This is a genomic window from Chryseobacterium sp. WG23, from assembly GCF_024586575.1.
Taxonomy (GTDB): domain Bacteria; phylum Bacteroidota; class Bacteroidia; order Flavobacteriales; family Weeksellaceae; genus Chryseobacterium.
In genome coordinates, this window is record NZ_JALCZE010000002.1 from 403,701 (window position 1) to 461,371 (window position 57,671).

Consider the following 57,671-nt stretch of genomic DNA (forward strand, 5'->3'; position numbering starts at 1 on the left):
GCATAAGGTTAATGAGTTGCTTTATGACTGGATTGAAGATCTTGGAATAAAGGTCATTAAAGTAAGCGGAACTTCATCGAACCGAAAAGATCAGGTGCTGACCGGAATTTTATCCTAGGATCTGAGGGGAGTAACTTCTGTAAGGCTTAAAAAAGGTTACAGGTTTGAATCCTGTCGAGGTTAGTTTAAGAGACCATCATTGACAGCTGTCAACTCTTAAAAAATGAGAGCAGAAATAATCTACTCTGATTGAATACCTGTTGAAACATTTTTCAAAATGTGTGAAACGAGAAAAATTAGTTTATCTAATTTTTTTAAACTTATAAATGAATAATCCTGACGAGAGTTGGGATTTTTTGTGACGAAATTTAGGAATCTTTAAGAAGTTCCGTGAAAATACGGATTGAAAATTTTGAGATAGCTTATATTTTTGTTGTTTACGGAAAGTCGTAAGATATTATAAATTATCATTGATAAATTTGACTTAGTTAACAACAAAACATTAATATTATGGCACTTAAACCAGGACCTAAAAGAACAGCAATATCAACTGGCAAACCAGATCAACGCCAACGCGATAATAAGGAAACACCAGGAAATACGCCTTCTTTAAAACCACCTAAGAAACCGCAAGGTAAATAAACCATATCTTGTACCAAACCCCAGCTTTTGTTGGGATTTTTTATTATAAGAATTTATTCTTCCTTTTTTTAATAATATTCAGTAAAAATTTCCTCGGCTTCTGACACCTCTTGCTTTTATTTTTTTTAAAAACCTGAAATTAAGTCCTTTATATTTAAACTCATCTATTCTCTCAATTAAAGAGTCATAATTTTTAAGATATGATAAGACATATATTATTACGCAAAAAGAATGCGCAGGCTTTTATTTACTTTGCAATGTAAGTTAAAAAAACAAGCTACTTTCTATTTTTATACCTTAAACTTAAATATTAAAAAACCTAATCATGTCAAGAATTGAGTTTGAAAATCATATTAAAAGATTGGTATTCTTTATGGAGAACTTAGTTCAAAAACGCACATTGATTCTTCACAATTTCCAAATCATTTCTATGTAAATCTTAAAAATAAAGAAGACGCTGGGGTTATTCTTAGGTCTAGAGAAAAAACATTTTTAATATGTCATCGAGCTTTAATTATGCTTGATTTATATGCATGCGTTTTTGAACATATATTCTATAACGATATCGAAAATTTTTCATGTATAAAAAAGAACAAAACTCCTTTAAAAAAGAGAGAAACAAGAAATTACATCAATGTCTTTGGAAAGAATTACAGTAGACTTATGAAAAAAAAATCGCAAAAGACAACTAACTTTGAAGCAAGTTTAAAGGAAATGATCTTATTTACCAGCTCAATGCAGCAAAAATCAAAACAAAAAATCCCAGCTTTTTCGTTGGGATTTGTTTAAACAAACAACCTACAATTCTATCCTTGCAGGATTTACATTATTTTTTTACCAGCTCCACTCTACGGTTTTGCGCCTTCCCTTCTTCAGAACTATTATCTCCATTTAGCATTTGGATAAAATCATCTATACTTCTTTAGGCTTTCCTATTTAAATATTAAATTGCACCTACTTTAAAAACCCATGGACAAATACAGCTTTTTGGAAGTAGCAGCGCTTATAGGGATATTTTTGGTGCTGTTTCTTGCCTTATTTTTGTTTACTGTTAAAACAAAATATAAATTAAGAAATCGCCTTCTCGCTTTCTTTCTTTTTACAAATGCTGTAGATGCATTAAAATTTCTGATGCGTGATTTCCCGGTTAATTTCATCAATCTCGAGGCGTTTCGCTGGAGTATTAACTATTTGGTTCCGGCATCGTTTTATCTCTATGTATTGTCCGTTTGTTTTTCCAACTTTCGATTAAAACCGAAACATTTATGGCACACCATTCCATTTATTACTTTCAATTTGTATATGGCGTATGGGATTTATTTTGAAGGCAGAGCTTCGAAAGTGAGTTTCATCAATGCTTTGAGCGAATCACCTATCATGCAGTTTTTTCATATCCTTTTCGAAGTTCTATTTCAGGTTTATTTTATTGCTTCATTTTTGGTGATTAGAAAATCTAAAACTATCTATCTCGAGAATTATACAAATCCGGATATCTCTATCCTAAATGCACTTTATAAAATAACAATTCTATATTATGTTTTACATTTTATAGTCCTTATAAGATGGCTGGTTACTTTTATCTTTGGGATGGGCGATATCCGGGCCTGGATTGTAACCCTTGATGGGTTTGCGTTTTTATTCTGCACCTGCTGGTATCTATTTGTTGCGTTAAACAAACCTGAATTTTTCAGGGGAGTGAATTCCGACCTGAAACCTATTAAAGAAGTTATTCCGAAACAGAAAACCAACCCTTTAACAGTTGAGGAAAAAAATAAGGAAATCCAATTTTTAAAAGATTTTATGGTGGAAAAAGAACCTTACCTGGATTCGTCATTAACTATTCAGGACTTATCTGAGCAGGTAAAAATTCCCGTAAAAGATTTATCTACTCTGATTAACCTGTATATGGATAAACACTTTTTCGATTTCGTGAATGAATATAGAATTGAAAAAGCAATGCAGATCCTGAAAGATCCTTCTCAAAAAGAACTGACTGTTTTGGAAATTTTGTACCAGGTTGGCTTTAATTCCAAATCTTCGTTTAATACTTCTTTCAAAAAATATACGGGAAAAACGCCAACAGATTTTAGAAAACAAACTTTGTAAAATCCGATTTTTTCCGGAAAATGAGTTCGATTTTTTTTAATCGGTCGCGTATTAACGTGCTCTGGCGTATTTTTGCAGCAAAATAATTAAAAATAAAATGAATTACTATCAAAAAGTTTTCTGCAGCTTTGGTTCACCCATCAAGAAAATTGTTGTACTCAAGTTTATCAAAAGAATAGCATAAAATCAAATTCAAAAAATTACTAATGAAAAATATAATTGTAACCTTTCTTTTTCTTTTTTCAATACCTATATACTCTCAAAAAATTGAGAAAAACAGTCAAATCGTCAGGAATCAAATTGATTCTTTAATGACAAAATCCTATGAAAGAGGTTTATTTAATGGAAACGTCCTTATCGCTAAAAATAATAAAATCATCTATCAAAAATCATTTGGCTTTACCGATGAAACGAAACAATCCCTTTTAACTGATCAGTCAATATTTAACCCAGGCTCTATTGCAAAGGAATTTAATGCGGTCTCCATCATGATTCTAATGGAACGAGGTCTCCTTAATCTTGATGACCATATATCTAAATTTAATTTGGGACTGCCAAAATGGTCAGAAAAAGTTACCATAAGACACCTTATTAATTATGCCAGCGGTATTCCTAAAATCGAAAACAAACTCATAATTCCGAAAAATGATGAAGAGGCCTGGAAGATTCTGAGAAACAATGATACCTTGTTATTTGAACCCGGAACCAGTTACAGCTATGACAATAGCAATGTGTTTTTGCAAAGAAGAATCATTGAAAAGGTAACCGGAATGTCCTATCAGGAATTTGTCACTAAAAATATAATTAAACCGTTGAAAATGACCAATTCAGTATTCGATCCAGAATTGGGTTATAAAAACAGAACCTCTTGTTATGATATGGACAATGTCCGATGCCCGGAATTGGAATTTATAAGCGGCTGGCTTTGGGTAGACAGCAATGATCTGTACAAATGGCTTCATGCAATGAATTCTAATCGTTTAATATCCAAAAAATCCTTTCAGACTTTGTTGAATAATCCATACGCAAAAGACGAAGGCGGATCACTTGGCAGATACTTTGAAAAAGAAGACCTACAAAGACACAATGGTGTATCATATAAATTTGAATCCATTTTTTTAAACGATTTTAAAAATAACATTACGATCATTCTATTGTCCAATAACCTCAATAGAGTTTGGGATCTGGGGCATATTATTCACAACTTAATGCTGGGAAAAGAGTATGAAATTCCTAAAAAATCTATTTATCGAGCTATAAGAAAAGAATCTTTCATCGACATCAATAAAGCTATAGCAACTTACGATTTACTCAAAGAAAATTCTGAAAAAGAATATAGTTTTGAAAACCCAAGTGAACTGAATAAATTAGGATATGAACTGTTAAGAGGTGGAAATGTAGATTCAGCTATTAAAATTTTCAGTCTTAATGTTTCTGTGTTTCCTCAATCAGCCAATGTTTATGACAGCCGTGGGGAAGCTTATTTCAATAAAAAAGAATATCAATTATCAAAGGATGATTATCAGAAATCATTAGAGTTAGACCCAGCCAATAACAATGCAAAGGAAATGATTTTAAAAATCAATCAACTTTTGCCCACTAAAAAGTAAATCAACGACAAAAGTGTTTGTATAAACATGCGTTAAATCACTTAAGGAGACAACTATTTATGGGTTGTCTCTTTTTTATGCCCACTACAAGTTTATCTGTAGATCCACTGAAACTATTTTTAAAAGATCTATAAAAATTTCTAAAATAGATTACTTATACCCTATTTTTACAAAAAGATTACATGGACAAACTAAGTTTTCTGGAAGTTATTGCTGCGATCGCTGTTTTTGTATCGCTGCTGCTTTCCGTATTTTTGTTAACGGTAAAAACAGAAAGAAAACTGGAAAACAGATTATTTGCAGCGTTCCTTATCATTAATGCCATTGATATCAGCGGACTTTTCATGCACCTTTTTGTGGATAGTTATAATCTGAAAGCTTTCAAAATATCTGCTTACTTATTGGTAATGCCGCTTTTCTATCTGTATGTGAATGCCGTTTGTTATGCTGATTTCACCTTAAAAAGAAAGCATTTACTGCATCTTATTCCTTTTATTGTTGCCAATTTAATTTTAGTTCCAAGACTTTATCTGGCAGAAAGTGCTGCTAAAGAAGATTTCTTTAATGTGATGTGGCACTCCCCTGAAATGTTTGTGTATCAGCTCATCGGGGAACTGCAGTTTTTCTTTTATATCGTCGGTGTATTCCTTGTCCTTAAAAAATACAGGAAGATTTACCTCGAAAATTATACCAACCCCAACACTTTGTTATACCAATGGCTGTCTCAGCTTACCGTGATTTTCTTAGTTATCCATGTATGTATTATTTTAAAAAACATCGTAAGATATACACAACATAAAGATCTATTTATCTGGTTGAATATTGTTGCGGGAACCGTGTTTTTATTGACTGCCTGCTGGTTTATATTAAAGGCATTACATTATCCCGAGCTTTTTCGCAGAATTGATTCTACCTTACAGCCGGCAAAAGATTTTGCTGAAACGCTGGAAACTGAAAATAGAACCGACGAAACCAAAAGCTTTCAGATCGAACAGCTTAAAAAATTTATGGTTGAAAAAGAACCTTTCTTAGAGCCTTCATTAACGATTCAGGAACTGGCAGATCAGGTGAACATTCCGGTTCGTGAGTTGTCTGTATTAATTAACCATCACCTCAATCAGCATTTTTTTGATTTTGTGAATGAATACCGCGTCAAAAAAGCAATGATGCTTCTGAAAGATCCCGCGAAAAAAGAATATACGGTGCTGGAAATTTTATATGAAGTGGGTTTCAATTCAAAATCTTCTTTTCATACCTCTTTTAAAAAGTATACGAACCAAACGCCAACAGCATACAGAAACAATTGATAACTAATCGATTGTAAATACTCGAACTTTAAATTGCTGATAATCGGACTTATTTTATGGATTAAAATGAGTCCGACTTTTTTATACGGACTTTTTTCAAGATTCTCTACAGCATATTTGCATCAGATTATCAATATCAAATTAAAATTCTGACCATGAAATATGTAACCCTTATTTTATTTTTCGCCTTACTTGGGTGTAAAAGTGTTCAGCCAACCCATACACAAAATATTGAAAATGCAATTACCAAAAATGCACTTCAGTTATTAGAGGACAAAAGATTTCATTCTGTTTCCATTGCCGTGCTTAAAGATAGAAAATCCACCATAAAACATTTTGGAGAATTAACTATTGGAAAAGGAAACAAACCCAACGATTCTACCGTTTATGAATTAGCTTCTGTCACCAAAACTTTTACAGGTTATATTGCCGCTAAAGCCGTACTTGATCAGAAAATAAATTTAGATGATGATATCAGAATCTATCTTGACGAACCTTATCCCAATTTAGCATTTAAAGGCGAACCTATAAGAATCAAACACCTCATCACCCATACCAGTGGATTTCCTAATTTCCCGATAAAAAGCGAAAATAAAAAAGCCTTTTTTGAAGGATTAAAACTCATCAACATTGAAACGAAACCCGGAGATGTTTATTCCTATTCAAACACGGCTCCGGAGCTGACCGCCTATATCCTTGAAAAAGTGTATCAAAAATCGTTTGAGGACTTGGTAGTTGAATTTATTTTGAAACCCAATACAATGAACCAAACCAAGTTTACACTCAGTGAAAATGACAGAACAAGACTGGTAAAAGGCTATAACGATAAAAATGAGCTAATGCCTAACTTCAATAGAACTTTATGGGGCGGCATTTCAGGATTACACTCTACAACTACGGATTTGGTGAAATATATGAAATTGCAGCTTGACCCATCCAATCCTATTGTCAATGAATCTCATAAAAAATTATATAAAGAAGGTTCTGATTTTTGGGAGGGTTATCATTGGTACATTATAGAAAATGATCATGAATTAATGTACAGACATCACGGAGGGATCTACGGAATGCAGAATTGGTTTGTGATTTATCCTAAACAAAATATAGGAATATCCATATTGACCAACACCAGCTTTAATGAAACAGGAGAAATTTTAGAAAAAGTAGTAGATAACTTGTTTGATGACATCATAAAAACTAAGAAATAAACAGCATACAACAGTAGTTTAGCAATAAAAGACCACTGAAGCAAACTAAGATTCAACTACGTATACTTTTTTATTTTCAATCAGTTTAAACTTAAAATAAACTAAAGTGTTTATAGCTTTCACTCAGCTTTTGTTACTAAATTTTTAATTGATTTAAACAGGCTTGCTTTAAAATTTTCAAGATAATTATAAAATTATATTGTAAATGTACTTTTTTATCATTTACTTTGCAATTCAAAGTACTTTGAAAAACCAACAATTAAAATCAACATTTATGAAAAAAACACGCACATTCAGTATTATTTTATTTTCAATAGCTTTCATCTGTTTAGCTTTAAAAGCTATTACGGAATCATTTCCTGGTACAGCTTCCTATATAAATGCTGATGGTTTTTTAATCGAACCATTCTTCGGCCTGTTGCCATTAGCCGTTTTATTTATTACTATTGGCAGCCTATTAGTAATAGTCCAGATCATACATTTTTTAGTTAGAAGACAAAATAATTCAATAAATAAATAAATTATAAATTATAAAATTTCCAGCAACTTCCCTGTTTAGGCAACTTCAATTAACTCTTTGGGGCTAGGTTGTTGGAAATATTTTAAATAATTATCAATAATGACTCTGCACCATCAACTAATTGTTATGTAACTGTGTCTCCAACTACATCTTCCGGTGTGGTGACTGTAACTGCAGTATCCCACCCGCAATAGCTTAACTGACTATGGTAAATTATTTTCAGCTCTGAGTTGAATTTCTATATGAGATGCAAATATCGCTGAAAGCAACATCCTACATTTGTTAAATTGTTAATTCTTCCAACTCCTATATTTTTGCTTCTATTTGTACTCTACCTTTATATACAAAGATAAAGGCTGGAACGTTTTACCAGCCTTTATTCTGCCAACTTATATTTTAGCAAATATATAATACCGTATTTTCAGAACTGTTATCTAGTTATACTTAGCGCCCCTCCAGCAAGTGGAAATGAACCGACACCTTCCACAATATAAAAATGAGTACGATATTTTACAACCCAAACATCAAAGCCTTCTCTCTGAACAGATTGCCTTGGATCTAGATTATATGAAGGATTGGTAGGTGCAGTAGGATTTGTATCCGTATCATTAGCAATAGCAGTTGCCAATACAGCACCACTTTGACTTACAAGATTTGGCGCATATAAAAAAGGCTGCGCATTATCCAAATTCCATGCTCTGGGTTCCCATATTGCCCCCGACACTATATAATTATTATCTTTAAAAGGTATAGTAAAATCTATTCTAAATACGGAGGGATGTAATCTTTTAACTCTGGCAATATTTACAGCACCCGGTAATATTGTAGCCGCTCCTCCATTTGCCCCTACTCCAGTACCTGTTGTTGCATAATGTTCAAAATTAACTTGTGAATATCCGGTAAGGCTTCCACCACCGCCTACATGCGAGAACAGCCTCCATTCGGAACCGTTCCAAAAGTAATATCCAGCTGGCAAGCTTGCGCCATTATTATACACTAGAAGTCCAGCAGGCTGATTAGAAACATTATTGTCTCCATCAGCATTCAGATCAAAGGTAAGATTTTGCAGATTGACTCTTGGTACAAGGATACCTTTATCATTAGCGACTACATCCAATTTAGCATAAGTATCCGGATTTGTGGTCCCTATACCTATATTTCCATTAGAGGTGACAACAAAGTCATTGAGCTGCTGGGCACCTGAAGGAATACCCAATGCAGGATTATCTTTTGAACCATCTACATGAAAAGTTCCCAGAGGGTTTGATGTATTCACACCCACTTGCCCAAAAACTAAAGTACCGAGGAAAATCATAAATAAACTATTTTTTTTCATTTCAAATATATTAAATGATTAATATTTTTATTAAACTGTTGCCCATAAAAACTATTCTCCCGCTGGAGTAGCTGGGGAACTGCTTCCCCAGCATAACATTTATTATGAAGACATTTGTGTTATTTTATTCTTAGAAATTCGTCTTATACTGTCCAAATCTGCGAAGTTCAATTAAGGCTGCAATATTAAAAAACATGTCTTGAAGAATGGTAAAAATTCGCCTTTCACATCTACTTGTTGGGGTACTTATTCTTACTCACTCTTCGCTGTGGAGCCTAAATACTACAAAACTTAAAAAGCTAGAAAGAATTTATCATATATAAATTCAGGTCAGCTTCAGATGGTAAATTAAATTTTTTACGTATCCTGTATTTCTTATTTTCCACAGCTCTTATCGTTGAATTGGTTGCAATGGCTATTTCTTTGGTACTTAAGTTTAATTTTAACAGTGCACAAATCTCCAGCTCTGACGAAATAAGATTGGGACAAACCTCTAAAATTGTTTTAAAATAATCCGGAAATTCTGATTTAAAATAAGTTATAAAAAGAGAATTTTTAGTCATAGCTAGCTCATACAACTCGCCTGAGAAATTTATTCTATCAGTTTCTTTTATAAAATCATTCAACCTCTCTTTTTCGATATAATATTTTATAATCATTTTCTCTTTTCTGTGGATAAGATACATACCGACAAAAGTGCAAAAGGATATCTCCAATGCTTTATATACTCTTATGTACCATTGCTTAATTAGTGGTAAATTCTCATGAAGAGAGGAAAACAGAGAATAATCTGTAATAATATTAATCAGAAAGAATACAATATAGCTGCCGACAAGCAAAAAGATAATAAACTTATCTTTGTCATAATCAAAAAAAAATGCTATAGCTATTGTAAGCGAGATATATGACAAATAGTTCATAGAACCTTTTCCACTTACTATATCACAATAAAAAATTACGAATCCTAAAAAAAAGAACAGTAGCATGAGTAAATACCTGTTAAATCTTATTTTATCCGGCCACAATAATGTACTCAGCATACAAATGCCCATCACAAAGAATATAGCTGCATACAAAAGACTGTCAAGAAAAAATAAATTAAGTACAACATTACAGCCTAGGATGAATACAAGAACAATGGTATAAATGTCAAAATAAAGGCTTTTCTCATATTCTATCTCGTCCTTTGTTAGTTTCTTTTTCTCATTTATATAAAATGAAATAAATCTTAACATTAAATTATTTTGTAAAATTATAAAGTCTACTTACCCGGCATATGTACCACTCTTTATGGTTTTTCTAGATTGTAGCCCGTGGGTTAGTATTATATTGTGTTTCGAGCTCTATATAGTTTTTTTACTTCACACGGCTCACTACATTCATTAAATTGATATCACCTGTATAGTTGGCCAATTGTGTATTACTGTATTTATGATCCCTGAAAATTTAATATATACAAACTACAAAATACAATCACTAATCTTTATTTGTACCAAAATAGATTTCTATCTGCCATCACAATATTATATGTTTCATTTAAGATTATCAAAATAGGTATGAGATAATTTCGGAATGTATTACAATGTTCACCCATAACATTTGTATACTATATATTTCTATATCCTTTTTAGACCACCACATCTATTTAACTATATTTCAATCAATTAACAACATGATCAATGTAATTAATTCCGAAAAAACATCAATATTTTTATAGGATAATAATCGTAAAATAATGCTTGATTTGTAGCCTTCAAGAAAGAGCCTGTTTTTTGAATTTGAGAATAAGACCTGAAAAGATTGTAAGAGAGCATGCCATAAACAAATACATTGGAAAGTATCATTGATCTACTTGAATATTTGACTGTTGCCGTTAACAGTGAGAGGTTATCTAAAAATAGACAACCTCTTTTAAAAGCCGGCCTTTACAAGAGAAATTTACCTTTTCGGCAAGCATCTTTACTATTTCTGTTTGCAGAAACACTGATTTTACTTTTCAGTTAAACGATTGTCTGAATTTTAAAGGAGAAACGTTTGCCTTGGCCTTGAAAAATTTACTGAATGATTGTACATGTTCAAACCCCAATTCATAGGCTATCTCGCTCATGGAGAGGTCAGTGGTAGATATTCTTTCTTTGGCCCTTTCCATTAGCTTGTTGTGGATGTGTTGCTGTGTATTTTGTCCGGTAAGTGTTCTGAGTAAGCTGCCTAAATAACCTGGCGAAACGTTCAATTTTTCGGCAACGTATTGAACTGTCGGCAAACCTTCTGAAATCATATCCTCGTTCTTAAAGTAGCCTGTCAACAATTTTTCAAGACGTTCTAATAGCTGATGATTGGCCTTTTCTCTTGTAATGAACTGACGGTTGTAAAAACGTTCAGAATAATTGAGCAGTGCTTCAACGTGGGAAATGATAATCCGTTTGCTAAACTTGTCAATATTGGCACCGTACTCTTGCCTGATATTTTCTATGATCCCATTGAGTGTTATTTCTTCCTTCTCTGATAACAGCAACGCTTCGTTTACTGAATAATCAAAAAAATCATACTGTTTTATGCTCTTTGCAAGTGGCGTATTCCAAATAAAATCAGGATGAATGAGCAAAATCCAGCCTGAAGATTCTGGACCATCTTCTTTCTCACTGATTTCAATATTGAGAATCTGATCCGGTGACATGAAGAACAATACACCGTCGTCTTCAAAATCGTAATGCAGCTGCCCATATCTATACTTTACACCGGCCATCCTTTTCAACGCAATAAAATAAAAATCAAACACAGCATTCATAGTGCTTTGACCGGGTAATCCGATAAAATCATCTTTTGTTACTATACTGATCAGCGGATGTTCAGGTTTGGATAAACCCCGTAACCGATGAAATTCGCTGATTGATTTTATTCTGACTGGTTTTGTATCTTCCATATACAAAGGTAGTTATTGTTCATTGTATGCTTTTGCAAATTCCTCAGCAAAAGCTTTCAATTTCGTTTTTCCCAGTTCGGGTCTGTTTTTTAAATAATTCTCAAATGTTTTTCCGCTGTGTGTCTCGGCCTGCATTCTTACGAAATCATGGGCAAGCTGTTGTGGAAATCCAGATTGAATTAAGCCGTTTAACAGCTGCTCTTCCGGTAGTGCTATCCATTTCAGATCAGGTTTGCCAATAGCTTCGCCTAAAATTTTTGCGGCTTCATCACAGCTCAACTCTTCGCTCGCCACATAACGGACTTTTTTTCCCTGAAAAGGTGCAGTCAGTTCTTCAAAAGCCACCCCGGCAATATCATTGGGTGAAACAAATGCAATTTTATCATCTCCACCATAGCCGGACATCAGCGCACCATGTTCTTTTATGGTTTGGATATCATTGTAAAAATTGGTGTAAAAAAAGCCGGGACGTAGCTCGGTGACCGTTCTGTCTGATAGCTGATTAAGCAGCAGAGAATCACTCGTATCAGCCGCCCAACCGGTTAGAAATACAACTTTTTCAATTCCATTTTGCCTGATTGCTTGTACATAGTTGGTTTCAATTCTTTTAAAATAGGCTGCTTGGTCTTCTTCCATAAAATTGAAAGGGATCATACAATACACAGCATCTGCCCCTGCAAAGGCTGCTGTTAGAAAATTGATGTCTTCCAGTGACCCGATTGTCGCTTTGGCACCAATGGATTCAATTTCCTTTTGTTTGTCGGCTTTGCTGCTAATAACGGTTACCGAATGGCCTTCTGCAATCAATGCTGTTGCAAGTGGCTTGCTGATATTGCCCAATGAGCCTGTTAAAACGATATTCATATACTTTCATTTTTGTTTATACAAAGGTGCAACACTGTCCAAAAACGGATGTAGCCAAAACGACTGTTTTTTAAGTCAAAATGAAAAGTCTTTGCAAGGAGTCAATTTTTTTTTGGCTGATGGACCCAAGTGACTTTTCTTTCTACCGTTTTTATCAGTCAGCTCTTCTTTGCAATCGAATCCTTTGTCGTAAGAGTTTTATTACCGTTCCGGAATGGGCGATATATCGTAAAAGCTAAATTGTAAACAGGCTAAATATTATGCAGAAGCCTTCAACTGCTCCACAAAGTAAGAAGGGGTAAAACCTGTTTGCTGTTTAAAAGCATTGACAAAGACCTTTGGTGTAATATAGCCGCATTCCTCCGCCAAATAGGTTATTTTATATTCCCTGTAGATTGGATTTTCATAAAGCTTCTTAATGATATAGTTGATGCGAAGCTCGTTAATATAACTTGTGAAGTTATGGTTCTTATAGATTTTTATCACTTCTGAAAGATATTTTGGATTGGTAGAAAGGTTATTGGCCATCCAGGTAAGACTCAAATCCTTCCGGAGATATTTCTTTGAAGCCTCAAATTTTTCAAGCTTAAGAAGTAATACCTTTATCGTTTCATCTGTAATCGTGATCGAGGATTTTATTCCATTGCTTTTGTTATTCTTTTCTGAGGTTGATTCTATTGTACTGATCCCGGTTTCATGGTGTATTTTAGCAATCAGATCTTCATATTTTTTATGAATGATCTTATGGCTTCTTCTACGGTGTATCATCATTCCTCCGGTAATAAGGATAAGAACAGAAGAAGAAATAACAGCAATTCTCTGTATCTTTTTCTCGCCATTGATTTTAGTTTCTGAAATCATTTTTTTGACAGGAGCTTCCACGGCTTGTTTTTCTGCGGAATTAATACTGTCATTCAATTTTGAAAAAAGATCGAGATATTTTTGTGAGCGTGAATGATCACCAATTCCCAGATAAGATTTTGCCAATACCATATATCCTACTCTCCGGTTATAGGGCATACTGTTGGACTTCTCCAAAGCCAGCATATTTTCTCCATATCCTATTGCTTTCCTGTAGTCTTTTTTCATCTGGTAAAACTCCTGAAGAGCCTGATATAAATCTATTTTTGTATCCGGATTTATTTCGCCTTTAACTACATCAAACTGTTTTAAAGCTTCCATAAAATAGAATTCAGAAAGCTTTACATTCCTTCCTTTATTTTTAGAATCCCTGAAGTGAATCCCCAGGTTCATATTTACTGATATCAACATATCAACCTTTTTCTCTAAAGGAACATCTTTACTATTATCACTTATTTTGAAAACCTCTTCCCTGCTTTTTTCCAGATAATACAAAACCTTTTTATCTGACTGTCCCTGATAATACGGAGCCAAATTATAATAAACCAAAGAAGTCTGATAATACCTCTGGTCTGTTTCAGCAATCAGTTTTGCATATTTCAGAGCTGCTTCATATTCTTTTAGGCTCTCATCATATATCCCAAGATTTTCATATAATATTGCTCTTTTATTGCATAAAGTAGATAATGTTTTATAGTCTTTCTGGCTAACTGCCAATTTTTTTGCTCTGTTTGATATTTCCAAAGCCTTTTTATAGTCATAAGCTTCGGAATAGATCAACATTATATTCTTTGTTGCATTTAGTTCTCCTTTTTCACATCCTACTGACTTGGCGATATCATTAGCCTTTTGAAGCAATCTGAGGGCTTCTTTACTTTTTCCGGTGCTGTTAAGAGAAATTGCCTGATCTATTAACTGATCTATATTTTTATTTTCAGGACATAAAATTGTTTCCGCATTTGCCATGGAGAAAAAAAGAAAAAACAACAAAGAGATAAAAATAGTGTATAATCTTTGAAAAAACTGGTTACTGCCTTTCCAGACAAGGCAGGATATTCGCAAAGATAATTTTTCAGACATAATATTATATTTTATAATGAGTTCGTATTTTTCATGATCCTGACCGTCAGCAACGGGATCTCCTTTGTTTTAAATCTATGAATTCTCTTAGATGTATTTCAGTTTCTCAATAATGGTATCTCATGGATTCAGCACCTATCTGTTTTACATTTTTTGTGAGAATGCCTATAAAAAATAAATAGATCCCCTTCATTAATTCCATGAAATTAATTCTTTCATATTGTTAATTACATTGATAATAATTATCATTTTAGCAAATTTAATGAAATATATATCCAAAAAATTCAAATACCTAGTTGGGATTTTTTTTAACTCTATATAAATAAGACAATAAAACACAACAAGCTGATTATCAATATAGAAAAATTGTAAAACAGATTAAACAGCACATGAAACTTTCTGAATTATTCCCGTATTAAGCTTGTGCAGACATTGTGGTAGCCATAATATTGCATCAAAATGACAACCGATTCTGAAAATAACATGATGAACCAGCTCTTCTCTCTGCATTCAATTGGAGGGGGAAGATTTTTCTTATTCATCTTGTTAATACTCAACTTTCAGATCGTACAGGCTGTTCATAAGGATAGTGAAGATTATTCATCAGATGCTCCTTCCTCATCCGATATTCTATTTATATCAGAGGGTACTGTAGTTTCAGGTAAGGAACAAGTATATATTGATCAACCGGCAAAAGAGAAGGTAAAGAAGAAGTACAAAAGAAAAAGTGTATCCATATCCGGCAAAAAAAAGCAAAATAAAGAGGAAAACCTTTCTCAACCTGTTAAAAGCAGCAATAAAACCATATTAAGTTTCAGCAGAGATACCCAATCAGAGAAATCTTTAATAGCTGGTTCTGACAATGAAAAGCAAATCATAAGGCCTAGTCAACACATCATGAAGTTCCATTTATTGGGGTCTGAAAACAGCATGATTCTCCAAATCTATCTCTTAGATCGTTTTCTGAAAACAATCTATAGAAACCATGGCCTTTCAAATGTAAGGTTTCTAAAAAACTTTAACCGGCCTCCTCCACTCCTATATATGGCTATCATGTAACAAATCACGAGATAGCCTTTTATTCAACGAAAATTTCCACATGATTCATCTATTATTTGCCGGCTCATCCGATGCGAACAGGTAAGGCCATTTCTTACTATCAATAAAAACGTAATCAAAAAAAAAACGTAATGCAATAGCCTGCATCATACTTTGTATTGTCAACCACAGATTGAAATCGGAAAAGAAGAAAAAAACTACCATATAGAACTTCATGGGTAAGACTTCAAATCGTAATAAATGGCAGAACAATAATCATTGATACCTACAGAGCAGCAAGTACTTTAACAATAAACAACCACCATCCTGATACATCTTTTGGAAGGAAACCAATACCATGAAAGAAAACATTCCATTTATACAAACCTTAAAAATCATGAAAAAACAACTTCTGCCCATAGCAATTCTACTTGCTGTAACGGGTACTGTAAAGTCTCAGATTGCCATAGGAAAACCGACAGTAACCAATACTTCGGTGTCTCTGGAATTTGCAGATACAGAAAATCGGGGATTGATACTTCCCTATGTAGAAACGAAAACAGGAATTACAGACAACGGTACCATCATTTATGATACCACCGACTACAAAGTAAAATACCTGAAGGACTCCGGTATGTGGACTGATTTAAGTGTCGACAACACCGGAACAGCTAACATTTTGATCCAGACTAACAAAACGGAATCTACGACCGCAAAATCAGTCATCGGATCAGCAGCTGCCACAGACAGTACACCCGGAATGTTGGTTTTATCCGATACCAACAAGGCGATGATATTACCCAAAGTGGCGAGTCCACACCTCAACATTATCGACCCTGCTCCCGGAATGATGGCTTATGACACTGTTAAACGACAACTTGCTGTATACAATGGCAAAGTCTGGACTTTCTGGAAACCTTAAATAATTAAAATATGGAAAAAATACACTTTTATTAATCCAATTTTTATAAATAGGGCTGCTTGTAATCAAGCAGGTATTAATAGCAAGTCTTCAAAGACTATATTGGAAATCGATAAGAATTGCCGATTTCCCGTAATGCTTCAGTCGTAAAAGCCATAGTCCTATTTATAAAATATCACATTACAAAACACATCTGTCGGAAATCCGGCTAAAACTATTAAATCATGAAAAAACAAATCGTCTTTTTCTTCATATTCCTCATTATGGGTAATATGATGATTTTGGCACAAAGCTGCAACATCAATGCAGGAGCCAATACCGTCATTTGTGGCACATCTGCCAATCTATCGGGAAGTCCCGGGGGAAGCACACTTGGAAATCCATTATGGACCCTCGTATCCAAACCTTCCGGTGCACCAGACCCCGTTATCGTAACTCCTTCAGGTTACAATACCAATGTCACAGGAATGACCTCCCCTGGAAATTATGTATTCCAGATTGCACAAAACTGTACTACAGGAACGGCAGCTTCACAGGTAACCATTACGGCACCGGGAGCTGTGTCTACCTTCACTGCAGGACCTGACATCACGAATGTTTCTGCAAGTACCGGCACTGCAACCTTAAATGCAGTAATACCGGCAGGATATACGGCTTCGTGGACGTATTACAACATCTATAATAATGAATATTATGGTCAGAACACCACCACGAATGCCACCATGTCTAATGCGACAACGGCAAGTCCTACCCTGACCCTTATAAAGAAAGCTAATCATGACATTGATCCGGCTTATCGTGCGGTATTAAGGATAACATCTGTCAACAATCCGAACTGCTGGTATGAAGATGACGCCATCGTGAGGTTTATTCCCAATCCACAAATCAGTCTTCCGGCAACCCACAACAGATGCTATTCATCAACAGAAACCAACCGGTATATCAGTTTGAGTGGAACCTCACCAATGTTTGCAAGCAATACGACGAATTCATCAGGAAACCCCGCATTTGGGACAACAGTTACCCTGAACGTCATCAGTCAGCCGGCAGGAGGAAATATTTCATTTTATCAAATAAGGAATAATTCGGTCTACTTCAATGGTGTAAGTGTTACAGGAAGCTATGTATTCACCATGACCATAACAAATGCAAACGGAACGTATACAACCCCTCAGATAACCTACAACTACAATGGAACAGATCCAAAGTTAGTCAGTTTTATTGATTCCTCATATCCTGAGCAGATGATGGTCTACTCCTCAGGTGGCAGTGGAGGTGCAGTATATTGCAATATGGCGGGGAAAACAACTCCTATCACATTTTATTTTAAGATTGATCCTTCAAATCAAGCATCCATAACCACTACAGTCAGTAATTCAGGAATTACACCTCCTGGAGGGAATCCTACCCTGGTTTTGAACGGAGCAGGCACAATGAATAGAAATGTCATTGTAACACCTCCTTCCGGAGGATGGAGAGCTGGGACTTATGTTGTTGGACTATCTACAGGTGATGGCCTATGCAAGACCTCTCAGTCTTATTATATCCATATTTCAGATGGGAACCGTCCGAATGTGTCTGTACCCAATACTACAATATGCTATTCAGGATCAGGTGTTGTGACGGCAACGGTTCCTTTACCCGCTGTATATCAGGGAGCAGTCAACAGCAGCTATCTTCAGGGGTTTTCCGGAAGATATGATTTCACCCTGGTTTCCAAACCAGCAGGAGCTGCCAATCCTGTTTATGAAGCCGGTAATCTCAGAACATTTACCAATACCTCTACCACGATAAGTAACCTGGATAAGCAGGGAGAATATGTATTTAAGATAAAGGCCGTTCCTAGTGCAGGAGGAGTGGATTCAAGATTCCTTGATAAAGAATATGCCTGTTCAGGAACTTCTTTAGAAGGAACATTTTCAATATTCGTATCCGCACAGGTAGGTGCTAATGCAGGATCTGCTCAGACTTTGATAGGAGCAGCACAAACCTCTTTTAATGCGAATAATCCGGGAGTTGCTGCTACAGGAGCGTGGACACTGTTAACAAAACCTGTTGGGGCTACCGATCCGGTTATTGTAACACCATCGGCATACAATACCAATGTTACAGGATTTAATTCTCCGGGTACCTATACCTTCAGATGGACAGTGACTACAGGTACCTGTACCAGCACGAGCGACTTGACGGTAAATGTTATAAATGCAGTTGCCGGAGGAGTTTCAGGAGCAGATTTCTGGGTAAAATCGGATGATGCGGGAACTATTGCCACAGCATGGAAAGACCAGTCTGCCAATGCAGACAATATCCCCAATGTAGGAGGAATAACGCTGTCTCCTGCAGACAGGGCACACAACTTCCATCCTTATACGACGGGATATTCTGCTTCAAAATTCTTTTATAATACCAATAGTGTATTAAATACAACTAATAATTATTTGGACCCATCAATGAGAAGTTCGGTATCTGTTTTCTCGGCAGTAAGACCAACATCCACGAATGGGACGGGGCGTATTACAGGAATTGACGACGATGCGAATGCATCTGAGCCAGGTATTTCTATCAATTCAGGTATACCGCATATATACAAGTACTTTGGAAATGGCGGAGCTCAGGCAAATAGTAACACGATGAGTGCTGCTAATCCATTTACGACAAATAAAAGCTCAGTATTCTCTGCAATTCAAGATCAGGCACTTAATTCGGGAAGAGGAGAAAGAAGACTTGGGTTAGACGGAATCTACGAAGCTTTTAATTTGGACACTACAACAAATACCTTTAATGTTCTTGGAAAACACTTAAGAATAGGTCATGCTGGCTGGGATTCTCCAGGCGCTTTTCCTGGTGACATCATGGAAGTCCTGTGGTACAAAAGAGCACTTACACCTAACGAGCAATCAAGGGTAAACTCTTACCTTGCTGTAAAGAATGGTACTACATTAAACGAAAATTACCTTTCTACAACCAGCAGTGTAGTATGGGACAGAACTAATAATGCAGGTTATAATAATAATATCTTCGGTATTGCAAGAGATAATATTACAGCATTGCATCAGAAACAGTCCGGAAGTACAAACATCGGACAGAAACTTGTAATTTCCACTACCGGATTTACTGATAGCAACAGTGCAAACGCAACAGGTTTAGCCAGCGATTTACAATTCCTGATGACAGGAGATAATGGTTTAAATCAAAGCCTTACAACGCCATTGAGTTACACTGCTGGTTCTAACGGGACAACTAACTACCGTTTTGAATCGATCTGGAAAGTACAAAACTCAGGAAGTGTAAGCACTGTAACGGTGGCATGGCCGAAAAGCATAAAAAATATGTATCTGGTACAATCTACAGATGCTGTTTTTGATGATACAGATACTTTTACGCCGATGGCTACAGAAGTGACTGTAAATGGTGTAGTGTACAACACAGCAAATGTAACTTTACCAAACGGACAATTCTTCACATTTGCAGGTTTTGCACAGGCTCCGGGAGGAGTTATGGGTCCTGATTTCTGGGTAAAATCAGATGATGCGGGGGCTATTGCCACAGCATGGAAGGATCAGTCTGCCAATGCAGACAATATCCCCAATGTAGGAGGAGTAACGCTCTCTCCTGCAGACAGAGCACACAGCTTCCATCCATATACTACAGGATACAGTGCTTCGAAATTATTCTATAATAATGCATCACTGTTGAATCCAACCAATGGAGAGCTACCTAATACCTCCCATTCCATCTTCTCTGCGGTAAGACCTACCACTTCAGGAACCGGACGCATTACTGGGATTGATGATGATGCAGCCTATGCTTCAGAACCTGCAACATCAATTGCCAATGGGAAGCCAAGACATTATGAATATTATAATGTTACCACTTCAACTGATTTTTCTTCAACCTTCAATATCGGTGTATCCAATGTATTCTCAACAATAGCTGATAATTCCGTTGCGAATGGAGGAACATCCACTTTTTCAGGAGGAGAAAAAAGATTAGGGTTGAATGGTATTTATGAAACAACTACCTTCAACAATAGCAATAGATTCCAACTTTACGGTCGTAACCTGAGAGTGGGCCATGCCGGATGGGATGCTGCCGGTGCTTTCCCAGGTGACATCATGGAAGTGATCTGGTACAAACGTACCTTAACCGCCAATGAACAGTCCAGAGTGAACTCTTATCTTGCGGTAAAGAATGGAGTAACCCTGAATGAGGATTACCTTTCTACCAATAATAATGTAGTATGGGACAAAACCATCAATACCGGTTATAACAACAATATTTTCGGTATTGCAAAAGATGAGGTTACCGTATTGAACCAGAAACAATCAGGAAGTGTTAATACTGGGCAAAAGCTCGTTATCTCAACAACAGGATTTGCAGACAGTAATGCTGCCAACACTACTGATTTACCAAACAATCAGCAATTCCTGATGGTCGGAGATAACAATCTGAAGCAAGGGCTGAAAGCGCCACTGGTATATACCGGCGGTGCCAATGGAGAAACTAATTTCCGCTTCGAATCGGTTTGGAAGACACAGAACACAGGAAATGTAGGACAGGTAACCGTTGCCTGGCCAAAGGGAATCAAAAACTTATATCTGGTACAATCTTCAGACGAAACGTTTGATACAACGGATAGTTTTACCCCAATGACAACGGAAATTACCATCAATGGAGTGATCTATGAAACAGCCAATGTAACGTTAAGCAATGGGCAGTTTTTCACTTTTGCAGGTTTTGGACTTGCTCCGGGTGGAGTTGTGAATAATCTTTCTTATTGGTACCGAGCTGATAAAGATGCCATTAACACAGGAGATGGAACAGATATTACGGCATGGACAGACCAGTTCTCAGGGACCATTTCAGCACAGTTGGGAACCAATGCCCTACCAAAATTCAAGGTGGGCGGTGCCAATTATTTCAACTTCAACCCGGGAGCTAACTTTACAGCAGGAACACAAACTCTTGGTAATATCAATGTCCGAACATTTTCCGAAGATTCTTATGATGTATTTACATTAACTAAAGAAGGTATGACCAGCGGAGGTTCTCACCCTAGTATCTTCAGGTCTCTGGTGGATAATGCATTACTTACCGGAGATATCCGCAGATGGGATGGCCTGGGTATAGTAATGGATAACAGAATAGAACGACTTTCTAATACAGGCGGAAATACTGATTATTATGGAAGTCCGGCAGGAGCATTTTCCACAACAATCCCAAGTATCATGTACCATACGTTTACAGCGCTTACAACGACTAAGGCTCTTAACGGAAGTGCTAATTTTGCAACAACCACCCATGCGGGAACTGGTGTAAGGAATCTGAATGGAGGACATTTATTCGGTGATTCCCAATTTGGAGGTAATGGCAGTGATAACCGCGGGTTCATAGGTAATTTAGGTGAAACCATTATCTACGGTTCCGGTAATCTTACACCGGCTGAACGTAGAAGAGTAGATTCCTATCTTGCCATCAAGTATGGTATTACGCTGGGACAGGTTAATACTGATCATTATCTGGATACAGATGGAAATACAGTATGGAACGGAGCAGCTAACGCCACATTCAATAATAATATCTTTGGAATATCTCGTGATGATGTTGAAATGTTGGAACAAAAGGTATCGAAAAGTGTCAATACAGGAACAATTCTCACCGTTGCCACAATCAATGACTTTGCTTCTGCCAATCAACTTGCAGCGCGAACAGGATTTGCAAATGATAAAACATACTTCCTCCTTGGAGACAACAATATTACAGCAACACCGCTTGTCACCACCACGATTGCCGGAAATACAATGAAGAGAATCCAGAGAATATGGCTTTCTCAACGTTCAAATACTCCGGACGCCTTATATTTCGAAGCCGACCTCTCTGCCTACGGAACTACTTTCTCCGCAGGAAACAACATCCAGATGATTGTAGCAGATGATGAAGCTTTTACAACGAACGTAAAAACAATTACTGGAATATTTACAGGCGGAAGATGGGTATTCATTAATGATTTCAACCCAGATAGTGCTTTAAGGTACATTACATTTGCTGAAGGACAAACCTATTGCTATAAACCTGGAGCTACTGCTACTGCAGGCAATCCTGCCTTATCTACAAAAGTGGGAATCACTTCTCTTGGAAGAGCCGGAGCTGAAAGTACAGACAATTGGCCTATGGTAAGAAAAGGTGGCTGGTTGGCTCTGGAAGCAAAAACAAAAGGTTTTGTTCCGAACAGGGTTAAGTTTAATGCATCCAATCAACCTGTTGCTGCTGACGGAGTAACTCCTGTCATTACAGCTCCGGTAGAAGGTATGATGGTATACGATACTACCAACAAATGCATGAAGATTTATACTCTTAAAGAAGGTGATGCATCCATGGCCTGGCACTGCATCTCAACACAGACTTGCCCTGATTAACAAGAAGCAAGTTTATCATTGATAGCTCCTTAGCTCCGGGAAGTAGGTACGGAACAGAGCTAAGGCTATCAATTTTAAATCAATTGATTACAAGATCCAATAAGATGAACTGGATTGTGACACACTATCAACAATATTTTGAATGTAAGGCATTTATGGATCAATATCATCCAACCATTGAAATGTCCTTCTCTCTTTTTAAAAGAAATACTGCTTATGAATTCAAATTTTAGAAATATTCATATTGGAAACTTCATACATCTACGGGTTAAAGAAAACAATATTGACATACCTCGTATCTGCAACTTTATGAAATGTACAGAAATTGAAATCAACGAAATGTACATGCAGGAAGATCTATCCACTAATATTTTATTGAGATGGAGCAAACTGCTTGAATATGACTTCTTCAGGCTATATTCCCAACATCTGATCCTCTATGCCCCACCTTCTGCTTCAATCCGGGAATCCAATGTTTCAAAACTTCCCCGTTTCAGGAAGAATATCTATACCCAGGAAATGATAGACTTTATTTTGGAACTCATAGAGAAGCAAGAAAAAACCAAGCGCCAGATTACGGACGAATACGGGATCCCTTATACCACTTTATGCAAGTGGATAGCGAAACATAATAACACAATAAATAACAGCATCAAATCAGAAACCAGAAATGAAAAAGCAGAATCAACCTAATTATAAACTGATCTATTCAGACATTATTGAACAAAAATTTCCTCATAAGAAAGCAGAATGCGAAAAATTATTAGAAAAAAAAATGCTTTCCGCCTTAGATATCCTGGAACTGAATAACAGAATATTTGGCACCAAAGACCAAGATTTAAAAAAAATGAATCAAAAACTCCGTTCGTACAATGAATCAGACATTCTACGTATCCTCGATTACCAAAAAAATCATAGGATAAATAACCTTCAGGTAGCCAAACATTTTGGATTGAGCAGAAATACAATGACCAAATGGCGAAGGATTTATCAATAACAAACGAATCATAAAACGTTTCATTAGATATATTGAAATCAATGAGGCTGTCTAAAAAGGTCAGCCTCTTTTAAATTTTGTCAATTTCACCTGTACCTTACGAAAGTACAATTAACATTATTTATCCTGTGTTGCAGTAAACAGTTTATGCTGGGATATGATTCTAAATGATTGACAGAGATCCTTTATAATAATATTGCCTGCTTCAGTTATACTTTTAAAAATTTAACTTCAGAAGTTAAAATACGGAAAGTATATTCACGAATATTAATAACTTAATATACTTTTTAGTATATTTGCTTCGTAATTCAATATCAATGTTGACCAAAGCTGAAAAAACAAAACAATTTATCCTGGAAACAGCTGTACCTCTTTACAACAAAAAGGGTATCTCGGGGGTGAATATTGATGATGTATTAGAAGAAACAAAACTAACCAAAGGCTGTCTCTATGGTCATTTCGAAAATAAAGATGACCTTACTGCACAGGTGGTTGAATTAATGCTGAAAAAAGTTTCCGATAAAATACATTTGGCAGTTTCAAATGCGAAAACGGCTAAAGCGAAAATTTCCGCATTCCTGGATTTTTACAAAGATCCTATAAATACTTATATTTCGGGTGGGTGTCCTATCTTCAATACAGCGGTAGAAGCAGATGACAATTTTCCGGCTATTAAACAAAAGATAGCAACATTAATCAGGCTTGGACAAGAGGAACTTAGTTCTATTTTAAGAGAAGGAATTGACAACGGTGAGTATTCTTCCAGGCTCGATCCTGTTGTTTTTGCATTTAAATTGGTAGCTTCTGTAGAAGGCGGTATTGTGATGTGCCGAACGATGGATACGATGAAGCCTATGCAATCACTGATCAAAAATCTAAAAGCAGAATTAGAGCAATATGCTTTATAATTTTTTTTACTTTAAAATAGACCAAAAAGTATATTTTAGAACAAATTTAATAACATAAAAAATTTAGGAATGAACTTAAAAGGAAAAACCATCCTGATTACCGGAGGCGCATCAGGTATCGGATTTGAAGCAGCCAAAAAATTTTTAGCTATTGGTGCTAAAGTGATCATTACCGGGAGAAATCAGGCAAAGCTCGATGCTGCCAAAAAGGAACTCCCATCCATCATTACCATACAAAGTGATGCCGGAAAAGAAGCTGATGCCCAGGCTCTTTTAAATACTGTGAAAGTATTAGGAGGAATTGACATCTTATACAATAATGCGGGGGTTCTGGTTCCACCCTTGAACCTGGGTATCCCCAATGCTAAACATCTTGAAGGTGCGGCTTACGAAATGGAAGTGAATTATCTTGGTGTCATTAGGCTTAATAATATATTTCTGGATATGCTTACATCCAGAAATGAGGCTGCAATCATTAATACTACATCCATCTTAAGTATGACGCCTTCGTTGATTGAGGCAACTTACTCTTCCTCTAAAACAGCCTTGGCCTTTTATACGGTATCACTTCGTGAACATTTGAGGATTATCGGCAGCAAGGTGAAAATTTTTGAACTGATCCCTCCCCTTGTAGCCACCGAAATGACTGCAGATAGGAATGATAAAAAAATAAGCTCCCAAGAGATGGTCAAGGGACTGATCAATGGCTTGTCAAAAGATCACTATACAATTCGCGTGGGTGATTCAAAAATCTTTAATTTTATCAATAGATTTTTTCCGGGAATTGCATTTAATATCATTAATCCAAAACAGAATCATCAACTTTTAAAAAATTGAAAATGAAAGCATACATTATAAACAAATACACGAAAGACGGTCTTCAGTTTGCAGATGTTCCGATGCCAAGAGCCGGTGACAATGATGTTTTGGTAGAGGTTCATTCAGCGAGTTTAAATCTTCTGGATTCTAAAATTAAAAAGGGAGAGTTTAAACTGTTGCTGCCATACAAATTCCCATTGATATTGGGTCATGATGTTGCAGGAATAGTTACACAGGTTGGAAAGAATGTAGGTAAATTTAAAGTTGGTGATGAGGTCTACTCAAGGGTTCGGGATTTCCGTATCGGAACTTTCACAGAATATATTGCCATCAACGAAAGTGATGTGGCGCTTAAACCAAAAAACCTAACGATGGAGGAATCTGCCTCTATTCCATTAGTAGCACTTACTGCGTGGCAGGCATTAGTTGAAAACGCAAATTTAAAGAAAGGACAGAAAATATTCATCCAGGCAGGATCAGGTGGTGTGGGAACCATAGCGATTCAATTGGCAAAACATTTAGGAGCTACTGTTGCCACTACCGCTAGTACAAAAAGTTTCGAACTATTGAAAAGCTTAGGAGCAGATGTTGTGATTGATTACAAAACGCAGGATTTTGAAACGATGCTTAAAGATTACGATGTTGTTCTCAATAGCCAGGATAATAAAACATTAGAAAAATCAATCAACATATTGAAACCAGGCGGTCAGGTCATTTCTATCTCGGGTCCGCCAACGCCAGGGTTTGCAAACGAAATCGGATTGCCCTGGTATTTGAAGATTGTATTGTCATTACTCAGTTTAGGGATCAGAAAAAAAGCAAAAAAACAGAATGTCGGTTTCTTTTTTCTCTTTATGAAAGCAAATGGGAGCCAGCTTGACAAAATAACCAAACTAATTGAAGCTGATGTCATCAAACCTGTGATTGACAAGATCTATACTTTTGAACAGACCCCTGACGCTTTGAAATATGTTGAAAGTGGACGCGCGAAAGGAAAGGTTGTGATCAAAGTAAAGTGACTTTAGCCGGAAAAAGGAAAAATCAACTTAAAGTCTCCTTATAATTGAAACCGGCAAGTCGGATGTCAATTTTAAAAAAAATCAAAGATCTTTTGCTTACGTGTATTTTTTATTTTTTCAATCAGTTTAAACAGGCGTTATTCCAAAACATCAAAAAACCGTCTTAATAAGACGGTTCTTCCTAAAATAATTAAAACTTGAATCTGAATATATTCATATATCTTGACTGAGAAATTTCAGTAAAATTAAAGCTTTATCTGCTCTACTATATACAAAACATCTTTTTCCATCTCATTACAGAATTACGGCTCAGATAGAAATGACGGGCCAGTTGACTATTATTGAATTTGTGTTTTTTTTGGTAATCCAGCATTTCTAAAATATCTGATTTGCTGTATGACCGGTGTTTCTGGCTGCGTCTCACACTGGAGATATCTCTACCAAATATTTTCTTATTCAGGGTTATAATATCCAGTGCAGACAAGATTTCTTTTTGCAGTAGACTTTGACATTCTTCATATTTATGAGGAAATTTTTTCACAAGAATATCTGTATATATTTTATTATAATCAGGAAATTTTTTTTTCATCAATTATCGTGTTTATGATCCATATTTTCCAGTTATGGGCTGACAGTACTTTTGGAAGAGTACATTTTATCCTTTATATTTTTCTATCCATTTATAAAGAGTAGATTTAGGAATACGGTATTCTTCTATGATCTGGCTTTTACTTTTTTCTCCGGTATGCACCAATTCCATAATAAAATCTATTATTTCCCTTGTATAAATGCTTTTTCGGAAGCTGGGAAGCATTGATTTTTCTTTTTTATCAATTCCTGAGGGTGGTGAATACAATATTAAATGTTGAGAATAAACTCTAAAAAAGTCATACTCTAAAAGTTTGCACCATTTAAGCAGAGTATCCGTAGAAAGATCTTTTTGCTCAAACATTTTTTTTACCTCTTCTTCTGTACAATTAAAAAAATTACAGATACGAAGTGTTTTTACAGATACTTCCTCTATTCTCTGATGGATGAGTTTACCGATGTGTATATCTTTAAAGTGTGTATTCATTTTTTCTGTCGGGTAATACAGTCTGGAGCAAAATAGCCGGAATTATAGCAATAGACTGGGATTTTGAATGTAAAGCGATATCCCTATGTACCAGCCATCAGGAATTGAACAGGGAATGGACTGAAATTATAGATTCAGCTTATCCAATGCATATGCTATAAGATTGTGAAGATATTTCTCCTGATCAGTATCTATTATCACTCCTGAAACACTTGAATTTCTGAAAACACCCTCGTCCCAGAGAAATATAGCTCTCCCACCGGTACCTGTTATCCAAATTCCCGCTTTATCTGAGGTGGAAGACTCATGTCTTGCCAACAGCTGTGCTCCGGAAGGCAGTTGTGTGTTGGATACTAAGGCACCGGTTTGTGCCCCAGTGATAAGAACAGCATTGGAGACGCTTCCAAAAACACCAGTAGTACCTGCTGTACCGGATATTGGATAGGAATAATAAGAAGATGCTGCTCCTACGGTTCCCGTTCCTCCAAATCCCTGCAGAGCCGGTGTATTTCGTATGTTTTCAAGCAGAACAATCGCCACACCACCCAGATTCACAAAGTCTTTAATTTTAGCAACATTGGCCGGACTTAAATCTTCATTATATTTCACTCCTATGCAGAAAACATCTACAACCATTTTCAGCTGAGTACCGGTAAGAATATCCAACTCTTCTGTTTGAAATTGTTGAAAATCAATACCTCCAACCTTATTATATATACCTGCGGGGCCGTAGTTTACCAGACTCTTCAGTTGGGAATTAAATGCAGGAAAGCCAGTTCCTCCCAATGCATAGAGGTTTCCATCCCACAAACCAGCCCAATACCCTATTGTTACTCTTTTTTTGGGAGGTTGAGGTATAATATTGGGATTCCAGTCTGCATATCCCAGTACGCCATTAGCATCTGCCACTACCATTTTTGTTGCTATAAATGTTTGGTTTTTGGTGTCCGATTTTGTCCCGTCCGGTTTTGTAAAAATGGCATTTGGACTGTTATGTTTAGGCAGTTCCCTTACCCGTTCAATACCGTTAACATCAAGAGTTTCCGTAGGATTGGGAGTACTAATACCTACCTGGGACAGAAACATTGCAGAGGTAAAACCTGCTATTAAAAATAATCCTTTTTTCATTTGTTTATATTTTAAAAATCAATTGTATTAGGGAGATTAGGCTTTACGGGTCACTGAGATAAATATTTTCTTTTCACCACTTACTTCCATACACCACCATTTGAATTCATACCATCTGTAGGTATTACTATCTATCTGTACCTGGAGATTGGTGGTTTCCACTTCGGCTGCATTAGTAGCCCAAAACACTATATTATTGGCATCAATCTGCAGATAGCTTCCTGCCAGCAGATTATTATTAAGTGAAGTTTCGTTCTCATTTACCTGGGTTGCAAATGATTGATAGCTTACAAGTTTGGGACTGTCTGATATGTTATAGATCCGTGGATCATAATATGTTGAATTGACCCCTTGCAGGTTCATTTCCAAACCGTCAATAGAAGGTAAGGCGGGAAGGCTGTTTGCTGTTATATAGGTTTTTAAATTAAAAGTACTTGCCTGTGCTGTAGTTACAGGTACAGAATATATCCTTGTAATGGCTTCTCCTATAGGCAGAACCCCACCATCATTTATTTTAGGAAGTCCTTCAAGATATCCCAAAACACCGTTTACGTCCGCAACTAAAGTTTTTGTTGCAGTAAAATTCTGATTTTTAGTTTCTGATCTTGTCCCGTCGGGCTTTGTAAAAATAGCATTGCTGGTATTATGCTTGGGAAGCTCTCTTATCCTTTCAATACCGTTAACGTCAAGTACTTCTGTAGATACAGCAGTTTTAATACCTACTTGTGACCAAAGTGAGGAACAGGCCGAAACGGCCATTAGTAATAATCCTTTTTTCATTATGTTTTATTTTTGAATTGTGAAAGCCGGTAATGAGGGCATTACTAAACGGCTAAAATTCTTTGCAATAATAGGAAGATGATGATTAGAAAAATAATGGTAGGTGTTATGAATTACGAAATTCTCGTGTGCTTTTTAAAGATATAAACTAGTATTTTACAAAAAATGTATACTAATAATCAACTTGTTACAAACACAGCATTCTTTCAAGGATTATTGTAATGGTGTTATATTATTAATGATGTTCTGCTAATCCGCGTTCACCATATTTCATCATTCGGGTTTTAAAATAAAAAAATGGATAACGGATTTTATTTAAAATCACAATTATCCATATAAGTAATACTGATTAATTAATCAAAATTATCTTGTAGTATATCCTCCGTTGGCAAAAATAGTCTGCCCGGTGATCCACCATCCGTCAGTGACTAAAAATTCTACCAAAGGTGCAATGTCTTTAATATCGGTCAATCCGCCTAATGCCGCTGCTGATTTATGGTAAGCTACAGCATCAGTACTTTCCTGTCCGTAGAAGAAAGGAGTATCCATAGGACCTGGCGCTACTGCAGTTACAGAAATTCCTCTGTCACCAAATTCTTTAGAAGCTGCCCTTGTGAAATGCTCCACCGGTGCTTTGGCACCCGCATACGTTGAATACAGTCCCGTATATGCAGCTAACAAAGAGGTCACAATGGTACAGATTTTACCATGATCGTTCACTTTTTTACCTGCTTCTTGCAAAAAGAAATAAGCTGATTTTGAATTGACTCCGAACATAGCGTCATATTCAGTTTCGGTAGTTTCAATAAATGGTTTTTTCAATACCATACCAACCGTATTAATTGCAATATCAATACCCCCGTAAGTTTTTATAGCTTCATCAAAAAACTTTGTGATATTTTCTATTTTAGTAAGATCTCCCTGAAATAGAAACGCTTCAGCTCCTAAGGCCTTCACTTCAGCTAAAGTTTTTTCGCTTTCTGCTTTTGAACTTTCACTGTTATAGTGGATAGCGAGCTTAGCTCCTTTTTTGGCAAAATCTCTGCTTAATAACCCCCCAAGGTTTTTTCCACCTCCTGCTATAAGCACTACCTTTCCTTTTAAATCATTGTGTGTCATAATCTTATTTTTAAGTTAAGTTTTATTTTTATTCATATCTATAATAACTGAATATTCCTTCAGCTATAACAGAAAATTTACATTTTGATTGAGCACCAAGACATCTTTAAAACATCTTATCAATTTGTTACCTGGTCATAAGCTTTTGGTGAGATTGACATTATGAACATAAAGCAATATTATAAAACCCAAAAAAAGCTTACAACAAATTGATGATAGGATATCTGAATTTCTCTTCATATTTTCTAAAGAAATCCATGTGATATCGTAAATAAATAAAAATAATTCTATCTGAATTTCTCATAAAACAATCTTATAATAAGCTGTTTATAATGATAAAAATAAACAACACCTTGGAATAATGCCTTTTTTACTCAATTTTACATTGATAATTTTAGCTCAGTTTTATCTGGCCAGAATAAGATTAAACTAACAATAAATAATATCCCCAGAATTAAAACAGGAACTAAACTGTCAATGCTTTTTTATGCAAATATTTCCATTGAGTCACTGCATGATTGGAGCTTTGACAGGTATAAAAAAGGTAATTGGAAACAAATTCTGAATACATTTTTAAATTTTTTCAAAACTATATCTTCCCTCTTTAAGAAAATCCATATAAATAAAAAAAACATAAATAAATAACTGAAAAACAAAGAAGTATAAAAATTATTTAAGTGATTAATTCCGAAAAGCTAACACATTTACTATGTATTAAATCATACATTAGTCCTTACTTTGCTCAGAAACACACTTCAATGACAAAAAAAGTTCTATTCTGTCTATACCTGTTGTTTAATGTTACTGATGCACAGTGGAATAACAAATCAAAAATTGATACTGAAATAGAAAATACAAAAGACTTATCTGCAAATGAACTCAAAATTATGGAACTCACTAAAAATGGTAATCAAATTTCAAGGAACATAGATTATAAAAAAAGAATATCAGAAAGAAGTGAGCTGCTTTTGGATACGTATTTTAATATGGAAAGTTTAAATTCAGAGAAAAAGGAAACTTCAAAAAAAAGAACACATCTTTACAAAGAATTGAATGACAGCATTAAAAATATAGAAGAAAAAGCTGTAAATACTCCTGTTAATTATATAATAGGTGAACAAGCAGAAGCGTATTCCCATAATATCGTAAAAATAGTTATTGCACCATCAGTTGTGATTATTTTCTTATTAAACAGCTGGGTTTTATGGAAACACAATCAAAAAAAGCTTGGTAAGGGAGATAAAATGATCGTTAATCACTTAAAAAATGAGACGAAAACCACCGGGTTCACATCTATGCCGGTAAAAGATAAAGATAAGACTCCGGATCATAATATCAGTATCTCTGAAGATACTACTGCATCTTTGCTCAATAAACTTTCAAAGTTTGAAAAGTCAGAAAAATTTTTAAAGAAGGATTTAACCCTCACCAATTTATCAAATTCATTACATACAAACCCAAGATATCTTTCAGAAATCATTAAACAGCATAAAGGTAAGAATTTCAACAATTACCTTAACGGACTCCGGATACATTATATTACCGATAAGCTCTATAACACACCCGTTTTTAGGGAATATAAGATCAGTTATCTTGCTGAAGCTTGTGGCTTTTCCTCCAGGGAAGTTTTTTCTGTAATATTCAAAAAAGAAATGGGTGTTACTCCCTCCTATTTTATAAGCCAACTCAAAAAAAATGAAAATGACAGGGAGTAATATTCATGAATAGTACAGTTATACCATGGATTTTTTTAATCACATTAAAACAGTAATAAGTATTATTTTAAGCTTAGGTATCGGCAGCTTACTCAATGGTACTGTGAAATTTATCCAACATCCCGGAAGAACAAAGCCTTATTGGGTCCATCTGCTGTGGATATTGTACATATTTCTACTGATGATTCACTTTTGGTGGTGGGAATATGGTCTTAGAGAGGTGAGAATATGGACGTTTACTGAATATATATTTATCATCATGTACATTATCCTCTACTTTACATTATGTCAGCTTTTATATCCGTCTGATGTTAAAGATTATGATGACAATTATAGGAATTACTTTTTTTCCAGAAAGAAATGGCTTTTTCTATTGCTCATTGTGATTTATTTTATTGATATTTTTGATACTTTAATCAAAGGGCCTGTTTATCTGGAAAAGCTGATGCCCTTATACGCAATAAGAATGGCCAGCCATATTTCATTATGTGCCCTATTTGCATTTTTAAAAAACCGCCAGTCAGTTTGGTATGGAGGCATGGTACTATTTTTTATTCTGTTTGAGTTGTATTTTATCGTTGACAAATTCTATAATGATTAATTTCAAGCAAGACCTATTTCAGCAGTTTTTTAAAATATAAGTGAAATGGAATTACAAATTCATGCAGGTTTAAGTAGTTAAAATTCAAAAAAAAACAAAAAACTTCAGCTATACCATTGTTGTTAACAGAAGCTAGAAATTTAATAACAGGTATATTGAAAAAAACCCTGGAAGACATTTTAAATTGACGATGTATTAAAAAATTATAATGATCATATTATCAGATACGATAATTTGTAAAACATTGAAATCACCAATAAAAACATCAACAAATAATCAACAAAAAACTAACTTATTTACACTCTTTTTTGATGTAATAAATTATGAAAACATCACATACTGCCTTTTAAAAGCCATGTAATCTAAGGTAAACAATACTACATTTGGTGATATAATTTAAATATAGATTTATGGAAAATTCATTAAAAACATTGTTCCTCGCAATGGTACTCATTCTTTTACATTCATGTGGTTCCGTTACGACCTATGATGCACCTCTTGAGCCTGGGCAAACTGTTTACCAGAGACAGGATCCAAAGTTCAGACAAACTGAAACAAGATCAGAAAATAACAGCATCCCTGAGCCAGGACAGATAGAAATGAAATCTAATAACGAAAACAACAATGACAATATTCCGGAACCAGGACAAACAGAAATGAAATCTAATGACGAGAACAATAATGATAATGTTCCGGAACCTGGACAGACAGAAATGAAAGATGCAGAAGAACAGTAATCTCAGTAACTGTATTTAACCTACGAAAAATAATTATGATAAGCAGAGTTTTTATAATAACAGCAACAATATTATCAAGTATTTGTGCATCCAATATAACCGCACAAACAGGAAAAATATTTTCAGGAAAATTTTCCAGCGAGGGCGATGTTACGGCATCAGGAATCATGACACTGGAACTATCACAAACAGGTACTAAAATAGAAGGAGTATCAAATTACCAGAGTGTTACTGATGATTCCAACAGTGGAATGCTTTCAGTAAATGGGTACGCTAAAGACAATGTAGCTTATATACGCTTCAGGGATCAGAGGGGAAATGTGGTAGCTGATGGCAGTGTGAGTCTAAAAGATGCAGCAACACTGTATTTTAAACAGACTACAAATTCCTCAATGCTTCCTTCAGTAGCCTTTCTGTATGGAAAAGAAAGCCATTCTAATACACCTAATGTATCAGTAAGAAGCTATACAGGATCCTATTCCAACGAAGGAGATACCACGGCAAAAGGAATTATATCATTTGATATATCACAATCCGGAAGCAAGATAGAAGGTACAGCAAATTATAAGACTAACGATGATCAGCTGGATACAGGTCTTTTATCTGTAAATGGCTATGTAAAAGTCGATACTGCTTATATAAGGTTCAGAGATCAGAAAGGGCAAACTGTAGCGGATGGAATTTTATATCCGAGTGGCTCTAATACTGCTTTCAAGCAAACAACATCTTCTAATAGTCTTCCTTACAAAGCTACTTTGTACAGGTAATTAATAAATAAATATATAAATAAAATGGAAAAATACAGGAAGTTTACATTTTTAAAGCAATGTAAAAATACATTACTGATAGCTGGTTTAATAGTAGTGGTTAGCTGTGCTCCAACTGTAAATTACATTGGGAAAAATTATAACCCTACTGAAAATATTGATGTATTTTTAGATACGAATGATGTAAAGAAAAACTATGAGGTGATAGGAAAAGTGGATGGTATTTCGGGAATACTGGGTTCAAGTTATCAGGATATTCAGGATAAAATTGTTCAGAAAGCTAAAGAAAAAGGAGCTGATGCCGTCATTCTTTATAATATGGAACAAAGAATCATTGGTTCAACATCTTCATCGAATACTGAGCATAGACAATGGATGAAAAATACAACAACATCCTCAACTAATGTAACGGAGGATGTTTTGCATGCTGATTTCATCAAATATATTCCATAATTCCGGCTATCTTTATGGTTAATCTATAATTGAAATTAAAAAATGAAATTAAAACTCATACTTATAAGTTTATTTACAGTTGTTATTGCAGCAGGCTGTACAGAAAAAACAACAAAAGAAATAGCCAAAACAAAAGCTACAGAGAAAAAAGATAATCAACAGCCGGATAAAACGGCTTTGTCTTCAAAAGAAGGTAGTCTTACAATAGAAGGAGATCGTGTGATCATTCCCAATTTCAAAATAGAAGTCAACCTTTCTGATAAAGCCGTAGAGTTATTGCAAAAAAATAAAGAATCCATAATAGCTTCTTTATTTTTTTATGGTGATGTCCGCGATGAAAACTCCCTGCCGGAAGATATAAAAAAAGAACTGGGTCCTAATGGGTTAAAGCTTATGGTTTTTGATATGGAAAAGATAGATGTTACCCAATCCAATGAATTGGAGATTACCAATCTAAGCTTCCCTAAAAAATTATATGATGCTCTTGCCAGCAAAGATATCTATGTTAACATCAATGTATTCAGTGGGAGAAGGACGTTTAAAGATAATATTCTCGACATGGAATTTTATGATTCCAAACTCAATGAGATCATTTCTCATAGCAGTTTCATCAATTTAAACGGACGCCTTATGACAGAGGATAAGGACTAAAAAAATTGTTATTTTCAAGCTCTTCCTTTTTGGTATTGTACCTGCAAAGGAGGAGCATTTTTTATATGCATGATCGAATTAAAAAATATTATTGAGGTGTTAAATCATGAATGTTTATCTCATTATCTTTTCTCAGATTATTAATAAAATAGGAAGGGGTAACGCCAGCCTCTTTTTTAAAGGTAACAGCAAACACCTCTCTGGAGGAAAATCCACAAGCTTCCGCTAAATAACTTATTTTATATTCTCTGTAAATAGGATCTATGCAAAGTTTATTAATGATATAGTTTATCCTCAGTTCATTAATATAATTATTATAGCTTTTCTCTTTATATTGCTTTATTATTTCTGAAAGATATCTGGTATTGGTATTCAGATCATTGGCCAGAGAGGTAAGGCTAAGATCTTTTTTAAGAAATTTTTGAGACTTTTCAAATTTTTCTAATTTTAACAACAGAGTTTTGACAGTCTCATCGGTAATATTAATGCTTCGTTCTATAGCAATATTTGCATTAGAAGCAGTGGCATTTGCCGTCTTTAGATTTGTGATGATTAATTCATATTTCTTATGCAGTGCTTTCTGTTTTCTCTTCCAGAAAAACCATCCGGCAGCCGAGAGTGTAAGAATAAGGATAAATATTGCTATTAATATCTTCTGAATGTTGCTGTTATAAATTTCACTTTGCTCATCTATAATGTGTTTCACCGGAGTGTTTATAGTTTTCTTTTCTGCATTTACCAAACTGTCATTCAGCTTTGTATAGAGATTCATATATTTCTTTGAAATTTCCTTTTCACCCAGCTCTACACAGGATTTAAAGTAGACTTCATAAATATCCCTGCGTATGTAAGGGCTACTGACTTGTTTTTCTAATTTCTCTGCCTTTTCAGCGTAAAGTTTAGACTCATTGTATCTTTTCTGGTCATAATAAAGCCATGCAAACTCATTTAAGGTGGCAATTTCAAGATTTTTGTTTGATCTGTATGTTTTATTTTGACATAGTTCCAATGCCTTTGAAAAAAAGGATTCAGCATCTTTTGCTTTATGCATTACAATACTTGTCTTTCCTAAATTGATATACGCCAAAATAAGAGAATGATTCTTTTTATTACTAAAATCCTTGCTATCATTTACTTTATTAATAGTTTCAAGGCTTTTTCTCTGATAATAAGCTACAGAATCTACAGGTGCATTAATATGAGCTGAATAACTGGCTAAGCCGATGTATATAAGGGATTCCTGATAATATTTATAGTTATCAGACTCTATTTTGTGAATAGTATTTAAAGCTTTCTGAAATTCTTTAAGACTCTCAGCATTAAAGCCAAGTTCTGTATAGGAAGAAGCTCTAAGTCTGTATATATTTGATAATATCTCATTATCCTTCATCTCAATTGCCAGCCCCTCTGTGGCTTTGCTTAGCTCTACAACTTTTTTAAAATTTCCCAAATCATAGTATTTAGCCATCATAAGGTTACTGCTTTCCAGTATTCCTTTTTTATATCCTGCATTTGTAGAAACACGATAAATTTCTTCCGAAAGCTGCAGAGATTTACCCGGCTCTTCTGAAGACAGTTCTTTCGCAAGAATTATTTTATTATCAATATTCGGATTAGTAATTAACTGACCATGTATTAGACTACAAAATACACAGGTGATAATGAAAATAAATTTCTTCATATAAAGTTTTAATGATTAAAAAGTAAATGCCAATGCTAATTTATAACTAAAAAAATTACAAGTTACAGAGTTAATATTTAATTTATTGTAACATTAAAGAAAAAGCACAGTACTGCAATAAGCCAACATCTCTCCGGGAAATAAATTATCTTTGTTACCAGCAGAAATTACATCAATTATGAAGTTAGAATTATACCAAATAGATGCCTTCACAGAAGAGATTTTCCATGGAAATCCTGCATGTGTTGTCCCATTACAAAATTGGTTACCCGATGAAATACTCTTAAAAATAGCCCGTGAAAATGCAGTGGCAGAAACGGCTTTCTTTATTGATAATGGCAATAGCATTCATCTGAGATGGTTTACCCCTGAAATAGAGATGGACTTATGCGGGCACGCTACTCTTGCCACGGCCCATTGCTTAGCTTCCATCTTACATTATAAGAGCAACAGAATTGTTTTTCAAACCAAAAGTGGTGAGCTGACCGTCGATATAAAAGATGGATTTTATTATATGGATTTCCCGTCAAGAATGCCCGAAACATCTACTCTTCCGGAAAATATAAAAAGGTCTCTCAATATACAGCCTAAGGAAGTCTTCAAATCAAGAGACTATGTTCTGGTATATGAGTCTGAGGAAGACATAAAAAATATCAACATTGAAAGATCCCTTTTTGACCTTATCAATCTGGATCCAGGAGGTGTTGTTGTGACAGCAGCAGGTACAGACAGTGATTTTGTTTCAAGATATTTTACGCCGCAGTCCTCAATTCTTGAAGATCCTGTTACCGGCTCTGCACACTGCTCACTTATTCCGTTCTGGTCATTAAGATCAGGAAAAGATAAGCTTTTCGCCCGCCAGCTATCAGAAAGGGGCGGCCAGCTTTATTGTGAAAACAAAAATGAAAGAGTAATTGTGGCAGGTAAAGCCAGAACTTATTCTATGGGGCACCTATGGATAGAATAACGTTATTCTGATCAGGCTGTATGGCCAAACAATATCCCTCTTACCGCAAACGACAATAGGCATCAATTTAACAAAATTGATGCCTATTTTTATTGTTAACAACCAGGAAACTAATTTATTTCCAGTTGCAATTTCCATTGTCATAGTTAGATATTCAGTAAAAATCTATGCTTTTCCTATATGAAAAAATAAGTCATATTATGACTGAAATAATAATACAGCTAACAGCACTTTACTAATTTTATAACAGATTATGGATACCATAGAATGAGAATTTTTATAAGGCTTCAAATCAGCTGCCCTTTCCACAGGCTATTCTCAAAAATATAAGAATCTAACCTTTCATATGGATCCATAGAATTTTACAACCCGATAACCATTACAAAAAATATATTATGAAAACAGAACAAACAGTATCCGTACTTAATGATTTGTTGCAAATCACGAACGACAGAATAGAAGGATTTGAAAAAGTGGAGGGAAAAATCTGGGAAATGTATCCTGATATCAAAGATGAATATGACCGGATGATCTCCCAGTCAAAAATTATGAAAAATGAGCTGATGAATCTGATCATTGAAAAAAATGGAGATCCTAAAGATTCAACCTCCTTTGCAGGAGCAGTCCACAGAACATGGATAGATATTAAAAATTCATTTACGGTAGGTACTATCGAAGAATCTACCCTTGAGAATGTGGTATTTGGAGAAAGGGCCGCGATAGAAGCTTATCAGGCAGCTCTTGACAGCGGAGATCTTTGTGAAAAAAGTAAAAAGATTGTTTCAGAACAGTTGCAGAACCTGAAGGAATCCTACCATCAGTTTAAAAAAATTGAAGAATATAAAAAGAAAGAAAATTAGTTTAACATATCACTCACCAAATCTTAAATATATGGAAAAGGAAATCACACGAAGAAATGCTATAGGAAAAATAGCCGCAACGATTGCTGTAGCAGCTGTCGCCCCGGGTACTTTTGCACAGACACAAAAAAACATCAAAAGTAATACCGGTCCGGACCTTACAGATCCAACAACAAAATATCCTAAACCTCCCTTCAAAAGACAGTTTCAGCCCTTTCCTGGTTTGGCAGGAAAAATGATCCCTGTACCGGACCACGGTGAAGAAAGCTATGTAGGCTCCGGAAGGCTGACCGGCAGAAAGGCATTAATTACAGGAGGAGACTCAGGAATCGGACGTGCTGCCGCTATTGCCTATGCAAGAGAGGGAGCAGATGTAGCCATTAATTATCTTCCGGAAGAAGAGCCGGATGCCATACAGGTCATTGAACTGATTAAAAAAGCGGGACGAAAAGCGGTAGCCATTCCCGGGGATCTACGGGAAGAGTCATTTTGCAATAAGCTGGTGGCACAGGCTGTACAGCAATTAGGGGGACTGGATATTCTGGTTAATAATGCAGGACATCAGAAAACCCATGAATCTATTCTTGACATCAGCACTGAAGAATTTGAAAGAACAATGAAAACCAATCTTTATGCACCCTTTTGGATTATTAAAGCGGCTTTACCTCACTTAAAACCAGGCTCTTCTATTATTGGCTTATCTTCGGTACAGGCTTACGATCCATCTGCCGACCTGTATGATTATGCACAGACAAAAGCTGCAACCACAAATTATGTGAAATCTTTGGCTAAGCAGCTGGGGCCAAAAGGAATCCGGGTCAATGGTGTTGCCCCGGGACCTATTTGGACCGCTTTGCAGATTAGTGGTGGCCAGACTCAGGAAAAGATTGAAAAATTTGGTGGTCATACTCCACTGGGGCGTCCGGGACAGCCGGCTGAGCTCGCCTCTATATTCGTTCAGCTTGCTGCCAATGATGCAAGTTTCGCAACCGGGCAGATTTATGGAGCTGCAGGAGGAAGCGGCCAGCCTTAATTAATATTTACGTTTGAATAGTAAAAGCCACCTTTAGAGAGTGGCTTTTACTATATAACACAGGAGTCAGTTTGCAGCGCTATTATCCCATCTTAATCCACACACTTACAGACCCGGCACTGACTGTAAATCTGGCTCTTCCATTTTCGTCTGTTTTTATTTCATCATTCCTTTGCTCCGTAAAATCTTTATATACGGAATTAGCTTTTTCCTTTCCCAGGTCAATATCTTTATAGCCCGCTTCACTGTTGGATATGATCACCACACAGCCCTCATGTTCAGCATCTCCTTTTCTCACCCAGGCAATACAGTTGGGATGGTCAAAATAACTGATCTGCTCTCCATAGGCAAACTTCTGCCGTGCTTCAAGAAGCTTGGGGAGAATTTCAACCTTTGGCATGATAATTTCCACCTCTTTACCCTCTTTTATATCTGTATACTGAGCACCGAAAAGATCAGGATAGAATACACAGGGGTAGGCTTCTTCCATGAGTAAAATAACAGCATAGGCCAATGGTTTAAACCAATCCTGTACCGTTGATTCCAAAGACTGTAATTGCTGTGTATCGTGGTTTTCCACAAAGGAAACGGAGAAAACAGGTTTTTTTTCAAGAAAACTGCCCTTTAAAATCTGGCTGAGATCATAATCCTGACCTTTCTCTGATGCCATAAAGAAACTGTAGTGCAGAGGTACATCAAAACAGGAAATCATGCCTTTTATCTGATCAGAAAAATGAGATATTTTTTCGGCTTCGTCTTTCCAGAATTCTCCTAATATATAACAATCCGGCTTCAGTTCTGTTTTTACATAGGCAATCCATTCCTGTAGGAAATCAACAGAAATATGCTTTACGGCATCCAAACGCAGCCCATCTGCATGGGTGGTCTCCAGGTACCATTTGATCCAGTTTTTCATTTCATGGACAACATATGGATTGCGGTATTCTACATTAGCTCCCATCAGGTAATCATAATTTCCAAATTCACTGCTTACAGTCTGGTTCCAATCTTGGCCATATTCATTATGGATCCTGAAAATCCCTTTCAGCTCCGTGTTGTCTTTCTGAATACTATCTATGCCATTAAAACAGGTATAATCCCAAATGAATTGTGAATATTTCCCATTCCTTTCCGGAAAAGTAAATTTTGTAAAAGCTTTTGCAGCGAAAGGTTCCCCGATATTTTCATTTCGGTTCTCTTCCTTTACCTGATGTACCGTAACAGCTTCCATTTCATCTCCACCCATCCGGTGATTCATTACAATATCAGCATAAACGGATATTCCAAGCTCATGGGCTTTGTTAATGGCATTTAGATATTCTTCCCTGGTACCGTATCTTGTCGGAATGCCTCCTTTCTGGTTAAATTCTCCCAGATCATAAGAGTCATAAACATCATACCCTCTACCCTCTTTTCCCAATACACACTTTGTGGCGGGTGGGAACCACACTGCGGTAAATCCCAGGCTTTTCAGATAGCCGCATTTTTCTGTAAATTCATTCCAGAGATTACCTTTATGATACCAATGGAAAAATTGAATAATAACTCCATTCATATTGTCATTCAGTTTTCAGTTATGATTATGTTTTATTTGTACCGGTAATTACAGGCCTGATCGCTGGGATGGGGTTCTTTTTGCTCCTGTTTTTTCCTGAAACGGCCATTTTTCTCATAGAGCTTATGAATCTTGTCCAGTTCATCTTCTGTCAGATCTTCTATATCTACCAGCCGGTTATTTGCTTTTTCATGGGCTTCAATCAGTTCGTTTAATTTAATCTGAATAGCTTTGGAATCTTTATTTTGTGCTTTCTGAATTAAAAAAACCATTAGAAAAGTGATAATAGTGGTCCCGGTATTAATTACGATCTGCCATGATTCAGAAAAATCAAATAAAGGCCCGGTAGCTGCCCAAATGATAACCAGCAGGGCTGCGATAATAAAGGCTGCAGCACTTCCGGTGAAGCAGACAGCCTTATCTGCGAATCGGTCAAAAAAATTATTTTTCATAAGAACACTTTACTTTTAAAAATCTAATAGAGCATCGGTAAGTCTCTTCCACTGAATCCTGGAAATTCCTATCATTCCTCCCAAAGCAATCACCAGGTTTCTTATGGTATCTAAAAAATTAGCATCCAGATTAGCTGTTTCATTCCTTCCGTAAACCGCAGCTTTGATATAGGTATTTCCTCTTGAAATCATGAAAGTTGAGGTGGCACTGGAAGAATAAAAATGAGCGGTATATTTCTTACGGGAATTCCCCGGTTCTTTTGAAGGTCTGCAGGTAATCAATATATTTTCAAATTCATCTTCTTTTGTGTACTGATCACTGATATCAATAATTGTGACCCAGTCAAAACCAGCCTCAAGCGTGCCCGGGCCCGGAATATCAATCCTTATAAAATCCCCTTTCACCGGAATACGGTCTGCATAATTTCCTGATGAATCATAAAGCTTAAAACCGGCGAAGCCATTCCCACAAAAATCTTTCCATTCATTGACGGAATAGAGCCTGTTTTTAAGGATGATGAACTCCTGAACAGCCATTTCAGGATTATCAAATTTCTTTATACTTTCTGTATTATGAAAACCACCTTTTCTTTGCCGTGGAATTCCTGGAATTTCTTTGATTTTCATATTTCCTGGTATTGTTAGAACTGCATCAAAGCTTATACGGATCTTTTAAAATAAAGCAAATAAAAAATCCAGTAGGCAGAAAATATCATTTCCAAAACAAAGTCAATAAGGTAGACCCAGCTGATGATCCCTTTGAGGTAATAATAGAGATCTACCCATGCCAATCCCAAACAGCAAATAATATTAACTGTAGCAATTGCAGTATTTCTTTTAGTACTTCCTATGGTATAAAAACATAAAACACTATATGGTAAAATCAATATACCCACAGTTTTCACAAGCCATATATCAGTTTTATAACCGGTTATGTACAGAAAACTTTCAATATGAACAAGCGGCCAGATCCCTGTTATTATAAAGTACAGCCCCTGCAGAAAGGGTAGTATATGTTTTTTTTCCATATTCTTATGGGTTTTACCATGCGCTCTATTGTACGGGTTTGGCTCCAAAGTGCTTTTACAGTTCAATTCTCTGAAGATTTTTAACTGCAGGACCTGTAAGCATTTTACCGTTTACATTAAATCTTGATCCATGACACGGACAGTCCCAGCTTATTTCTGCACTGTTCCAGCGGACTTCACATCTCGCATGCGTGCATGTGCTTTTGAGAAGATGTAACTCGCCTCCTTTTTCTTTATATACAGCATAGGACTCTCCATCGTACTTCGCCACCTTTGCTTCTCCTTCAGAAAGCTCGGCCAGTGAATTCATTTTTTCTGCAAACACTTTATCCTTCACAAAATCTAAAACTACAGTGGCCTGCTCTTTTACAAAATTGGCAAAACCTGTTATCGGCCTTATCCTTTCAGGATTAAAAAGATCCTTATATTTATTGGAGCCTTTTAAAATTAAATCCCCAAGAATTTGAGACGTAATAGTTCCGAAGATCATCCCATTCCCACGAAATCCTGTCGCTGTATATATTTTTCCTTTGCTGCCTGGTAATACTCCAATATAGGGAAGTCCATCTACAGGTTCATAGTACTGACTTGACCAGCTGTAAACTGCTGTATCAACGTCAAAATGTTCTCTTACATAGTTCTCCAGTCTTGAAAAACATTCTCCGGTATCATCGGCATGTCCCGTTTTATGGTCCTCACCTCCGGCAATCAGCAGGCTTTCCCCGTCTATCTGCTGTGTTCTGTAATAATGATAAGGCTCGGCAAGGTCATAGCCCAGCTCTTTAGGATGAAAATCACCCTTCAGCCTGAAGGCAATAGCATAACTGCGGTACGGAGCATTCATAAAATGAAGCATATTAATGCCCGGTGGAATATGGGTAGCATAAATTACAGACCGTGCAGTAATGCTTCCTTTGGTAGACTGTAATACGACAAAGTCTCCATTTTCATCATGACTCTCACATAAACAATCTTCCACCAGAACGCCACCAAGACGGATAAATGCCTCTGCCAGGCTTCTGACATATTTTATAGGATGGAATTGTGCCTGATCAGGAATAGCAGCGGCTTTTTTAAAAGCAAAAGGGAAAGGAATATCATCAGTTTGTGCCATAGGATGTCCCACCTGAGAGGCTCCTTTGAGAATAGTATCCAGTTTTTTTTCCTGCTCGTCATCTAAAGCAAACAAATAACCCGGCTTACTTTGAAAATCACAGGAAATATTAAATTCCAGGATGTTGTTTCTGATGATATTTTTTGCTTCTATCCCTACATATTTCAGGAGCTTGGCGTTACGTAATCCAAAATCCTTAATCGCCTGGGCATAGGTTGTATCAAAGAAGTCATTTAAGTGGGCAGTTGTTCCGCCAGTTGTTCCAAAGCCTATATTGGAAGCTTCAAGAACAATACACTTTTGCCCTTCCTTCTGCAACCTTACCGCAGTAGACATACCTGTAATACCGGCCCCGACAATTGCAACGTCATACCATTCCTCCAAGGCTGGGTCTGGAGAAAACTTTTTAATTTCCTCCTGCCATATGCTCTTTCTGGCTCCATCCCTGTTCATATTATTTGATTTTTAGACTATCATTTACCGGTCTTGTTTCACTTTTCTTTTTGTCTTCATCTTCGGGCAGATCACAACGGCAGGCTGTAAGACTCACTGCACATATTGCTAATAAAATGATTGTTTTCATACTATTTCTTTTTATAATGTTATATTTATTATCCATTGACTATGAGCCCTCCGTTAGGATGAATAACCTGTCCTGTTATCTGAGCTGCTCCACGGCCTGCCAAAAACAAAAAGCTGTCGGCTATTTCTTCCGGGCTGGCATTCCTTTCAAAAGGAGGCTTGCTCATATCCTCTTCCTTCTCTCCAAAAGTTTTTTCAGTAAGTGGTGTTGCTACGGGTCCCGGAGCCACTGCATTGACGCGGATACCTTTCGGTTTTGCCTGAAGGGCCAGAGATCTGGTAAAAGAAACTATTGCTCCTTTGGTCGCTGAATAATCTAAAAGTTCTTCATGTCCCTGATAGGCAACTGCAGAGGTTGTATTGATAATGCTTGCACCCTGCTTCAGGTATGGAAAAACAACTTTTGTCAGCAGGATCATCCCGATAATATTGGAATCAAATGTTTTTCTGATATTTTTTTCTTCCAGATTCTCAATTTGATCAGAAGGAAACTGTACACCGGCATTATTGACCAGAATATCTATTCTTCCGAATTTGGCAATGACCTTTTTAACGGTATCTTCACAGAATTCATAATCATTAATATCTCCCGGAAAAATAATGCACTTTTTACCCAAAGCCAGTATTTCGTTTTTTGTTTTTTCGGCCTCCTGATCTTCATGATGGTAGATAATAGCGATATGGGCACCTTCTTCAGCAAAAAGCAGTGCCACAGCTTTACCGATACCACTATCGGCACCGGTAATCAGAACTGATTTATTCTTTAATTGCAGTCTTCTCATCAGTAACTTTCAGTTATTGGTTTTTGCATTTCTCCCATCCTGTGGGCAGCCATATCGTCCGTTGCCAGGTTAGTCATTGCTACAGTAAGTTTGTTTTTGAATCCTGAAATTATTTTATCCTCGCCATTCATCAGGGCATTATACCCATCTATTGCCACCTCTTCAGGATTGGCCAGGTTTTCCCTATCCTCCAAAATCTTACTTCTGTTCATGTCTGCTTTGTTAAAAAAGTCAGTATCAGTAGGTCCCGGAAGAAGGGCTGTCACACTAATTCCCGAGTCTTTCAGTTCTTCACGGATAGCTTCGGACCAAGACAGAATAAAGGCTTTTGTTCCATGGTAAACCGAATGCCAGGGACCAGGAGCCTTACTGGCAATGGAGGCAAGATTTAATATTTTTCCAGATCCTTTGGCCAGCCGGTCTTTTAAAAAGAGCTTCGTTAAAAGGATCACTGAAATAATATTCAGATTGACGATGTTAATCTCCCGGTGAATATCAGTATCCTGAAATTTACCGTAGACTCCCTGTCCGGCATCATTGACAAGGATTTCCGGGCTTATACCATTGAGCTGTAATTCTGAATACAGCGAGTACACCTCATCCTGAATAAATAAATTTTTTGAAATCGAAATAACATTGATCCCAAAGGTTTTGAATTCTTCAGCTTTATTCTTTAGCTCTTCATGGTTTCGGGCAACAATCACCAGGTCATAGCCGTTTTTCGCAAACTGCTTAGCCAGCTGATATCCAATTCCGCTTGTTGCTCCCGTGATTAAAGCATATTGATATTTACGTTCCATAGTATACTATTTAAATTAACAGTTGGCTGACTTCATTTTTAAAACAGCCCAGAATGAATTCTGTATAATAGAGTTGTGCATTTAAAGCTTCGGTTTTAGGATGCAGTTCCAACTTTTTCGTAAGGATGATTTCTCCTTTATAAGCAAATGAGAAATAGGCGAAAATCTTATATGCCGAATGCCTGATAGGTGTACAGTAGCCTGTAGTGGCAATAGACCAGTCTGTTTCATACAGTTTTGCAACTTGTAAGGCCATGGTCTCTGCTATATTTTCTGAAACACAGTCGCACTGCTCAGCTTCTGCCCTGTTGACATTTAACAGCTTTACTTTTATCGGTAAGGTATAGGCCGTTAGTCCTCCTTTGTAAAAAAGTGACGCGTTGGGCATCTGTGAAAAGGCCAATTGTAAAGATCCTGAGGTAACACTTTCTGCCACAGAAATAGTTTCATCAGTGGTCATCAACGCCTGGCTGATATACTCAAGAATATCCTTTTGAAGCTCCATAGCACTGTATTTTATTATTTTATATTTAAAATGCTGACAATTTCCAGGGATCCAGGACAACTTTAACACATCCGTCCTGCTTTTTATCAAAAATTTCATATCCTGTGGCAACATCTTCCAGCGAAAGGCGGTGCGTGATAATATCATCAAGCTTTACACGGCCACTCTGTACATGATCCATCAGGGTATCAATAATAGGGTGAACATTACACTGTCCAGATTTTATGGTAATTCCTTTATCAAAGATCTGCCCCAGCTTAAAATTGTCATAGTTAACAGGGTAAACCCCCAGAATTGAAACTGTTCCGCCACGTCTTACAGCACTCATACAGGCTTCCAATACTTTTATAGAGCCTTTTTCAAAATTTAGAACCGCTTTTGCCCTATCTAAAAAATTACGGTCAGGCTCAAAACCTACAGCATCAATACATAAATCGGCACCTCTTCCACCCGTCAGTTCCCTTATCTGCTCAATGACTTCTTTAGGATCTTCCCACAGAATAGTTTCACAGCCTGTCAGTTTTTTAATCTGGTCAAGCCTGTACTGGAGCGTATCGATAACGATAACTTTACCGGCATTATGGAGAATGGCACTTTTAACGGACATTGACCCAACTGGCCCGGCCCCGAAAATGGCTACTGTTTCTCCGCCCTTCAATTCTCCCCACATTACTCCGGTGTAACCGGTAGGAAAAATATCGGTCAGAAACAGAACCTGCTCATCACTTAGCTCCCCCGGAACTTTCCGTGGCCCGAAGTGTGCATAAGGAACCCGTACATATTGTGCCTGTCCTCCGTTATAGCCACCATACAGGTCAGTATATCCAAAGAGTGCACCTCCTTTTTCTGTAATAAGACCTCCTTCAGGCCCGTAATGTTCAGGATTACTGTGTTCGCATGCTGTGGGAAGGTTATGCTGGCAGAAATAACATCCGCCGCAGGCAATAGGAAATGGGACAACCACACGGTCTCCCACTTTTAAGTGAGTGATATTTTTTCCGGTCTCCTCAACTATTCCCATGAATTCATGCCCCATAACCATAGGCCGAAGCTGCGGAATACCTCCGGAATACATATGCAAATCGCTGCCGCAAATAGCGGTTGATGTTACTTTAAGAATGATATCCGTGGAATCCTGAATAGCCGGATCATCAACGGTATCACACGTTATGCTTCCGGGAGCGTGAAAAACTGCTGCTTTCATAATTTTAATATTTAAGTGGTGTGAGGGTTATAAGCTTACTCAGATTGTGAAACAGGTTTATTTTCTGTTACAGGATCCCATATTCTACATTATCAATTGTCAATTTTATGATGAGCTGTAATTTATCTTATCAGAGTATAAACACCAATAAACTGTGATTTTCTCTGTAAAATAAATTAAGGGCAGGTTTTTATGAGTTTCTCAAAGCAGTGGAGATCTTCATTTTCATTCATCAGCAGATAGAACATGGTTCGCAAGGGTTCATCTTTTCCAATACTGCTGAAATCTTTAAATTCAGCAATTAAAGCCTGGGTATTTTCCGATTTTGGAGTGTTTAAGAAAATAAACAATAAAAAGATGTTTATTTTAATTTCCTTGGCATAAATTAAAGCCTCCTCTTCAATCCATTCTCCTTTATTCTCAATCTTACTGAAATGTCCGGACCGCAGTATTTTTATAAATTCCTGTCGATTCATATTTTGTTTCATGGTTAAAGATGCCATATAGACTCACCGCCTATATGGCATTATGAATTAAATGAATCTAATCTTCCTGTTCTGCATCAAGATTAATGAATGTTTCTGCAATTTCGGTAAGATTATAATCTGTATCTTCTTCTTCCTGAAGTGTTTTTTCAAGCAGATCGGCAGCTTTATCATGCCCCATGGTAATGGCAAGCTGAGCAAGACCTCCGTAGGTGGCAATTTCATAATGCTCCACTTTCTGTGCGGCAATAATGAGGGCTGCATCTCTGGTCATAGATCCTTCTTTGGTAGATTTTATGGTTTCTTCCCCTTCTTTTATAATTCCTTTTATAGCTTCACATTCCTTTTTCTCAGGTTCCTCGTCAATCAGTTTGAATACTTTCTCAAGCCGGCTTACATGTTTCTTGGTCTGAAGCTGATGGTCTTCAAAGGCGTCTTTCAATTCTTCTGTTGTCGCTGCTTCCTGCATTTTTTCCAATGCCTCTATAATGGCATTTTCTGCGAAATAAATATCCTTAAGAGCACTTACAAAGAATTGATGAAGAGAAGAATTTTTCATGCTGTCCTTTACCGAAGCATTGTCTGCTTTCATTTTTTTATCTGCTGTGGCATTTCCTCCGGATGTTGAAGCTGATGCCGATGCAGTTGTATTGCTATTTTCTGTTGTTTTTGTTGCCATGATATGATGTGGTGTTTGAATTGAGTTAAAAGATTACCCCTTTAAAAAGTATAAAGAGGTAATCTAAAAAAATTATGAATTATTACGTCTTCCGCCAAATCCTGATCTCCCTGATCCTGAAGATCTTCCGCCACCATGAGAGGCCTGACCTCCCATACGGGCAATTCTGGTACGCTCTGCCTTACTCATGGAAGCAAAGCCTCTTCTTGAAGTTCCGTTTCCTGAGCCGGAACCACGGCCTGAACCTGAGTTACCGCTATTTCCGGATCTTGAGCCTGAGCCTCTTGAACCGCTATTGGAACCTGATCTTCCTGAATTTGAATTGGAAGATCTTCCGCCACCGTGAGAAGCTTCACCTCCCATACGGGCAATTCTCGTACGTTCTGCCTTACTCATGGAAGCAAAACCTCTTCTTGAAGTTCCATTTCCGGAACCTGAAGAAGACCTTCCTCTTCCTGATGAGCCAGATCTGGAGCCAGAACCAGACCTCGACCCTGAACCGGATCTGGATCCTCCTCTTCCTCCTGAAGTGAATCTACCCTGACTGTCTCTTTGCTGGTTACCACCACGGGAACCTCCTCTGCCACCAGAGTTTCTTCCCCTATTATCATCGTCATCATCGTAGTCATCATCATCGTAGTCATCGTCATCATAATCTTCATCATCATAGTCTTCATCATCATAATCTTCGTCATCATCGTCATAACTATTATCATAGTCATCATAATAATCCTCATAATCAGAGAAATCATCATCATAATCCTCATCTTCAGATGCATCGTTATAACCATGGTCATAACCTAATTGATAAACTTCCTCTAAGGTAGATCTTTCACTGTTTGAAGAATTACTTCTTGAGCTACGATTGCTTGAATTTCTAGTGTTCATAACTGAATGTTTTAAAAATTAATATATAAGTGATGTATTGCCAATCTTAACTAGTATCAGAAAAGCAATGGTTTGGTTTTTTGGTGATAATTTTCATTAAGCTGAACAGCTTATGTAACTTCCATAAAAAGAAGACTGTAGATCTTTAATCAGATTGTTAGACCAAATTTACAACAGAATAATCCGGTCTTTTATGACTGGCATCATATTGATGCAATTAGTATAAAATTTTTCTGTTAATGATTTTTACAATTTTTTCTTTTTCCATACGTTTGATGGTTTTAATTGCAGTTTCTACACGGATTCCTGTAAGGCTGGCCAGCTGCTGCCTGGTAAGAGGTATCTGGAAAGAAAATGTACACTGTTTTTTTTGAGAGCTTTTCAGATAATCCATGACACCAATAAGTCTTTCCTCAGGGCTTTCCAGAGAATTTTTCTGAAGCATAATGTATTTATAATAAAGTCTGTCTGCCAGCACCTTACAAAAATCAAAAAACAGGTGAGGATGCTTTTTCAGCATACTTAAGAAATCTTCTTTACATAATCTGAGAATAGTGCACGGAGAGATAGCAACAGCGTTCATTGGATATAATTTATCTCCAAATAGCAATGACTCGCCAAAACTTTGTCCATCATATAAAATGTTCTGTATAAATTCTTTTCCTTCCGCATTACAATTATTCAGTTTGACTTCACCATTTACTATTTGATAATAATATAATGGGGTATCTCCTTCGTGAAAAATAGTTTCTTCGGGGCTGTATCTTTTTAACCCAGCGCCTGCTGAGCTTAAAATTTCTTCGCTAATAACCATAATCTTTTTTTTACTGTTAATAAATTTTAATCATCATCTTAGTAAAATTTATTAGGTTGATAAAATGTATGAAATGCTTCATTTACCGATCATCCGCTATCAGCATCTTATTAAAATTGGAGTGGTCTTTGAAATATGATTTAACAGCATTCTTAAATTCGTAATTACGGATTCACTGCTTGTCAGAAGATAATCTGCTGTTTAAAATTGCATCAGTAGCTTCAGCTGAAATGGCATGAAGTGCTGCTCCGGAGATCCCGGTTTAATGAATCTGCAATGTCTGAGAATTCTCTGAATGTACTATCTTCTGTAAGGCAGCAATGAGATAAATATCTACCTGTGACGACAAAAACATCTGCTGAATAGTATGGAAATAATGTAATAGGCTTCATAATATTATTTTTGGTGTGTATTTGCAATATGCTTTAAAATAAAATAATTATGATAAATAATTAATAATAAAATTAAAGAAGAGATATTAACTAAACTATGATGCAGATCATAAATTTTTTTTTTTAGCATAAAATTAACAGTCCACATATATTTCACTTCTGTCACGTATTTTCCTTTACACAGCAAACTTTTCCGGAGTCTGTTTAAAGTAGGTATCCTAAAAATAAATTTTCCTATCCTTAATCATCACTACTTTTTTCCTTTCCATATCTTTAATAACCCTGATGGCTGTTTCAACACAAAGCCCTGTAAGGCTTGCCAGCTGCTGTCTGGTAAATGGTATTTTAAAAGAAAATGGAGCCTGGTCTTTTTTTGAGGCTTTAAGATAATCCAGTACACCCATTATCCTCTCTGAAGGATTCTGTGATGAGTTGGATTGGAGCATAATATACTGATAATAAAGACAGTCTGATAATTCTTTGCATAGGTCAAGATATAACTGAGGATATACATTGAGCATACTGAAAAAGTTATTCCGGCATAGTTTTATAATTAAAGAGGGCTCTAAAGCAACAGCATCCATAGGATATGGCTTACCAATGAACAGGAGAGACTCACCCACGCTTTCTCCTTCTGTAATTATTTTCTGGATCAGCTCTTTCCCTTCTTTATTATAATTATTGAGTTTTACTTTCCCTTTAATAATCTGATAATAATAATACGGAGTTGCTCCCTCATGAAAAATAATATCACCGGAATTATATTCTTTTACTTCAGCTCCTGCTGAAAGCAAAAATTTTTCATTAATAACCATAGGATTTTTTTAAAAATTATATGTTTTTGTTTCTTATTAACGTTCAATCTTTAGAGATTCCTGCCCGCTATTGCACCGCGGAGCTCGTTATCTCATAATAAACAGCCCATCCTACAAACAGAATAATAATAACCCATATCCAGAAAGGTATTGTTTGAGGGGTTTCACTACCGGTAATGAGAAAGCTTTTCTGGTTTCCCTTATCATAAGCATTAATCATCAATGATAATGTACCATCTACCACATCTTTATTTTTCAGGCCTTCAATTTTTATGGTAGGGCCGTTGGCAACGGTAAAACTTATTTTTCTGATTCCTTCTTTTCCTGATGGAGACCGGCTGACAATTTTCAGAACATGATCACCATCGGGAAGTTTTTTGGTATCCAGATCAAAAACAATAGGAGTTTCCAGCTCTGCAATAGGATGCAGATCATTATCTATGAAGAGAAAAACTTTACTTCTGTCTTTTGTCATAACATGATATTTTCATCTGAAAAAACCGAATATTTAATATGTTTCCTATCTTTTTCTCCCGGTTTTACCAGATATTTAATTGAAAATATAAAAGCCAAAACTGTTATCAGGATAACAATTCCTACAATAAACCAGTCCCAGCTGCTCTCGGGGCCGGTTCCATGCGTAAGATCTTTAGTCACTTCGGGCTGACGAAGCTGGCACGCATCACATGCCAATGCATAGGTGCCCCATAAAATCAAAGTCACATTCAGTGCATTTACTATTAAATTTTTCATTATTGCTTTATTTTATCATAGATTACTTTTACTTCTTCCAGGGTCACTTTTTTTGCATTATTTCCCCAGCTTGTTCTTTCATGGTTCATGATAGCGGTAACATCTTCAGCGGTAAAATTAGCATTGGTTCCCACCGCCGGCATTGTTGCAAATTCAGGCCTCGGATCATATCCTTTCATAATAATCGTTACATAGAGCTCCAGATCACCCCCTGTGACTACCGGACTGCCTTTCAGCGGAGGGAAAGCCCCGGGAACTCCTTCCCCGTTTGCCTGATGGCAGGAAGCACAGTTCGCGGTAAAAAGCTCTCCTCCATCAGGAAGATTGGAGGAGCCGGAAGCCCCTTCACCTTCTTTTTTTACCTGTTTGTAAAGGAATGGCGGAACAATAGATTTATCGGTATAATCAGTCTGTTTAAGTGATTTCAGATAGGCTACCAGCTGAAGAGCCTTTTTTGTAGCTACTATTTTCTTTCTTTTATTTTTAATAAATTTCTCCGGCACCTTAACTTCAACATCACCGGGCTGCAGATAGTCTCTTTCTATAAAAAGAAATTCATAGGAAGGCATTATGGATGCCTCTACAGCAGCCCTTGGCTGGTAAAGATGAATCAGGTGCCATTCAGCACTTGGCTGCCTTTCCCCTACACTGGTAAGATCGGGGCCGGCTCTCTGTGTTCCCATCAGATTGGCTGTATTTCTCCAGAAATCCGTCCTTCTGTTGACAGCAAAATCAGCAGGAATACTCGGTCTTTTGCCAAAAACATTATCCATCTCAACATTTCTTACCTGCTGGGTATGGCATGCCACACATCCATTTTCAATATATACCATTTTACCGGCTCTTTGTTCATTTGTCAGTATTTTTGCCTGACGGGGTAAAGGTCTGTTAATCCTTTGGTTATCAAGAGCAGGAAGTACAGCTATATAAAGTGTAAGAAAGATAAAGAGACAAAGTGCCGAGCCGAAAAGTATTTTATGGTCATTTAGCAGTATCATAATTTCTTTTTTTAAGGGTTAAACTCTGTACGGCTATGCTGCCTCTTTGCTGCCAGGATTTCAGCGGGTGTCTGTGGAATTCTCACATTCCTGTCTTTGGTAACCATTCTGTAAAAATTGTATGCAAAAATAAGATGGGCCACCCACATCATAGTTCCCCCTATTGCTCTCCATAGCCAGAAAGGAAACATATTGATAACGCCGTCTATGAAAGGCTTTTTCTTCATCCACATCAATCCTGTCTGTGTTCCGCCGATCATTAATGCTATTACATAAAAAAGTAAGCCGATTAAAGCCAGCCAAAAATGCATTCCTACCAGCAGCTTCGGAGGCTCATTGCCAGTGAGGCGCGGAATTAAAGTATATGAAAATGCCCAAAGCATAAAAGTGATGATCCCATACATGGTGAGATGAGAATGGGAAACTGTAAAATCTGTAAAATGCCAGAGCAGGTTGGTATATCTGAAAGCTTCTACGGTACCCTGAAAAGATCCGGTAAAATAAAAAATAATCGCCATGAAATAAAAAGGAAGGGTATAGCTGTTTTTAAGCTGGTACCAGGCACCGCTAAATGTTAAAAGGAAATTAGTAGTTCCTGCTGCCACCGGTATCAGCATGCCGACACTGGCAACAATTGCCGTGGTCTGCAGCCTCCAGGGGATAGCACTGAAAATAAAATGATGGGTTCCGATAAGGGTATAAAATAATATGTGGGTCCAGAAAGCCAGAGCCCCCAGGCTGTAGGAATAAATCGGCTTATTAAGCTGCTGTGGCAAAAAGTAATACATGAGCCCAAGGTTAATCATCATAAACCACATTCCAATCGCCTGATGCATATAATATCCCTGGGTAATTGTCTCTCCTACTCCGTCCTGCCATATAGGGATATAGCCTACTATAATGACAATAACAATAAACATAAATCCCGAAATAATATACCAGTTTGAGATATAGATTTCCTTGACAATTCTTTTGACAACAGGCTTAAACAGATTATGTGAAGAAAGCGCTACCCCTGCTCCGAACGTAATCATAATAGGCCATATATATTCCCTGTACTCACCGCCTCCGTTATTCACTCCGGCCAATAAAGATATTGTTCCGGCCAGCACTGCAGTATTGATCAGAATTAAAGAAATATAACCCTGCCTGATATTGTAATTTTCAACGTTACTTACCCTTGTAACGACATAATATGAAAGCCCCACCATGGCTAAAGATGCCCATCCCCAAAATACAGCATTGGTATGGGCTGGCCGTAACCTGCCAAAACTCAGCCAACTGGTATGCTCAACATCGGGTGCAACGTATTTGATACCGGCATAAAGCCCAAAAGTTGTCCCTATGATCAGCCACACGATGGCAGTTCCTAAAAAGTAAAGAATAAGCCTGCTGAGTTCCGGGCTTACATACTGCAAAAACGATGAGGTCCTTCTTTTCGTGGGAAATACCCGCAATTCTTCGACAGAATTGATATTCTGAATAATTCCCTTTTCATCAGAAGGCGGAAGGGTACCTGCAAGCTGGTTTTCCGGAAGCTGAAAATTAAGTTCTCTTTCTTTCTGTTCATATTCTTTAAGCTCCTCTGCAGACATATTTTCAATCTTCTTCTGAACTTCCGAAAGCTCTCTATGCCTTAATATCCTTGCATAAATGGATAAGAACTTAAAGATAAGAACCACCAGGACGGCAATAATTACGATCAACATCAGTAATAATGTTATCTGAATACCCGTCTGATTAAGTAATGACGATTCTCCCATAATAAAAATTTAGGGTTTATAGAGTAAAAGATTCCAGTGAAATACAATGGAGATGTTCAGTATACAGATCTCTAGAGTCCGATTCTGTGGGTGGAAAAGTAGCTTACAGTGAGGTTACTTACTATTTTTAATAGAATCTACATCGTAAGCTGTACTGTCCATAGGAAGCGTAGTATCACCGGAATCCGGTGTTACCTGTGCTGTACCGGTAACCATGCTGTCTCCGGTATTTATGCTGTCAATAGATCTCGGTTGAGGCTGGGCCTCCTTTTTACAACTCATAGCAGAGCAACCCAAAATTAAGGTTATCAATACGAATGACTTCATAATATTAAATTTTGTGATGTGTGTATTACAAAAATATAAAGACTGATACTGAACATTTTATGATTGATATCATAAAAATTTATTTTTATCAGATTATTATCAAATATTATTTATGATTTTTAAAACAATACATTTAAACTATTAACAATACTTATAACGCATTACTTTACAATTTATGATGGTGGGATTTATAAATTTATGACATACATCATAAATTACTATCCACAGTTCTCTATTCACTTAAGAATCCTTTTCTGAAATATCAGAAGGGATCACACCAATAAGCTATTAGATTTAAATATTAATAATGATTTTATACACAGACTGCTTATAATCAATAATTCATAAAAGAAGCCTCCCTGAAACAGGGAGGCCAAGAATATATGGAGTCTAAAAAAGTGTTAACGTGTTATGGAATCATTCTGTTTTTTTGATTGTTGCAGTGTATCTGAACCACTTCGGTAAGCGGTTGTATCTGTTGGCGGGTTTGAAGGTGTTGCAGGAGCCACATTTGCCGAGTCATAAGCGTTGGGGGTTACTGTGGAGTCAACCTGTGTCTCATTCTCAATGTTTTGTTTTTTACAGCTGAGCATACATACAGATATACCAAGCATACATAGCAATGAATTTTTCATATCAATATAATTTGGTTTGAATAATAATGATTGCCGGTACCAATCATACAGTCAAAATTATTCATTTACTTTACTCCTGTTTATGAGTGAGATCACAATCTTATTTTTATAACCTTCCGCATCAAAAAAATGCGTAACCCGTTAAAATACCATCAATTACAAGGTATATGATCTGAATCATATGGGTGTAACTACCAATCTTTATAAATTTGATATGAATCACCTGGGTAAGAATGGTGAGCCTTTCTGCATCTATACAAATACTTGCTTTTTCCCATATCCTGGATTCATCTGCCAGGCGACAATGAGCTTAATGGAGTACAACCAAAACCACCAGATATCATGAAAATCACAGAGCTAAAAATACAGAATCTCGTTAGATATAAAAACCAGGTATATTCGCTTACGGAGGTATTCCAGAATGAAGATGAAGAATACTGGGTTAAAATAAAAAATCCGGAAACCTGTTTGTGTGTACCTGCCAAACTGATAAAGCCTTTAAAAATAGATGAATCGTGGCTTATAAAATTCGGTTTTATTAAAACCTATGATTCACAGTATATTGTACGATTTGAAAGGGGGCAGGAGTCTTTAAAATATGATATTGATTTCCGTGATATGCATTCTATGACCGGACTGAAGCTTTACGGAAATAATATAAACTGTATGTATGTACACCAGTTCCAAAATCTTTTTTCCTTTTTATTCGGGAAAGAGCTGATGTGAATATAACTACCGGAATCACCTCATAAAAAAATCTGATAATGAAAACAAAATACTTAAAAAACCTTATGGCATCGTTTGTAACGTAACCGGGCGATACCATAGCTTAATAATTTGCTATGCTTATTGATATTGATTTACTGTCCCAATATGGTGGATTTACTGAAACTTACGGTCCATCTGATGTTATTTTTGAAGAAGGAGATCTGCCCCAGTTCTACTATCAGATCATTA

Annotated in this window: 58 protein-coding genes (2 of these 58 cut by a window edge); 26 read left to right on the forward strand and 32 right to left on the reverse strand. The window is 36.4% G+C overall.

From position 1 onward, the window contains the following. The 7 genes from MP477_RS04545 to MP477_RS04575 form a co-directional block, all read left to right on the forward strand. On the forward strand, positions 1–118 hold the 3' portion of the coding sequence (locus tag MP477_RS04545) for an ATP-binding protein (protein ID WP_257189332.1). 395 nt of this gene lie to the left of the window's left edge; the window shows 118 of its 513 coding nt (coding positions 396–513); its start codon lies off the left edge, out of view; the stop codon is at positions 116–118. 392 nt (positions 119–510) lie between these two features. Next, the gene (locus tag MP477_RS04550; RefSeq protein WP_257189333.1) at positions 511–642 is read left to right on the forward strand and encodes a hypothetical protein; all 132 of its coding nucleotides are present in this window, start codon (positions 511–513) and stop codon (positions 640–642) included. Positions 643–1,611: 969 nt separating this feature from the next. Then, a complete protein-coding gene (locus tag MP477_RS04555) occupies positions 1,612–2,748 on the forward strand; it encodes an AraC family transcriptional regulator (RefSeq protein WP_257189334.1) in 1,137 nt (378 codons plus the stop codon). Between the two features lie 206 nt (positions 2,749–2,954). Beyond that, positions 2,955–4,358, forward strand: a complete 1,404-nt coding sequence (locus tag MP477_RS04560; protein ID WP_257189335.1) for a serine hydrolase — start codon at positions 2,955–2,957, stop codon at positions 4,356–4,358. 182 nt (positions 4,359–4,540) lie between these two features. Then, positions 4,541–5,665, forward strand: a complete 1,125-nt coding sequence (locus MP477_RS04565) for an AraC family transcriptional regulator (protein WP_257189336.1) — start codon at positions 4,541–4,543, stop codon at positions 5,663–5,665. A 155-nt stretch (positions 5,666–5,820) separates the two neighbouring features. After that, positions 5,821–6,873, forward strand: a complete 1,053-nt coding sequence (locus MP477_RS04570) for a serine hydrolase (protein ID WP_257189337.1) — start codon at positions 5,821–5,823, stop codon at positions 6,871–6,873. 274 nt (positions 6,874–7,147) lie between these two features. Beyond that, positions 7,148–7,393 carry a DUF3955 domain-containing protein gene (locus MP477_RS04575; RefSeq protein ID WP_257189338.1) on the forward strand — a complete coding sequence of 82 codons (246 nt, stop codon included), beginning with the start codon at positions 7,148–7,150 and terminating at the stop codon, positions 7,391–7,393. A gap of 430 nt (positions 7,394–7,823) precedes the next feature. Here the strand turns inward: MP477_RS04575 and MP477_RS04580 are convergent, their stop codons facing one another. From MP477_RS04580 to MP477_RS04600, 5 genes are all read right to left on the reverse strand, one after another. Continuing rightward, the gene (locus MP477_RS04580) at positions 7,824–8,729 is read right to left on the reverse strand and encodes a hypothetical protein (RefSeq protein WP_257189339.1); all 906 of its coding nucleotides are present in this window, start codon (positions 8,727–8,729) and stop codon (positions 7,824–7,826) included. Positions 8,730–9,028: 299 nt separating this feature from the next. Continuing rightward, on the reverse strand, positions 9,029–9,964 hold the full coding sequence (locus MP477_RS04585) for a hypothetical protein (protein ID WP_257189340.1): 936 nt from the start codon (positions 9,962–9,964) through the stop codon (positions 9,029–9,031). Between the two features lie 761 nt (positions 9,965–10,725). Continuing rightward, positions 10,726–11,652 carry an AraC family transcriptional regulator gene (locus MP477_RS04590; RefSeq protein WP_257189341.1) on the reverse strand — a complete coding sequence of 309 codons (927 nt, stop codon included), beginning with the start codon at positions 11,650–11,652 and terminating at the stop codon, positions 10,726–10,728. A 12-nt stretch (positions 11,653–11,664) separates the two neighbouring features. Next, positions 11,665–12,516 carry an NAD(P)H-binding protein gene (locus MP477_RS04595; RefSeq protein ID WP_257189342.1) on the reverse strand — a complete coding sequence of 284 codons (852 nt, stop codon included), beginning with the start codon at positions 12,514–12,516 and terminating at the stop codon, positions 11,665–11,667. 258 nt (positions 12,517–12,774) lie between these two features. Then, positions 12,775–14,457, reverse strand: a complete 1,683-nt coding sequence (locus MP477_RS04600) for an AraC family transcriptional regulator (protein WP_257189343.1) — start codon at positions 14,455–14,457, stop codon at positions 12,775–12,777. Between the two features lie 459 nt (positions 14,458–14,916). Between MP477_RS04600 and MP477_RS04605 the strand changes: the two genes are divergently transcribed. The 8 genes from MP477_RS04605 to MP477_RS04640 all read left to right on the forward strand — a co-directional run bounded on the left by MP477_RS04605 (position 14,917) and on the right by MP477_RS04640 (position 26,576). Beyond that, positions 14,917–15,516: a hypothetical protein gene (locus MP477_RS04605; RefSeq protein WP_257189344.1), complete on the forward strand. Its 600-nt coding sequence runs from the start codon at positions 14,917–14,919 to the stop codon at positions 15,514–15,516. Between the two features lie 376 nt (positions 15,517–15,892). Next, positions 15,893–16,417, forward strand: coding sequence for a hypothetical protein (locus MP477_RS04610; RefSeq protein WP_257189345.1), 525 nt, complete (start codon positions 15,893–15,895; stop codon positions 16,415–16,417). 224 nt (positions 16,418–16,641) lie between these two features. Then, positions 16,642–22,833, forward strand: a complete 6,192-nt coding sequence (locus MP477_RS04615; RefSeq protein WP_257189346.1) for a hypothetical protein — start codon at positions 16,642–16,644, stop codon at positions 22,831–22,833. Positions 22,834–23,142: 309 nt separating this feature from the next. Next, the gene (locus MP477_RS04620; protein ID WP_306552711.1) at positions 23,143–23,526 is read left to right on the forward strand and encodes a hypothetical protein; all 384 of its coding nucleotides are present in this window, start codon (positions 23,143–23,145) and stop codon (positions 23,524–23,526) included. Beyond that, positions 23,504–23,830: a helix-turn-helix domain-containing protein gene (locus MP477_RS04625; protein ID WP_257189348.1), complete on the forward strand. Its 327-nt coding sequence runs from the start codon at positions 23,504–23,506 to the stop codon at positions 23,828–23,830. The genes MP477_RS04620 and MP477_RS04625 overlap by 23 nt, the downstream gene beginning before the upstream one ends. A 317-nt stretch (positions 23,831–24,147) precedes the next feature. Next, positions 24,148–24,738, forward strand: coding sequence for a TetR/AcrR family transcriptional regulator (locus MP477_RS04630; RefSeq protein ID WP_257189349.1), 591 nt, complete (start codon positions 24,148–24,150; stop codon positions 24,736–24,738). A 69-nt stretch (positions 24,739–24,807) separates the two neighbouring features. Next, positions 24,808–25,575, forward strand: a complete 768-nt coding sequence (locus MP477_RS04635) for an SDR family oxidoreductase (protein WP_257189350.1) — start codon at positions 24,808–24,810, stop codon at positions 25,573–25,575. Positions 25,576–25,577: 2 nt separating this feature from the next. Further along, positions 25,578–26,576 (forward strand): NADP-dependent oxidoreductase, encoded by a 999-nt coding sequence (locus tag MP477_RS04640; protein WP_257189351.1) that lies wholly within the window; start codon positions 25,578–25,580, stop codon positions 26,574–26,576. Between the two features lie 265 nt (positions 26,577–26,841). Here MP477_RS04640 and MP477_RS04645 read toward each other — a convergent pair whose 3' ends face one another. The 5 genes from MP477_RS04645 to MP477_RS04665 all read right to left on the reverse strand — a co-directional run bounded on the left by MP477_RS04645 (position 26,842) and on the right by MP477_RS04665 (position 30,678). Continuing rightward, positions 26,842–27,165: a helix-turn-helix domain-containing protein gene (locus MP477_RS04645; RefSeq protein WP_257189352.1), complete on the reverse strand. Its 324-nt coding sequence runs from the start codon at positions 27,163–27,165 to the stop codon at positions 26,842–26,844. A gap of 66 nt (positions 27,166–27,231) precedes the next feature. After that, complete coding sequence (locus MP477_RS04650; protein ID WP_257189353.1) at positions 27,232–27,651, reverse strand: transposase; 420 nt, start codon at positions 27,649–27,651, stop codon at positions 27,232–27,234. A 126-nt stretch (positions 27,652–27,777) separates the two neighbouring features. After that, the gene (locus MP477_RS04655) at positions 27,778–28,779 is read right to left on the reverse strand and encodes a hypothetical protein (RefSeq protein WP_257189354.1); all 1,002 of its coding nucleotides are present in this window, start codon (positions 28,777–28,779) and stop codon (positions 27,778–27,780) included. A 36-nt stretch (positions 28,780–28,815) separates the two neighbouring features. Further along, the gene (locus tag MP477_RS04660; RefSeq protein WP_230035917.1) at positions 28,816–29,559 is read right to left on the reverse strand and encodes a hypothetical protein; all 744 of its coding nucleotides are present in this window, start codon (positions 29,557–29,559) and stop codon (positions 28,816–28,818) included. Positions 29,560–29,922: 363 nt separating this feature from the next. Beyond that, on the reverse strand, positions 29,923–30,678 hold the full coding sequence (locus tag MP477_RS04665) for an SDR family oxidoreductase (protein WP_257189355.1): 756 nt from the start codon (positions 30,676–30,678) through the stop codon (positions 29,923–29,925). A gap of 758 nt (positions 30,679–31,436) precedes the next feature. Between MP477_RS04665 and MP477_RS04670 the strand changes: the two genes are divergently transcribed. From MP477_RS04670 to MP477_RS04695, 6 genes are all read left to right on the forward strand, one after another. Continuing rightward, entirely contained in the window at positions 31,437–32,393 is a 957-nt protein-coding gene (locus tag MP477_RS04670) for an AraC family transcriptional regulator (protein WP_257189356.1), read from the forward strand. A gap of 25 nt (positions 32,394–32,418) precedes the next feature. Next, positions 32,419–32,994 (forward strand): hypothetical protein, encoded by a 576-nt coding sequence (locus MP477_RS04675; protein ID WP_257189357.1) that lies wholly within the window; start codon positions 32,419–32,421, stop codon positions 32,992–32,994. Between the two features lie 410 nt (positions 32,995–33,404). Next, on the forward strand, positions 33,405–33,731 hold the full coding sequence (locus MP477_RS04680) for a hypothetical protein (protein ID WP_257189358.1): 327 nt from the start codon (positions 33,405–33,407) through the stop codon (positions 33,729–33,731). 35 nt (positions 33,732–33,766) lie between these two features. After that, positions 33,767–34,498 (forward strand): hypothetical protein, encoded by a 732-nt coding sequence (locus MP477_RS04685; RefSeq protein WP_257189359.1) that lies wholly within the window; start codon positions 33,767–33,769, stop codon positions 34,496–34,498. Positions 34,499–34,522: 24 nt separating this feature from the next. Further along, entirely contained in the window at positions 34,523–34,951 is a 429-nt protein-coding gene (locus MP477_RS04690; protein WP_257189360.1) for a hypothetical protein, read from the forward strand. A 42-nt stretch (positions 34,952–34,993) separates the two neighbouring features. After that, positions 34,994–35,602: a hypothetical protein gene (locus MP477_RS04695; RefSeq protein WP_257189361.1), complete on the forward strand. Its 609-nt coding sequence runs from the start codon at positions 34,994–34,996 to the stop codon at positions 35,600–35,602. 88 nt (positions 35,603–35,690) lie between these two features. Here MP477_RS04695 and MP477_RS04700 read toward each other — a convergent pair whose 3' ends face one another. Further along, a complete protein-coding gene (locus MP477_RS04700; RefSeq protein WP_257189362.1) occupies positions 35,691–37,283 on the reverse strand; it encodes a tetratricopeptide repeat protein in 1,593 nt (530 codons plus the stop codon). Between the two features lie 178 nt (positions 37,284–37,461). Between MP477_RS04700 and MP477_RS04705 the strand changes: the two genes are divergently transcribed. The 3 genes from MP477_RS04705 to MP477_RS04715 all read left to right on the forward strand — a co-directional run bounded on the left by MP477_RS04705 (position 37,462) and on the right by MP477_RS04715 (position 40,143). After that, on the forward strand, positions 37,462–38,250 hold the full coding sequence (locus MP477_RS04705) for a PhzF family phenazine biosynthesis protein (RefSeq protein ID WP_257189363.1): 789 nt from the start codon (positions 37,462–37,464) through the stop codon (positions 38,248–38,250). A 395-nt stretch (positions 38,251–38,645) separates the two neighbouring features. Continuing rightward, positions 38,646–39,110, forward strand: a complete 465-nt coding sequence (locus tag MP477_RS04710; RefSeq protein WP_257189364.1) for a PA2169 family four-helix-bundle protein — start codon at positions 38,646–38,648, stop codon at positions 39,108–39,110. A gap of 31 nt (positions 39,111–39,141) precedes the next feature. After that, positions 39,142–40,143, forward strand: a complete 1,002-nt coding sequence (locus MP477_RS04715) for an SDR family oxidoreductase (RefSeq protein WP_257189365.1) — start codon at positions 39,142–39,144, stop codon at positions 40,141–40,143. A gap of 82 nt (positions 40,144–40,225) precedes the next feature. On the opposite strand, the gene MP477_RS04720 is transcribed toward MP477_RS04715, so the two are convergent. From MP477_RS04720 to MP477_RS04820, 21 genes are all read right to left on the reverse strand, one after another. Further along, positions 40,226–41,698 (reverse strand): alpha-amylase, encoded by a 1,473-nt coding sequence (locus MP477_RS04720; RefSeq protein WP_257189366.1) that lies wholly within the window; start codon positions 41,696–41,698, stop codon positions 40,226–40,228. 32 nt (positions 41,699–41,730) lie between these two features. Then, positions 41,731–42,150, reverse strand: coding sequence for a low affinity iron permease family protein (locus MP477_RS04725; RefSeq protein ID WP_257189367.1), 420 nt, complete (start codon positions 42,148–42,150; stop codon positions 41,731–41,733). A gap of 15 nt (positions 42,151–42,165) precedes the next feature. Then, entirely contained in the window at positions 42,166–42,777 is a 612-nt protein-coding gene (locus MP477_RS04730; protein WP_257189368.1) for a hypothetical protein, read from the reverse strand. Between the two features lie 32 nt (positions 42,778–42,809). After that, positions 42,810–43,178 carry a hypothetical protein gene (locus MP477_RS04735; protein WP_257189369.1) on the reverse strand — a complete coding sequence of 123 codons (369 nt, stop codon included), beginning with the start codon at positions 43,176–43,178 and terminating at the stop codon, positions 42,810–42,812. A gap of 55 nt (positions 43,179–43,233) precedes the next feature. Then, a complete protein-coding gene (locus MP477_RS04740; RefSeq protein ID WP_257189370.1) occupies positions 43,234–44,745 on the reverse strand; it encodes an FAD-dependent oxidoreductase in 1,512 nt (503 codons plus the stop codon). Between the two features lies 1 nt (position 44,746). Beyond that, positions 44,747–44,875 carry a hypothetical protein gene (locus MP477_RS04745; RefSeq protein ID WP_257189371.1) on the reverse strand — a complete coding sequence of 43 codons (129 nt, stop codon included), beginning with the start codon at positions 44,873–44,875 and terminating at the stop codon, positions 44,747–44,749. 28 nt (positions 44,876–44,903) lie between these two features. Further along, positions 44,904–45,656: an SDR family oxidoreductase gene (locus MP477_RS04750; protein ID WP_257189372.1), complete on the reverse strand. Its 753-nt coding sequence runs from the start codon at positions 45,654–45,656 to the stop codon at positions 44,904–44,906. Beyond that, positions 45,656–46,456, reverse strand: coding sequence for an SDR family oxidoreductase (locus MP477_RS04755; protein WP_257189373.1), 801 nt, complete (start codon positions 46,454–46,456; stop codon positions 45,656–45,658). The genes MP477_RS04750 and MP477_RS04755 overlap by 1 nt, the downstream gene beginning before the upstream one ends. A 10-nt stretch (positions 46,457–46,466) precedes the next feature. Further along, positions 46,467–46,961: a CinA family protein gene (locus tag MP477_RS04760; protein ID WP_257189374.1), complete on the reverse strand. Its 495-nt coding sequence runs from the start codon at positions 46,959–46,961 to the stop codon at positions 46,467–46,469. Between the two features lie 25 nt (positions 46,962–46,986). Beyond that, on the reverse strand, positions 46,987–48,165 hold the full coding sequence (locus MP477_RS04765; RefSeq protein WP_257189375.1) for a zinc-dependent alcohol dehydrogenase: 1,179 nt from the start codon (positions 48,163–48,165) through the stop codon (positions 46,987–46,989). A gap of 176 nt (positions 48,166–48,341) precedes the next feature. Then, a complete protein-coding gene (locus MP477_RS04770; RefSeq protein ID WP_257189376.1) occupies positions 48,342–48,641 on the reverse strand; it encodes a hypothetical protein in 300 nt (99 codons plus the stop codon). Positions 48,642–48,708: 67 nt separating this feature from the next. Further along, positions 48,709–49,329, reverse strand: a complete 621-nt coding sequence (locus tag MP477_RS04775; protein WP_257189377.1) for a ferritin-like domain-containing protein — start codon at positions 49,327–49,329, stop codon at positions 48,709–48,711. 72 nt (positions 49,330–49,401) lie between these two features. Beyond that, positions 49,402–50,217, reverse strand: a complete 816-nt coding sequence (locus tag MP477_RS04780; protein ID WP_257189378.1) for a KGG domain-containing protein — start codon at positions 50,215–50,217, stop codon at positions 49,402–49,404. Between the two features lie 217 nt (positions 50,218–50,434). After that, positions 50,435–51,031, reverse strand: a complete 597-nt coding sequence (locus MP477_RS04785) for a Crp/Fnr family transcriptional regulator (protein WP_257189379.1) — start codon at positions 51,029–51,031, stop codon at positions 50,435–50,437. A gap of 610 nt (positions 51,032–51,641) precedes the next feature. Then, entirely contained in the window at positions 51,642–52,238 is a 597-nt protein-coding gene (locus MP477_RS04790; protein ID WP_257189380.1) for a Crp/Fnr family transcriptional regulator, read from the reverse strand. A gap of 67 nt (positions 52,239–52,305) precedes the next feature. After that, positions 52,306–52,713: a cytochrome C gene (locus MP477_RS04795; RefSeq protein ID WP_257189381.1), complete on the reverse strand. Its 408-nt coding sequence runs from the start codon at positions 52,711–52,713 to the stop codon at positions 52,306–52,308. Continuing rightward, entirely contained in the window at positions 52,710–52,991 is a 282-nt protein-coding gene (locus tag MP477_RS04800) for a hypothetical protein (RefSeq protein WP_257189382.1), read from the reverse strand. Before MP477_RS04800 ends, MP477_RS04795 begins: the two co-directional genes overlap by 4 nt. Continuing rightward, on the reverse strand, positions 52,991–53,989 hold the full coding sequence (locus MP477_RS04805) for a cbb3-type cytochrome c oxidase subunit II (RefSeq protein ID WP_257189383.1): 999 nt from the start codon (positions 53,987–53,989) through the stop codon (positions 52,991–52,993). The genes MP477_RS04800 and MP477_RS04805 overlap by 1 nt, the downstream gene beginning before the upstream one ends. A gap of 11 nt (positions 53,990–54,000) precedes the next feature. Then, complete coding sequence (locus MP477_RS04810; RefSeq protein ID WP_257189384.1) at positions 54,001–55,752, reverse strand: cbb3-type cytochrome c oxidase subunit I; 1,752 nt, start codon at positions 55,750–55,752, stop codon at positions 54,001–54,003. A gap of 114 nt (positions 55,753–55,866) precedes the next feature. After that, complete coding sequence (locus tag MP477_RS04815; RefSeq protein WP_257189385.1) at positions 55,867–56,079, reverse strand: hypothetical protein; 213 nt, start codon at positions 56,077–56,079, stop codon at positions 55,867–55,869. A 401-nt stretch (positions 56,080–56,480) separates the two neighbouring features. Next, positions 56,481–56,693 (reverse strand): hypothetical protein, encoded by a 213-nt coding sequence (locus MP477_RS04820; protein ID WP_257189386.1) that lies wholly within the window; start codon positions 56,691–56,693, stop codon positions 56,481–56,483. A 363-nt stretch (positions 56,694–57,056) separates the two neighbouring features. Here MP477_RS04820 and MP477_RS04825 point away from each other — a divergent pair, with 363 nt between their 5' ends. Further along, positions 57,057–57,440 carry a hypothetical protein gene (locus MP477_RS04825; protein ID WP_257189387.1) on the forward strand — a complete coding sequence of 128 codons (384 nt, stop codon included), beginning with the start codon at positions 57,057–57,059 and terminating at the stop codon, positions 57,438–57,440. 116 nt (positions 57,441–57,556) lie between these two features. Further along, on the forward strand, positions 57,557–57,671 hold the 5' end (the start) of the coding sequence (locus MP477_RS04830; RefSeq protein ID WP_257189388.1) for a Crp/Fnr family transcriptional regulator. The gene runs 482 nt beyond the window's last position; only the first 115 of its 597 coding nucleotides appear in the window; its start codon is at positions 57,557–57,559; its stop codon lies beyond the right edge, outside the window.

What these genes read in the sequence shown, in the direction of transcription:
- MP477_RS04550 (WP_257189333.1), top strand. Translation starts at nt 511, where the DNA reads ATGGCACTTAAACCAGGACCTAAAAGAACAGCAATATCAACTGGCAAA.
- MP477_RS04555 (WP_257189334.1), top strand. Translation starts at nt 1,612, where the DNA reads ATGGACAAATACAGCTTTTTGGAAGTAGCAGCGCTTATAGGGATATTT.
- MP477_RS04560 (WP_257189335.1), top strand. Translation starts at nt 2,955, where the DNA reads ATGAAAAATATAATTGTAACCTTTCTTTTTCTTTTTTCAATACCTATA.
- MP477_RS04565 (WP_257189336.1), top strand. Translation starts at nt 4,541, where the DNA reads ATGGACAAACTAAGTTTTCTGGAAGTTATTGCTGCGATCGCTGTTTTT.
- MP477_RS04570 (WP_257189337.1), top strand. Translation starts at nt 5,821, where the DNA reads ATGAAATATGTAACCCTTATTTTATTTTTCGCCTTACTTGGGTGTAAA.
- MP477_RS04575 (WP_257189338.1), top strand. Translation starts at nt 7,148, where the DNA reads ATGAAAAAAACACGCACATTCAGTATTATTTTATTTTCAATAGCTTTC.
- MP477_RS04580 (WP_257189339.1), bottom strand. Translation starts at nt 8,729, where the DNA reads ATGAAAAAAAATAGTTTATTTATGATTTTCCTCGGTACTTTAGTTTTT.
- MP477_RS04585 (WP_257189340.1), bottom strand. Translation starts at nt 9,964, where the DNA reads ATGTTAAGATTTATTTCATTTTATATAAATGAGAAAAAGAAACTAACA.
- MP477_RS04590 (WP_257189341.1), bottom strand. Translation starts at nt 11,652, where the DNA reads ATGGAAGATACAAAACCAGTCAGAATAAAATCAATCAGCGAATTTCAT.
- MP477_RS04595 (WP_257189342.1), bottom strand. Translation starts at nt 12,516, where the DNA reads ATGAATATCGTTTTAACAGGCTCATTGGGCAATATCAGCAAGCCACTT.
- MP477_RS04600 (WP_257189343.1), bottom strand. Translation starts at nt 14,457, where the DNA reads ATGTCTGAAAAATTATCTTTGCGAATATCCTGCCTTGTCTGGAAAGGC.
- MP477_RS04605 (WP_257189344.1), top strand. Translation starts at nt 14,917, where the DNA reads ATGACAACCGATTCTGAAAATAACATGATGAACCAGCTCTTCTCTCTG.
- MP477_RS04610 (WP_257189345.1), top strand. Translation starts at nt 15,893, where the DNA reads ATGAAAAAACAACTTCTGCCCATAGCAATTCTACTTGCTGTAACGGGT.
- MP477_RS04615 (WP_257189346.1), top strand. Translation starts at nt 16,642, where the DNA reads ATGAAAAAACAAATCGTCTTTTTCTTCATATTCCTCATTATGGGTAAT.
- MP477_RS04620 (WP_306552711.1), top strand. Translation starts at nt 23,143, where the DNA reads ATGAAATGTACAGAAATTGAAATCAACGAAATGTACATGCAGGAAGAT.
- MP477_RS04625 (WP_257189348.1), top strand. Translation starts at nt 23,504, where the DNA reads ATGAAAAAGCAGAATCAACCTAATTATAAACTGATCTATTCAGACATT.
- MP477_RS04630 (WP_257189349.1), top strand. Translation starts at nt 24,148, where the DNA reads ATGTTGACCAAAGCTGAAAAAACAAAACAATTTATCCTGGAAACAGCT.
- MP477_RS04635 (WP_257189350.1), top strand. Translation starts at nt 24,808, where the DNA reads ATGAACTTAAAAGGAAAAACCATCCTGATTACCGGAGGCGCATCAGGT.
- MP477_RS04640 (WP_257189351.1), top strand. Translation starts at nt 25,578, where the DNA reads ATGAAAGCATACATTATAAACAAATACACGAAAGACGGTCTTCAGTTT.
- MP477_RS04645 (WP_257189352.1), bottom strand. Translation starts at nt 27,165, where the DNA reads ATGAAAAAAAAATTTCCTGATTATAATAAAATATATACAGATATTCTT.
- MP477_RS04650 (WP_257189353.1), bottom strand. Translation starts at nt 27,651, where the DNA reads ATGAATACACACTTTAAAGATATACACATCGGTAAACTCATCCATCAG.
- MP477_RS04655 (WP_257189354.1), bottom strand. Translation starts at nt 28,779, where the DNA reads ATGAAAAAAGGATTATTTTTAATAGCAGGTTTTACCTCTGCAATGTTT.
- MP477_RS04660 (WP_230035917.1), bottom strand. Translation starts at nt 29,559, where the DNA reads ATGAAAAAAGGATTATTACTAATGGCCGTTTCGGCCTGTTCCTCACTT.
- MP477_RS04665 (WP_257189355.1), bottom strand. Translation starts at nt 30,678, where the DNA reads ATGACACACAATGATTTAAAAGGAAAGGTAGTGCTTATAGCAGGAGGT.
- MP477_RS04670 (WP_257189356.1), top strand. Translation starts at nt 31,437, where the DNA reads ATGACAAAAAAAGTTCTATTCTGTCTATACCTGTTGTTTAATGTTACT.
- MP477_RS04675 (WP_257189357.1), top strand. Translation starts at nt 32,419, where the DNA reads ATGGATTTTTTTAATCACATTAAAACAGTAATAAGTATTATTTTAAGC.
- MP477_RS04680 (WP_257189358.1), top strand. Translation starts at nt 33,405, where the DNA reads ATGGAAAATTCATTAAAAACATTGTTCCTCGCAATGGTACTCATTCTT.
- MP477_RS04685 (WP_257189359.1), top strand. Translation starts at nt 33,767, where the DNA reads ATGATAAGCAGAGTTTTTATAATAACAGCAACAATATTATCAAGTATT.
- MP477_RS04690 (WP_257189360.1), top strand. Translation starts at nt 34,523, where the DNA reads ATGGAAAAATACAGGAAGTTTACATTTTTAAAGCAATGTAAAAATACA.
- MP477_RS04695 (WP_257189361.1), top strand. Translation starts at nt 34,994, where the DNA reads ATGAAATTAAAACTCATACTTATAAGTTTATTTACAGTTGTTATTGCA.
- MP477_RS04700 (WP_257189362.1), bottom strand. Translation starts at nt 37,283, where the DNA reads ATGAAGAAATTTATTTTCATTATCACCTGTGTATTTTGTAGTCTAATA.
- MP477_RS04705 (WP_257189363.1), top strand. Translation starts at nt 37,462, where the DNA reads ATGAAGTTAGAATTATACCAAATAGATGCCTTCACAGAAGAGATTTTC.
- MP477_RS04710 (WP_257189364.1), top strand. Translation starts at nt 38,646, where the DNA reads ATGAAAACAGAACAAACAGTATCCGTACTTAATGATTTGTTGCAAATC.
- MP477_RS04715 (WP_257189365.1), top strand. Translation starts at nt 39,142, where the DNA reads ATGGAAAAGGAAATCACACGAAGAAATGCTATAGGAAAAATAGCCGCA.
- MP477_RS04720 (WP_257189366.1), bottom strand. Translation starts at nt 41,698, where the DNA reads ATGAATGGAGTTATTATTCAATTTTTCCATTGGTATCATAAAGGTAAT.
- MP477_RS04725 (WP_257189367.1), bottom strand. Translation starts at nt 42,150, where the DNA reads ATGAAAAATAATTTTTTTGACCGATTCGCAGATAAGGCTGTCTGCTTC.
- MP477_RS04730 (WP_257189368.1), bottom strand. Translation starts at nt 42,777, where the DNA reads ATGAAAATCAAAGAAATTCCAGGAATTCCACGGCAAAGAAAAGGTGGT.
- MP477_RS04735 (WP_257189369.1), bottom strand. Translation starts at nt 43,178, where the DNA reads ATGGAAAAAAAACATATACTACCCTTTCTGCAGGGGCTGTACTTTATA.
- MP477_RS04740 (WP_257189370.1), bottom strand. Translation starts at nt 44,745, where the DNA reads ATGAACAGGGATGGAGCCAGAAAGAGCATATGGCAGGAGGAAATTAAA.
- MP477_RS04745 (WP_257189371.1), bottom strand. Translation starts at nt 44,875, where the DNA reads ATGAAAACAATCATTTTATTAGCAATATGTGCAGTGAGTCTTACAGCC.
- MP477_RS04750 (WP_257189372.1), bottom strand. Translation starts at nt 45,656, where the DNA reads ATGAGAAGACTGCAATTAAAGAATAAATCAGTTCTGATTACCGGTGCC.
- MP477_RS04755 (WP_257189373.1), bottom strand. Translation starts at nt 46,456, where the DNA reads ATGGAACGTAAATATCAATATGCTTTAATCACGGGAGCAACAAGCGGA.
- MP477_RS04760 (WP_257189374.1), bottom strand. Translation starts at nt 46,961, where the DNA reads ATGGAGCTTCAAAAGGATATTCTTGAGTATATCAGCCAGGCGTTGATG.
- MP477_RS04765 (WP_257189375.1), bottom strand. Translation starts at nt 48,165, where the DNA reads ATGAAAGCAGCAGTTTTTCACGCTCCCGGAAGCATAACGTGTGATACC.
- MP477_RS04770 (WP_257189376.1), bottom strand. Translation starts at nt 48,641, where the DNA reads ATGAATCGACAGGAATTTATAAAAATACTGCGGTCCGGACATTTCAGT.
- MP477_RS04775 (WP_257189377.1), bottom strand. Translation starts at nt 49,329, where the DNA reads ATGGCAACAAAAACAACAGAAAATAGCAATACAACTGCATCGGCATCA.
- MP477_RS04780 (WP_257189378.1), bottom strand. Translation starts at nt 50,217, where the DNA reads ATGAACACTAGAAATTCAAGCAATCGTAGCTCAAGAAGTAATTCTTCA.
- MP477_RS04785 (WP_257189379.1), bottom strand. Translation starts at nt 51,031, where the DNA reads ATGGTTATTAGCGAAGAAATTTTAAGCTCAGCAGGCGCTGGGTTAAAA.
- MP477_RS04790 (WP_257189380.1), bottom strand. Translation starts at nt 52,238, where the DNA reads ATGGTTATTAATGAAAAATTTTTGCTTTCAGCAGGAGCTGAAGTAAAA.
- MP477_RS04795 (WP_257189381.1), bottom strand. Translation starts at nt 52,713, where the DNA reads ATGACAAAAGACAGAAGTAAAGTTTTTCTCTTCATAGATAATGATCTG.
- MP477_RS04800 (WP_257189382.1), bottom strand. Translation starts at nt 52,991, where the DNA reads ATGAAAAATTTAATAGTAAATGCACTGAATGTGACTTTGATTTTATGG.
- MP477_RS04805 (WP_257189383.1), bottom strand. Translation starts at nt 53,989, where the DNA reads ATGATACTGCTAAATGACCATAAAATACTTTTCGGCTCGGCACTTTGT.
- MP477_RS04810 (WP_257189384.1), bottom strand. Translation starts at nt 55,752, where the DNA reads ATGGGAGAATCGTCATTACTTAATCAGACGGGTATTCAGATAACATTA.
- MP477_RS04815 (WP_257189385.1), bottom strand. Translation starts at nt 56,079, where the DNA reads ATGAAGTCATTCGTATTGATAACCTTAATTTTGGGTTGCTCTGCTATG.
- MP477_RS04820 (WP_257189386.1), bottom strand. Translation starts at nt 56,693, where the DNA reads ATGCTTGGTATATCTGTATGTATGCTCAGCTGTAAAAAACAAAACATT.
- MP477_RS04825 (WP_257189387.1), top strand. Translation starts at nt 57,057, where the DNA reads ATGAAAATCACAGAGCTAAAAATACAGAATCTCGTTAGATATAAAAAC.